Annotated in this window: 49 protein-coding genes (1 of these 49 running past the window's edge); 23 read left to right on the top strand and 26 right to left on the bottom strand. The window is 65.7% G+C overall.

Features of this window, described 5'->3' with window-relative positions:
* Window positions 1-262 precede the first annotated feature (262 nt).
* Window positions 263-1,747, top strand: coding sequence for a 4-hydroxy-3-polyprenylbenzoate decarboxylase (ubiD, locus tag RLO07_RS09675; protein ID WP_462291931.1), 1,485 nt, complete (start codon window positions 263-265; stop codon window positions 1,745-1,747).
* On the opposite strand, the gene RLO07_RS09680 is transcribed toward ubiD, so the two are convergent.
* The 6 genes from RLO07_RS09680 to RLO07_RS09705 are packed head-to-tail and all read right to left on the bottom strand — an operon-like array spanning window position 1,737 to window position 7,710.
* On the bottom strand, window positions 1,737-2,999 hold the full coding sequence (locus RLO07_RS09680) for a heme biosynthesis HemY N-terminal domain-containing protein (protein ID WP_462291932.1): 1,263 nt from the start codon (window positions 2,997-2,999) through the stop codon (window positions 1,737-1,739). The two genes, ubiD and RLO07_RS09680, sit on opposite strands and share 11 nt — an antisense overlap.
* Window positions 3,000-3,001: 2 nt before the next feature.
* The gene (locus RLO07_RS09685; RefSeq protein ID WP_462291933.1) at window positions 3,002-4,204 is read right to left on the bottom strand and encodes a uroporphyrinogen-III C-methyltransferase; all 1,203 of its coding nucleotides are present in this window, start codon (window positions 4,202-4,204) and stop codon (window positions 3,002-3,004) included.
* Entirely contained in the window at window positions 4,205-4,978 is a 774-nt protein-coding gene (locus RLO07_RS09690; protein WP_462291934.1) for a uroporphyrinogen-III synthase, read from the bottom strand. It lies immediately after the preceding gene.
* Entirely contained in the window at window positions 4,968-5,900 is a 933-nt protein-coding gene (gene hemC, locus RLO07_RS09695) for a hydroxymethylbilane synthase (protein WP_462291935.1), read from the bottom strand. Before hemC ends, RLO07_RS09690 begins: the two co-directional genes overlap by 11 nt.
* 29 nt (window positions 5,901-5,929) lie before the next feature.
* Window positions 5,930-6,652: a LytR/AlgR family response regulator transcription factor gene (locus RLO07_RS09700; RefSeq protein ID WP_462291936.1), complete on the bottom strand. Its 723-nt coding sequence runs from the start codon at window positions 6,650-6,652 to the stop codon at window positions 5,930-5,932.
* Window positions 6,649-7,710, bottom strand: coding sequence for a sensor histidine kinase (locus RLO07_RS09705; RefSeq protein WP_462291988.1), 1,062 nt, complete (start codon window positions 7,708-7,710; stop codon window positions 6,649-6,651). The genes RLO07_RS09700 and RLO07_RS09705 overlap by 4 nt, the downstream gene beginning before the upstream one ends.
* Before the next feature lie 116 nt (window positions 7,711-7,826).
* Between RLO07_RS09705 and argH the strand changes: the two genes are divergently transcribed.
* The gene (gene argH, locus RLO07_RS09710; RefSeq protein WP_462291937.1) at window positions 7,827-9,224 is read left to right on the top strand and encodes an argininosuccinate lyase; all 1,398 of its coding nucleotides are present in this window, start codon (window positions 7,827-7,829) and stop codon (window positions 9,222-9,224) included.
* Here the strand turns inward: argH and RLO07_RS09715 are convergent.
* Window positions 9,221-10,204 (bottom strand): DUF3187 family protein, encoded by a 984-nt coding sequence (locus RLO07_RS09715; protein WP_462291938.1) that lies wholly within the window; start codon window positions 10,202-10,204, stop codon window positions 9,221-9,223. The two genes, argH and RLO07_RS09715, sit on opposite strands and share 4 nt — an antisense overlap.
* A 109-nt stretch (window positions 10,205-10,313) precedes the next feature.
* On the opposite strand from RLO07_RS09715, the gene lptM reads away from it, so the two are divergent.
* The 7 genes from lptM to RLO07_RS09750 all read left to right on the top strand — a co-directional run bounded on the left by lptM (window position 10,314) and on the right by RLO07_RS09750 (window position 15,704).
* Window positions 10,314-10,499 (top strand): LPS translocon maturation chaperone LptM, encoded by a 186-nt coding sequence (gene lptM / locus RLO07_RS09720; protein WP_462291939.1) that lies wholly within the window; start codon window positions 10,314-10,316, stop codon window positions 10,497-10,499.
* Window positions 10,500-10,507: 8 nt separating this feature from the next.
* Window positions 10,508-11,758 (top strand): diaminopimelate decarboxylase, encoded by a 1,251-nt coding sequence (gene lysA, locus RLO07_RS09725; protein WP_462291940.1) that lies wholly within the window; start codon window positions 10,508-10,510, stop codon window positions 11,756-11,758.
* A 15-nt stretch (window positions 11,759-11,773) separates the two neighbouring features.
* Entirely contained in the window at window positions 11,774-12,604 is an 831-nt protein-coding gene (dapF, locus tag RLO07_RS09730) for a diaminopimelate epimerase (RefSeq protein WP_462291941.1), read from the top strand.
* A 40-nt stretch (window positions 12,605-12,644) separates the two neighbouring features.
* On the top strand, window positions 12,645-13,352 hold the full coding sequence (locus tag RLO07_RS09735) for a DUF484 family protein (RefSeq protein WP_462291942.1): 708 nt from the start codon (window positions 12,645-12,647) through the stop codon (window positions 13,350-13,352).
* A gap of 13 nt (window positions 13,353-13,365) precedes the next feature.
* A complete protein-coding gene (gene xerC / locus RLO07_RS09740; protein ID WP_462291943.1) occupies window positions 13,366-14,265 on the top strand; it encodes a tyrosine recombinase XerC in 900 nt (299 codons plus the stop codon).
* Between the two features lie 4 nt (window positions 14,266-14,269).
* On the top strand, window positions 14,270-14,992 hold the full coding sequence (locus RLO07_RS09745) for an HAD family hydrolase (RefSeq protein ID WP_462291944.1): 723 nt from the start codon (window positions 14,270-14,272) through the stop codon (window positions 14,990-14,992).
* Between the two features lie 397 nt (window positions 14,993-15,389).
* The gene (locus tag RLO07_RS09750; RefSeq protein ID WP_462291945.1) at window positions 15,390-15,704 is read left to right on the top strand and encodes a BON domain-containing protein; all 315 of its coding nucleotides are present in this window, start codon (window positions 15,390-15,392) and stop codon (window positions 15,702-15,704) included.
* A gap of 43 nt (window positions 15,705-15,747) precedes the next feature.
* Here RLO07_RS09750 and glnK (RLO07_RS09755) read toward each other — a convergent pair whose 3' ends face one another.
* The 4 genes from glnK (RLO07_RS09755) to RLO07_RS09770 all read right to left on the bottom strand — a co-directional run bounded on the left by glnK (RLO07_RS09755) (window position 15,748) and on the right by RLO07_RS09770 (window position 18,603).
* The gene (gene glnK / locus RLO07_RS09755) at window positions 15,748-16,086 is read right to left on the bottom strand and encodes a P-II family nitrogen regulator (RefSeq protein WP_462291946.1); all 339 of its coding nucleotides are present in this window, start codon (window positions 16,084-16,086) and stop codon (window positions 15,748-15,750) included.
* A gap of 133 nt (window positions 16,087-16,219) precedes the next feature.
* On the bottom strand, window positions 16,220-17,491 hold the full coding sequence (locus RLO07_RS09760; protein ID WP_462291947.1) for an ammonium transporter: 1,272 nt from the start codon (window positions 17,489-17,491) through the stop codon (window positions 16,220-16,222).
* Between the two features lie 33 nt (window positions 17,492-17,524).
* Window positions 17,525-17,863 carry a P-II family nitrogen regulator gene (glnK, locus tag RLO07_RS09765; protein WP_462291948.1) on the bottom strand — a complete coding sequence of 113 codons (339 nt, stop codon included), beginning with the start codon at window positions 17,861-17,863 and terminating at the stop codon, window positions 17,525-17,527.
* A gap of 62 nt (window positions 17,864-17,925) precedes the next feature.
* Window positions 17,926-18,603: a TorF family putative porin gene (locus RLO07_RS09770; protein ID WP_462291949.1), complete on the bottom strand. Its 678-nt coding sequence runs from the start codon at window positions 18,601-18,603 to the stop codon at window positions 17,926-17,928.
* A 306-nt stretch (window positions 18,604-18,909) separates the two neighbouring features.
* Here RLO07_RS09770 and RLO07_RS09775 point away from each other — a divergent pair, with 306 nt between their 5' ends.
* Both RLO07_RS09775 and RLO07_RS09780 read left to right on the top strand, forming a co-directional pair.
* Window positions 18,910-19,170: an accessory factor UbiK family protein gene (locus tag RLO07_RS09775; protein WP_462291950.1), complete on the top strand. Its 261-nt coding sequence runs from the start codon at window positions 18,910-18,912 to the stop codon at window positions 19,168-19,170.
* Between the two features lie 36 nt (window positions 19,171-19,206).
* Window positions 19,207-20,709 carry a YifB family Mg chelatase-like AAA ATPase gene (locus RLO07_RS09780; protein ID WP_462291951.1) on the top strand — a complete coding sequence of 501 codons (1,503 nt, stop codon included), beginning with the start codon at window positions 19,207-19,209 and terminating at the stop codon, window positions 20,707-20,709.
* Between the two features lie 10 nt (window positions 20,710-20,719).
* Here the strand turns inward: RLO07_RS09780 and paaN are convergent, their stop codons facing one another.
* From paaN to RLO07_RS09805, 5 genes are all read right to left on the bottom strand, one after another.
* Window positions 20,720-22,402, bottom strand: a complete 1,683-nt coding sequence (paaN, locus tag RLO07_RS09785) for a phenylacetic acid degradation protein PaaN (protein ID WP_462291952.1) — start codon at window positions 22,400-22,402, stop codon at window positions 20,720-20,722.
* Window positions 22,399-23,334: a winged helix-turn-helix transcriptional regulator gene (locus RLO07_RS09790; protein WP_462291953.1), complete on the bottom strand. Its 936-nt coding sequence runs from the start codon at window positions 23,332-23,334 to the stop codon at window positions 22,399-22,401. Before RLO07_RS09790 ends, paaN begins: the two co-directional genes overlap by 4 nt.
* A 45-nt stretch (window positions 23,335-23,379) precedes the next feature.
* Window positions 23,380-24,267, bottom strand: a complete 888-nt coding sequence (locus tag RLO07_RS09795; protein WP_462291954.1) for an adenylate/guanylate cyclase domain-containing protein — start codon at window positions 24,265-24,267, stop codon at window positions 23,380-23,382.
* Window positions 24,268-24,352: 85 nt separating this feature from the next.
* The gene (locus RLO07_RS09800) at window positions 24,353-26,674 is read right to left on the bottom strand and encodes a TonB-dependent receptor (RefSeq protein WP_462291955.1); all 2,322 of its coding nucleotides are present in this window, start codon (window positions 26,672-26,674) and stop codon (window positions 24,353-24,355) included.
* An 85-nt stretch (window positions 26,675-26,759) separates the two neighbouring features.
* Window positions 26,760-28,280 (bottom strand): carotenoid oxygenase family protein, encoded by a 1,521-nt coding sequence (locus RLO07_RS09805; RefSeq protein WP_462291956.1) that lies wholly within the window; start codon window positions 28,278-28,280, stop codon window positions 26,760-26,762.
* A 192-nt stretch (window positions 28,281-28,472) separates the two neighbouring features.
* Here RLO07_RS09805 and RLO07_RS09810 point away from each other — a divergent pair, with 192 nt between their 5' ends.
* From RLO07_RS09810 to RLO07_RS09835, 6 genes are all read left to right on the top strand, one after another.
* The gene (locus RLO07_RS09810) at window positions 28,473-29,378 is read left to right on the top strand and encodes an SDR family NAD(P)-dependent oxidoreductase (RefSeq protein WP_462291957.1); all 906 of its coding nucleotides are present in this window, start codon (window positions 28,473-28,475) and stop codon (window positions 29,376-29,378) included.
* The gene (locus RLO07_RS09815; protein WP_462291958.1) at window positions 29,375-30,166 is read left to right on the top strand and encodes a DUF1295 domain-containing protein; all 792 of its coding nucleotides are present in this window, start codon (window positions 29,375-29,377) and stop codon (window positions 30,164-30,166) included. The genes RLO07_RS09810 and RLO07_RS09815 overlap by 4 nt, the downstream gene beginning before the upstream one ends.
* Window positions 30,167-30,259: 93 nt before the next feature.
* Entirely contained in the window at window positions 30,260-31,174 is a 915-nt protein-coding gene (locus tag RLO07_RS09820) for an NAD(P)H-dependent flavin oxidoreductase (RefSeq protein WP_462291959.1), read from the top strand.
* A 3-nt stretch (window positions 31,175-31,177) separates the two neighbouring features.
* The gene (locus RLO07_RS09825; RefSeq protein ID WP_462291960.1) at window positions 31,178-32,857 is read left to right on the top strand and encodes a class I adenylate-forming enzyme family protein; all 1,680 of its coding nucleotides are present in this window, start codon (window positions 31,178-31,180) and stop codon (window positions 32,855-32,857) included.
* Complete coding sequence (locus RLO07_RS09830; protein WP_462291961.1) at window positions 32,854-34,086, top strand: acetyl-CoA acetyltransferase; 1,233 nt, start codon at window positions 32,854-32,856, stop codon at window positions 34,084-34,086. The genes RLO07_RS09825 and RLO07_RS09830 overlap by 4 nt, the downstream gene beginning before the upstream one ends.
* Window positions 34,083-35,285, top strand: a complete 1,203-nt coding sequence (locus tag RLO07_RS09835; protein ID WP_462291962.1) for an acetyl-CoA C-acyltransferase — start codon at window positions 34,083-34,085, stop codon at window positions 35,283-35,285. Before RLO07_RS09830 ends, RLO07_RS09835 begins: the two co-directional genes overlap by 4 nt.
* On the opposite strand, the gene RLO07_RS09840 is transcribed toward RLO07_RS09835, so the two are convergent.
* Both RLO07_RS09840 and RLO07_RS09845 read right to left on the bottom strand, forming a co-directional pair.
* Window positions 35,282-36,301 (bottom strand): diacylglycerol/lipid kinase family protein, encoded by a 1,020-nt coding sequence (locus RLO07_RS09840; protein ID WP_462291963.1) that lies wholly within the window; start codon window positions 36,299-36,301, stop codon window positions 35,282-35,284. The genes RLO07_RS09835 and RLO07_RS09840 overlap by 4 nt on opposite strands.
* Before the next feature lie 21 nt (window positions 36,302-36,322).
* Complete coding sequence (locus RLO07_RS09845; protein WP_462291964.1) at window positions 36,323-38,353, bottom strand: PhoX family protein; 2,031 nt, start codon at window positions 38,351-38,353, stop codon at window positions 36,323-36,325.
* Window positions 38,354-38,523: 170 nt separating this feature from the next.
* Here RLO07_RS09845 and RLO07_RS09850 point away from each other — a divergent pair, with 170 nt between their 5' ends.
* Genes RLO07_RS09850 through rep form a run of 4 tightly spaced genes read left to right on the top strand, consistent with a single transcriptional unit; the run spans window position 38,524 to window position 45,643 of the window.
* Window positions 38,524-39,141 (top strand): TetR/AcrR family transcriptional regulator, encoded by a 618-nt coding sequence (locus RLO07_RS09850; protein ID WP_462291965.1) that lies wholly within the window; start codon window positions 38,524-38,526, stop codon window positions 39,139-39,141.
* Complete coding sequence (locus RLO07_RS09855) at window positions 39,138-40,505, top strand: efflux RND transporter periplasmic adaptor subunit (RefSeq protein ID WP_462291966.1); 1,368 nt, start codon at window positions 39,138-39,140, stop codon at window positions 40,503-40,505. The genes RLO07_RS09850 and RLO07_RS09855 overlap by 4 nt, the downstream gene beginning before the upstream one ends.
* The gene (locus RLO07_RS09860) at window positions 40,502-43,594 is read left to right on the top strand and encodes an efflux RND transporter permease subunit (protein WP_462291967.1); all 3,093 of its coding nucleotides are present in this window, start codon (window positions 40,502-40,504) and stop codon (window positions 43,592-43,594) included. The genes RLO07_RS09855 and RLO07_RS09860 overlap by 4 nt, the downstream gene beginning before the upstream one ends.
* A gap of 51 nt (window positions 43,595-43,645) precedes the next feature.
* On the top strand, window positions 43,646-45,643 hold the full coding sequence (gene rep / locus RLO07_RS09865) for a DNA helicase Rep (protein WP_462291968.1): 1,998 nt from the start codon (window positions 43,646-43,648) through the stop codon (window positions 45,641-45,643).
* Window positions 45,644-45,751: 108 nt separating this feature from the next.
* On the opposite strand, the gene RLO07_RS09870 is transcribed toward rep, so the two are convergent.
* The 3 genes from RLO07_RS09870 to RLO07_RS09880 all read right to left on the bottom strand — a co-directional run bounded on the left by RLO07_RS09870 (window position 45,752) and on the right by RLO07_RS09880 (window position 50,555).
* On the bottom strand, window positions 45,752-48,880 hold the full coding sequence (locus tag RLO07_RS09870; protein ID WP_462291969.1) for an efflux RND transporter permease subunit: 3,129 nt from the start codon (window positions 48,878-48,880) through the stop codon (window positions 45,752-45,754).
* Window positions 48,881-48,884: 4 nt separating this feature from the next.
* Entirely contained in the window at window positions 48,885-50,036 is a 1,152-nt protein-coding gene (locus RLO07_RS09875) for an efflux RND transporter periplasmic adaptor subunit (RefSeq protein ID WP_462291970.1), read from the bottom strand.
* A gap of 90 nt (window positions 50,037-50,126) precedes the next feature.
* Window positions 50,127-50,555 carry a c-type cytochrome gene (locus tag RLO07_RS09880; RefSeq protein ID WP_462291971.1) on the bottom strand — a complete coding sequence of 143 codons (429 nt, stop codon included), beginning with the start codon at window positions 50,553-50,555 and terminating at the stop codon, window positions 50,127-50,129.
* 135 nt (window positions 50,556-50,690) lie between these two features.
* Here RLO07_RS09880 and RLO07_RS09885 point away from each other — a divergent pair, with 135 nt between their 5' ends.
* Window positions 50,691-51,317, top strand: coding sequence for a glutathione S-transferase family protein (locus RLO07_RS09885; RefSeq protein WP_462291972.1), 627 nt, complete (start codon window positions 50,691-50,693; stop codon window positions 51,315-51,317).
* On the opposite strand, the gene RLO07_RS09890 is transcribed toward RLO07_RS09885, so the two are convergent.
* From RLO07_RS09890 to RLO07_RS09910, 5 genes are read right to left on the bottom strand one after another with little or no spacing between them, the layout of a single operon-like run.
* Window positions 51,318-52,562 carry a hypothetical protein gene (locus tag RLO07_RS09890; protein WP_462291973.1) on the bottom strand — a complete coding sequence of 415 codons (1,245 nt, stop codon included), beginning with the start codon at window positions 52,560-52,562 and terminating at the stop codon, window positions 51,318-51,320.
* Between the two features lie 6 nt (window positions 52,563-52,568).
* On the bottom strand, window positions 52,569-53,288 hold the full coding sequence (locus RLO07_RS09895) for an ABC transporter ATP-binding protein (RefSeq protein ID WP_462291974.1): 720 nt from the start codon (window positions 53,286-53,288) through the stop codon (window positions 52,569-52,571).
* A gap of 25 nt (window positions 53,289-53,313) precedes the next feature.
* Window positions 53,314-54,546, bottom strand: a complete 1,233-nt coding sequence (locus RLO07_RS09900) for an ABC transporter permease (protein ID WP_462291975.1) — start codon at window positions 54,544-54,546, stop codon at window positions 53,314-53,316.
* Window positions 54,546-55,772: an ABC transporter permease gene (locus RLO07_RS09905; protein WP_462291976.1), complete on the bottom strand. Its 1,227-nt coding sequence runs from the start codon at window positions 55,770-55,772 to the stop codon at window positions 54,546-54,548. The genes RLO07_RS09900 and RLO07_RS09905 overlap by 1 nt, the downstream gene beginning before the upstream one ends.
* Window positions 55,769-56,539 (bottom strand): outer membrane lipoprotein-sorting protein, encoded by a 771-nt coding sequence (locus RLO07_RS09910; RefSeq protein ID WP_462291977.1) that lies wholly within the window; start codon window positions 56,537-56,539, stop codon window positions 55,769-55,771. The genes RLO07_RS09905 and RLO07_RS09910 overlap by 4 nt, the downstream gene beginning before the upstream one ends.
* A 114-nt stretch (window positions 56,540-56,653) precedes the next feature.
* Between RLO07_RS09910 and RLO07_RS09915 the strand changes: the two genes are divergently transcribed.
* Window positions 56,654-57,158, top strand: partial view of a DUF3080 family protein gene (locus RLO07_RS09915; protein WP_462291978.1) — the 5' portion only. It continues 539 nt past the right edge of the window; the window shows 505 of its 1,044 coding nt (coding positions 1-505); its start codon is at window positions 56,654-56,656; its stop codon lies beyond the right edge, outside the window.

A 57,158-nucleotide genomic window follows, 5' to 3' on the forward strand; every position in this document is an offset into this window, starting at 1 on the left:
CGCGCCTGTGCGGGTGCGTAACACGGCGGGGCTCGCGGGCTTGGGGGGCCCCCTTCCCACGCGGCACACCGCTGAGTCGCGCCGGCACCGGCGCTCCCGCAGGGCCGCCGCACAAGCGTTGTGGGCTGCGTTGCGCTCACTTGAATTGGCGACGGCCAATCCTGCGCTCGCGCGCCTTGCCCACAACGCTTGTGCGACGGCTGAATGTTACCGAATTAGCCGCGCAGCCCACTAGCCCCGCACCCGGAAGCAAGGACAGCCCGTGAACTACAAAGATCTCCGCGAATTCATTGCCGCCCTGGAACAGCGTGGCGAGCTGGTGCGTATCCGCCAGGAAATTGACCCCAATCTGGAAATGACCGAGATCGCCGACCGCACCCTGCGCGCCGGTGGCCCGGCCCTGCTGTTCGAGAATCCGAAAGGCAGCCGGATTCCGGTGCTGGCCAACCTGTTCGGCACCCAGACCCGGGTAGCGCTGGGCATGGGGGCGGAAAATGTCAGCGCGCTGCGCGAGATCGGGGAAGTACTGGCCTACCTGCGCCAGCCCGATCCACCCAAGGGCCTGCGCGACGCCTGGGACAAGGCGCCGCTGCTGAAACAGGTGATGAACATGGGGCCGAAGCTGGTGCGCAACGCGCCCTGCCAGTACCACGCCCACAGTGGTGACGAGGTCGATCTGTACCAGCTGCCGATCCAGACCTGCTGGCCCGGCGACGCCGGACCGCTGGTGACCTGGCCGCTGGTGATCACCCGCGGCCCCAACAAGAGCCGCCAGAACCTCGGCATTTACCGCATGCAATTGATCGGCCGCAACAAGCTGATCCTGCGCTGGCTGTCGCATCGAGGTGGCGCCCTGGACTACCGCGACTGGCAGCTGCAGAACCCGGGCCAGCGCTATCCGGTGGCCATCGCCCTGGGGGCAGATCCCGCCACCACCCTGGGCGCGGTCACCCCGGTGCCGGACAGCCTGTCGGAATACGCTTTCGCGGGCCTGCTGCGGGGCAGCAAGACCGAGCTGACCGAGTGCTATACCGAGGGTTGCCGCGAGCACGGCCTGCAGGTGCCGGCCACCGCCGAATTCATCCTCGAAGGCTATCTGGAGCCCGGGGAAATGGCGGACGAGGGGCCCTTCGGCGACCACACCGGCTACTACAACGAGGTCGAGCGCTTCCCGGTCTTCACGGTGGAAGCGATCACCCACCGGGAAGACCCGATCTACCACAGCACCTATACCGGTCGGCCGCCGGATGAGCCGGCCATTCTCGGGCTGGCCCTGAACGAGGTGTTCGTGCCCATCCTGCAGAAGCAGTTCCCGGAAATCGTCGACTTCTATCTGCCGCCGGAGGGCTGTTCCTATCGTCTCGCCATCGTCACCATGCGCAAGGAGTACCCGGGCCATGCCAAGCGCGTCATGCTCGGCGTCTGGTCCTTCCTGCGCCAGTTCATGTACACCAAGTTCGTGATTGTGACCGACGCCGACGTCAACGCCCGCGACTGGCAGGATGTGATCTGGGCCATGACCACCCGCATGGACCCGCAGCGGGACAGCGTGTTCATCGACAATACACCCATTGATTACCTGGACTTCGCCTCACCGGTGGCCGGGCTGGGGTCCAAGGTGGGCTTCGACGCCACCAACAAGTGGCCCGGGGAAACCAGCCGCGAGTGGGGCACGCCGATCGCCATGAGTGACAGCGTGAAAACACGGATCGACGCGCTGTGGGACGAGCTGGGAATTACTCTCTGAGCGACGCCTGGGCCTGCTGGACGGAGCGCTCGGGCAATGGCAGCTGCGGCAGGCTTTTTTCCCGCAGCAGCAGCCCCTCGCGAAAACGGGCGGCGCTGGCTTTCTCCTCACCCAGCGCGGCGAGCAGTCGACCCAGCTCGGCACACACCTCCGGGCTGCGGCGCTGCTTGTAGCTGGCCTCGAAAAAATCCCGGGCCTTGCCCCAGAGCTGATGCCGGCATGCCAGGCGACCGAGACACAGCAGCAGCTGCGGATCCCGCGGGTGCGCGGCCAGCCAGGACTCCGCCTGCGCCAGCTGGCGTCCCGGGTTGTCCAGTTCAACGTAGCCGTACAGCCGGGCCAGGTCACTGTCCCACTCCTGCTTGAGGGCACGCTGGATAGTCCTGTCGGCGCCGGCGTGATCGCCCTCACGAATCAACAGACCCACATATAGCCGCAGCAGGGCCTTGTCCTGGCGCAGGTTGTTGGGCATGGCCTGCCAGCGCTGGTGCAGGTGCGATGGCCCACCGCTGGCGGCGGCATCCACTGCCACGCTCGCCTGCAGCAGCTGGGTGTAGACCTGGCGCTCCAGTTGCAGCAGCTCATCCGCCGGCAACACAGTGTGCTTGCGCAGCTCTGGCAGCAGTTTCAGCAACGCCTCCCAATCCTCAAGACCAAGGTAGGCCGAGCTCAGCAGTTGCAATACATGCGGGTGCTTGCCGGCATTGCGCCGGGCGCGCTCCAGCGTGGCGACGGCCTGTTCATACTGCTTGCCGCGCAACTTGAGTTCCGCCTGGGTCAGTTCCACGGCGATTCCGGCCTCGGAATCCGACTGCTCAGCGGCACTGAGGTACTCCCGCATACGATCCTGCTCACCCAGCTGGAAACTGGCGCGGGCCGCAATCAGGTAATTCAGCAGCGGCACCTCACTGTGGTCCGCACCGCGCAGCAGCTGGCGCCGCGCCGGCTCCCAGTTGCCCTCGATAAAGCTGATCAGGCCGCGATGCGTGAGCCGCGCAGCCCGCTGCGTCTTGCGCTGCCCCAGCCAGCCGGCCAGGGATTTCTGGCTGCTGAACAATTTGCGCACCAGGGCCACGCTGAGGTACAGGACCAGCGTAAGCAGTACCAGCAGCACGATGCCAACCCAGAGACTGGTTTCTATCGTGTAGTGGCCGTAGGCGATCAGCACATAGCCCGGATGGTTCTCGATCAGGGCGACAATGCCCACGCCCAGCAGTAGCGCGAGCAGGGCCAGCAACAGAAGTTTGCGCATACCTACTCGCCCCCGCCCCGTTGCAGGCGCTGCTCCATCACCGCATCCAGCTGCAGCAGCGAGCGGGAAATATCCGGAAACTCCACTGCAATCGGCTGCGCCGCCAGCTCGTCCAGCTCCCGTACGGCTGCTGCCGTAGCTGCGTCATCGGCGAGATAGTACTCCGTGAGCCAGCGCCTGGCCCGCTGCAGACTTGCCTGGTACAGGGGCTGGTTGCCAGACAACAGGGCTACCTGGGCCTGCTGCAGCAACATCACCAGGTTCTGTCGCAACAGGGCCTCCCACTGGGGATCCACCAGCGCCTCGAAAGGCATTTCCCGACGCCGCACCGTGACATACCGGGACAAGGTCTGCAGGGCTTGCTCGTAGCCCTGCCGCAGACGCTGTTGCCAGTCGTCGGCCTCCCCGGCAGTGGGGGCAGCCTCCCGCTCGGGCAGCTCGAAAATCACCAGCCCGGCGACCTGATCCACCAGTGCCGACAGGCGCAGATAGAGCCCCTCGGTATCAGTCTCCGGCAGGGCGCGCAGGGCGGCAATATCCGCTGCCACGGCGCGCCGCACCGGGTGCAGGGCGACATCCTCCAGCTGGCGCAGGACAGTGTCTGCGCTCTGCAGCAGGCCACGCGCGGAAGCCGCGTCACCCGCCATCAACAGGCGCTGGTTGGCCAGGCGCAGCAGGTATTCGACCTCTGCCAGCAACCAGCCGTCCTGGTCACCACCGCTGAGATCCGCCAGCTCGCTGCGCTGCTCGCGCAACTGGGCCTCCAGGGTTTGCAGGCGCCCGACCTGCTCCTGCAGAGCTTCCCGCTGTTGCTGCACGGTTTGTCGCTGCTCCTGCAGCTGCGGCTGCAGAGCGCCAAACTGCCGCTCCAGCGCCTCCACCTCGGCTCGCACCCCACTGACCTCGGCACCGCTGGCCACGCCCGCTGGAGCAGGGGCCGACCGATCGTCCGCTTCCAGCGCCGCCAGCCGCTGCAACAGCTCCGCCTCGCGCTCCTGCGCCTGCCACAGCAACCAGCCGGCGCCACCACCCAGACCCAATACCAGGAGCAACGCCAGCCAGGCGACTACGGTACCGCCACCTGACCTGACGGAGGAAGCCGGTAGTTCCGCGTTCACGGTGGGCGCGTGTCTGCCATCGGGCGGATCCGCGGCCCCGGTTTCCTCCTGCTGTGCCGGCAACACCGGATCTTTATCTTCGCTCACTCACTTGTCTCCCGTGTCCGCGACCCATGCATCCAGGGCACGCAACATGGCCTTGTCAGACGCATTGCCCGCAACCAGGCAATGCCTGAAGCCCGCGGCCGCCGCGGCCGCTGCAACCCGCCCGGAGGGCAACAACAGGCATATATCCTGTAACTTAGAGCTTTCTTCCGGGCTAAGCAACGCCAACATGTTGGCCAGACCTTCGCCGCTGCTGATCATGACAAGCCCGATATCCCAACGCGCCACCGCGGCGGCAAATTCTCCGGGCGCCAGGGCAGGTGCCACACGCCGGTAGCAGGCCAGGGTATCAACCCGCGCACCGCGGTCCACCAGCGCACGCGCCAGTGCCTCGCGTCCGCCCTCACCCTTGACCAGCAACACCCGCTCGCCGCTGCAGCTCTGCAAGTCCGGCAGGGCCAGCAGACCTTCACTGGTCATGTCGGAGCCCGGGGTCTGCGCGGTCACGCCAAAGGCTGCCAGCGCCCGCGCCGTGCCGTCGCCGACGGCGTACCAGTTCAGCCCCAGCGGCAGTTGCGGCCAGTGATTCTCGATCACCTCCATGCCAAAGCGCACCGCGTTGGCGCTGATGAAGATGATGTGGTGGAATTCGTCCAGGGCCAGCACCCGGGTGCGCTCTGCGGCGGGCAACGCGGCGAGCGGCTCCAGTGCCAGCAGCGGTAGCTGGTGGGCGCACAGTCCACGCGCACTGATGCCCTCGCAGAGGGCGTCCCCCTGCCCTGCCGGGCGCGTAACGAGTACGCCGCTAGCGGCCATACACCTCCGCCAGAACGGCGCCGGCACCCTGGGCCAGCAGGTCTTCGGCGACCGCAACACCCAGTGTCTCGGCGTCCGCAACTGGCGCCCGGCCCTCGGCGCGCAGCAACAGGCTGCCATCGGGCTTGCCCACCAGACCGCGCAACCACAGCTCGCTGCCTTCCGCCTCCAGCTCGGCATAGCAGGCGATCGGAACCTCGCAGCCACCCTGCAAGCGCCGATTGAGGGCTCGTTCGGCAGTTACCCGCAGGGAGGTAGGTTCATGATGCAGCGCCTGCAGCAGATCCAGCAGCTCACTGTCGTCACTGCGCAGTTCAATGCCCACCGCACCCTGGCCTCCGGCCGGAAGGGACTCGGCAACGGCCATGCGCTGGCGGATGCGATCCTCCATTTCCAGGCGCAGCAAACCCGCGGTCGCTAGCACAATCGCATCGTACTCGCCGTTATCGAGCTTGCGTAGCCGGGTATTGACGTTGCCGCGGAGAAAACGGATTTCCAGGTCCGGGCGGGCCGCCCGCAGCTGACACTCGCGCCGCAGGCTGGAAGTGCCAACCACGCCGCCAACAGGCAGCGCAGCAACGCTGTCGAAATGGTTGCTGACAAAAGCATCCCGGGGATCCTCGCGCGCGCAGATCACCCCGAGGCAGAGCCCCCCGGGAAAGGTCATGGGCACATCCTTCATCGAGTGCACCGCGATATCCGCGCTGCCGTCCAGCAGGGCCGTTTCCAGCTCCTTGACGAACAGGCCCTTGCCGCCCACCTTCGACAGCGGCACATCCAGCAGCTGGTCGCCACGGGAGGTCATGCCCAGCAGCTCTACCTGCAGGCCGGGGTGCGCCCCCTGCAGGGCGTCGCGAACAAATTCCGCCTGCCACAGGGCAAGCGGGCTCTCTCGGGTAGCGATGGTAATGGTGCGCGGCATCGGCAGCGGTTCCTTGTGTCGAACCGGGATCATAACAGCCGCGACTTGACCTCCGCCAGATGACGGCGGCTGACCTGGGGCCGGGTGTCGACGCCGTCCAGCTCCACCCACCAGCTGCCATCGGCTTCCCGGCGCAGGCGCTGAACATGAGCGACCGCCACCAGGGCGTTGCGGTGGACCCGCATGAAATCCGCCGCCAGTTCCCGCTCCAGATCCTTGAGCGCATCCTGCAGCAACAGCTGGCGACCGGGGGCGATGGCGGTCACATATTTCTGTTCGGCGAGGAAGCAGCGCACCTCGGAGATGGCCAGGGTCTCCACACCACGGTGGCCGCGACTGCTGACCTGGCTGCGCCCCGGCGCATCGTCGCCCGCCAGGGCTGCCAACTGCACCCGGTTCACCCGCCCGGCGCTGGCCAGTGCGCGGGCCAGCTCCACCTCCCGCACCGGTTTCAACAAATAGGCGACGGCCTGGTGCTGCAGGGCTTCCAGGGCATACTCGTCATAAGCTGTGCAGAAAATCACCGCCGGTGGCTGTGGCAGCCGGTCCAGTTCTGCCGCAACCGCGATCCCGTCCATCCCCGGCATGCGGATGTCCAGTAGCAGCAACGAGGGTTCTTCCCGCGCCAGCACCGCCAGCGCCTCGTCGCCGGAGGCCGCCTCCAGCACCACTGCGTCCGGGCGCAGCTTGCCCAGCAACCGCCGCAGACGCTCCCGGGCCAGCACCTCGTCATCCACCAGCATGATCTTCATGCCGGCGGCTCCAGTGGATAGCGCAGCTCGACCCGAAAGCGGCCGCTGGCCGGCACCCGCTGCAGGCTGGCCCGATCCCCGTAGAGAACCTGCAGGCGCTGCTCGATATTGCTGAGCGCCATCTGTTCACCGCGGCTGACCCCCGGGTGCTCCGGCACGGGATTTTCCACTACCGCGAGCAGTTGCCGGCCCTGCCGCGCCAGACGCACGCTGACGGTACCACCCGCAGGCAACAGCGACACGCCGTGATAGACCGCATTCTCCACCAGCGGCTGCAGCATCAGGCCGGGCATCGGCAGCGCCGACAGGCCCTCTTCAATACACCACTCCAGCTGCAGGCGCTCCCCCAGGCGCAGCTGCTCGATGCCCAGATAGAGCTCGCACAAGCGCAACTCGGCGGCCACCGTGGCGCCCCGCCCGGACTGGCGCAGGCTGGCCCGAAACAGCTCGGCCAAATCCTCCACCGCTTCCTCGGCGCGCTCCGGATGGGAGGCAATAAGACTGGCAATGCTGTTCAGCGTGTTGAACAGGAAGTGCGGGCGAATACTTGCCTGCATGGCATCCAGCCGCGCCTGCAGCTCGGAACGCTCGCGCAGGGTCAGCTGCTGCTGCAGATAGAAATAGCGCAGGGCAATACCCGCCACCAGTGCCGCCACCAGCAGATTGCGCAGTAACCACCAGCCCTGCTCCACGGCCCCCAGCCACTGGGGGTAGAAGCTGACGACCAGCTGGCTGGACAGCGCCGTAACCAACAGCACCAGCACAATGCTGCCCGCGGCGGCGACGGCCAGGCTGCGGCGAGCGAACCAGGCGCGCAGGACGCACAGCAGCGCCGCGCTGGACAACACCAGCCACTGCACCAGCAGCGAGCCGGTGGCAAAGACCGTCCAATTGAAGACCGGCAACTGGCTGACCGCCAGGGTATGAATCAGCACCACCAGTTCCGACAGCAGTACCAGGAAGAGGACCGAGCGCGGGGCACAAAGATCGGGAATGAAAAACTCGCCAGAAGCTCGCGCACCCATGACCATTGCCTGCTGCTCCACCGCGTCCTGCATCTGCACGATCCCCCTGCTCCACCAGTGATATACTTGCACCCTTGCGCGGCGGGAACAAGCGCCGGCCAGACCGCAATCGCCCGCCTCCGGGCCCCTGGGACAACAGAAAGGACAGCATGAGCAAGCAAACGGATACCAGCAAACTGTGGGGCGGACGCTTCACCGAAGCCACTGACCAGTTCGTACAGCGTTTCACCGCCTCGGTCCAATTCGACCAGCGCATGGCGGACGAGGACATTCGCGGCTCCCTGGCGCACGCCGACATGCTCTGTGCCGTTGGCGTACTCAGCGAGGAGGAGCGACAGCAGATCCACCAGGGGCTGGGGCAGATTCGCGAGGAAATCGCAGGCGGCCAGTTCCAGTGGTCGGTGGAACTGGAAGATGTCCACATGAACATCGAGTCGCGGCTGACCCAGTTGATCGGCAACACCGGCAAGAAGCTGCACACTGGCCGCTCCCGCAACGACCAGTGCGCTACCGATATCCGCCTGCACCTGCGCAGCGCCATAGACCTGATTGCCGCCGAACTGACCCGCCTGCAGCGCGGCACCATTGCGCTCGCCGCCGACAACTGCGACACCATCATGCCCGGCTTCACCCATTTGCAGACCGCGCAGCCGGTGGTGTTCGGCCACCATCTGCTGGCCTGGAATGAAATGCTGGAGCGCGACCATGGCCGCCTGATGGACTGCCGGGCCCGGCTCAACCAGTCACCTCTGGGAGCCGCAGCGCTGGCCGGCACCACCTACCCCATTGATCGGGAGATGACCGCCAGGGCGTTGGAATTCGACCGCCCCACCGAAAACTCCCTGGATTCCGTGTCCGACCGTGACTTCGCCATTGAATTCTGCGCCTTTGCCGCGCTGCTGATGACCCACCTGTCGCGGATCTCGGAAGAGCTGGTGCTGTGGACGTCTTCCCAGTTCAACTTCATCGAACTGCCGGACCGCTTCTGCACCGGCTCGTCGATCATGCCGCAGAAAAAGAATCCCGACGTGCCGGAATTGGTGCGCGGCAAGGTGGGCCGGGTAAACGGCCACCTGGTGTCCCTGCTGACCCTGATGAAGAGCCAGCCGCTGGCCTACAACAAGGACAACCAGGAGGACAAGGAGCCCCTGTTCGATACCATAGACACCGTGCTCGGCAGCCTCCGGGCCTTTGCCGACATGGTGCCCGCCATCCGCCCGAAGGTGGAACCGATGCGGGAGGCGGCGCGGCGGGGCTTCTCCACCGCCACTGACCTGGCCGACTACCTGGTGCGCAGGGGCCTGCCCTTCCGCGACGCCCACGAGGTCGTCGGCAAGGCCGTGGCCCAGGGCGTTGCCACCGGCACCGACCTCGCCGACATGAGCCTGGACACCCTGCAGGCATTCAGCGCCGAGATTGGCGCCGATGTGTTCGAGGTACTGACACTGGAAGGTTCGGTGGCGGCCCGCAACCACCTGGGCGGCACCGCACCACGACAGGTGACGGCCGCGGCCGCGCGCGCGCTGGCCAGGCTGGATGCCCGCTAGCGCGGTCGATAGCGCAAGCTGGCCTGGAAGGTGACGTCCGGCGCGGTCTCCACCCGGATGTCTTCGGCGAGACCCAGGTCCAGGGTCCAATCGGCACTGAAGCGCCAGCGCGCGCCTGCGGTCAGCAGCAGGGCGCTGCCGCCCAGCGCGGTCAGGCTGCTGTCCAGCGGTGCACTGTGGCTGTCGACCTGTAACAGCAGGGACAGGGAGTCCAGCCAGGCCCAGTCCATCCCGACCCCGGCAAACCACAAATCGCGCTCCTGCGCGGGCCCCAGCAGGTCAGAGCGACCCGCGCGCAGGTAGCCCGCCTGCCCCTGCCAGCTGAAGCGGCTGCCGGGTGCGGCGCGGCCGGCGCGCAGCACCACGAAGGCGTCCTCCGCGCCACTGCCGAGGAAGTCCCGCTCCCTGCCGCTGGCAAACTTGTAGCCGGCACCGGCACTGAGCTGCCAGCTGTCGTCGCGGTACAGGGCGCGGTGCAGTGCCAGGGTGATATCGCCGACGCCGCCGGAGGAATCCCGCAGGTCAAAGCCGCCCGAGGTCGACACGTAGCGGTAATCCAGCCGATCCCGGGGTACGTCCTTGCGGCCGCCGTCCGGCATCCCCCAGAAGTCGTGCCAGCCGTCAATCAGGCTGTCCAGGGAGCCGCCATCGTGGCTCAGCACGGGCACTTCCAGTTGCAGTTCCCAGTGCTCGGCCAGTCCGTAGCGCAGGTCAAACGCCATCCGCCAGGTCTCGCCATCCAGGTTCACCGTCTCGCGGCGGTTGCTGTCCACCGCGAAATGGCTGGCAATGCCGGCGTGGGCGGCAAACTGCCAGCGGCCCGGCGCGGCGAGTTCCGCTGCTCGCGACGACGGCAACCCGAACAGGCCGGCAACCGGGCTCAGGTTTTTCGCATACAACGGCTCAGTGGCAGCGGCAGCCACTGGCAAGGCCAGCAGGCATCCCACTATCCCGACGACCGGGCCTCGGTACTGGTACATCCGTTCTCCCCCTCGACCGTTCAATGCCCGGATAGTACACCGTGCAGATGACAGATTCTGCCGGTGATTCAGGTATACTGCGCCCTTTTCCAGGCCGGATTCAGCTCCCATGCGCACCCTGTTGCCCACCACTGCTCTCACCCTGGCGTTGCTGGCCCTGGCGGGCTGTGGCCAGACCGGGCCCCTGCAGTTGCCGCCCCGGGAGGCGCCGGCACCAGCGGCCGAGCCGCAGCCGCAGCCGCAAGCAGACGACACAGAAGCCGAGCCCGCGGCGGCCCCGGCCAGCAACGGATAATCCCGACCATGAGCAGTTTCCACTACAGCGATGGCGTTCTCTACGCCGAGCAGGTCAGCGTCGACGATATCGCGGCGCAATTCGGCACCCCCTGCTATGTCTATTCCCGGGCCGCCCTGGAGGCGGCCTTTGGCGCCTACCGGGAGGCACTGGCGGACTGGCCCCACCTGATCTGCTATGCGGTCAAGGCCAACTCCAATATCGCGGTACTGGACGTGCTGGCGCGCCTCGGCGCCGGCTTCGACATCGTCTCCGCAGGTGAACTCGAGCGGGTCATCGCCGCGGGGGGTGACCCGGCCAGAACCGTCTTTTCCGGCGTCGCCAAGACCCCGGCGGAGATGGCGCGGGCGCTGGAGCTGGGCATCCACTGCTTCAACGTCGAGTCCGCGGCGGAACTGGATGTGCTCAACCGCGTCGCCGGCAGCATGGACCGGCTGGCCCCGGTATCCATCCGCGTGAATCCGGATGTCGATGCCCGTACCCACCCCTACATCTCCACCGGGCTGCGGGAAAACAAGTTCGGCCTGGGCGTGGCCGAGGCCCTGCCCCTGTATCGACGCGCCGCGGCCCTGCCCCACATTGACGTACAGGGACTCGACTGTCATATCGGTTCCCAGCTCACCGAACTGAGCCCGTTCATCGACGCCCTGCGACGCCTGCTGGTGCTGGTGGACGAGCTCGCCGCCGAGGGCATCGCGATACGCCACCTGGATCTCGGTGGCGGGCTGGGGGTGCGCTACCGGGACGAAGCGCCACCGGCAATCGGTGACTATATCGCCGCCATTCGCGCCGAGCTGGGCGCACGACAACTGCCGCTGGTATTTGAACCGGGGCGCTCCATCTGCGCCAATGCCGGCCTGCTGCTGACCCGGGTGGAATACCTGAAGCAGACCCCTGAGCACAACTTTGCGCTGGTGGATGCGGGCATGAACGACATGATCCGCCCCGCCCTGTACCAGGCCTGGCTGGACATCCAGCCCAGTCACCCGGCCACCGAGGGCATTGCCGCACAGTGGGACGTTGTCGGCCCGGTGTGCGAAACCGGCGACTTCCTGGGCAAGCAGCGGCAGCTGACCCTGCAGCAGGGTTCCCTGCTGGCAATGTTCGGTGCCGGCGCCTACGGTTTCAGCATGAGCTCGAATTACAACAGCCGGCCCCGCGCCGCCGAGGTCATGGTGGACGGCACTGCTGTACACGAGGTCAGGACACGGGAAACCGTGGCCGACCTGCTGCGGCTGGAAAGCCGTCTGCCGACCTGAACCGGTAGTGCCAGGATGCTGCTGAAGTTCACCAAGATGCACGGCGCGGGCAATGACTTTGTGGTCATAGACCTGATCAGCCAGCGCTACCGGCCGCGGGAACAGGACATGCGCCTGCTTGCAGACCGCCATTTCGGTGTCGGCTGTGACCAGATATTGCTGGTGGAAGCTCCGGACAGCCCGAATGTGGATTTCCGCTACCGCATTTTCAACGCCGACGGCAGCGAGGTGGAAAACTGCGGCAACGGCGCCCGCTGCTTTGCCCGCTTCGTGCGCGACAAGCAGCTCACGGGCAAGCGCGTCATCCGGGTACAGACAGCCGGTGGCGTGCTGGAATTGCGGGTGCGGGACAAGCACCGGGTAGAAGTGGACATGGGCATGCCGGTGTTCGCTCCCGCCGCAATCCCTTTCGCCGCTGCGGCGCAGGCGGACAACTACCCCCTTGAAGTCGACGGCCAGCAACTGGAGATAGGCGCCCTGTCCATGGGCAACCCCCATGCGTTGCTGCGCGTGGACGACATCGACACGGCGCCAGTCGCCACCCTGGGACCCATCATCGAGCGCCACCCCGATTTTCCGCAACGGGTCAACGTCGGTTTCATGCAGGTCGTCTCGGCTCGGGACGTTCGCCTGCGGGTGTATGAGCGCGGCGCCGGCGAGACGCTTGCCTGTGGCACCGGCGCCTGCGCCGCGGCCGTATACGGCATCTTGCGCGGCTGGCTGCAGGATACCGTGACAGTGCAGCTGCCTGGCGGTAAGCTTGAAATCGCCTGGGCCGGGATGGGTCATTCCGTCACCATGACCGGGCCCACAGCCGTGGTGTTTGAAGGCACTATAAGAATTTGATGCCGCTGTGCGGCTACTGGAACCGGAGAGAAGAGAGACCATGCCAGCCAGAAAGGAACCGGCAGTCACCGCGGCGAGCCCCGAGCTTGACGATGAAGCGGTGCGGGAGTACCTGAAGAGTCACAGCGATTTCCTCCAGCGCCATCCGGACATGCTCAGTTTCCTGCATGTGTCCCATGCGTCCGGCAGTGCGGTGTCGCTGGTCGAAAAACAGGTCAGCGTATTGCGGGAGCGCAATATCGAGATGCGCCAGCGACTCAATGCCCTCACTGCCAACGCCCGTCACAACGACAGGCTCTATGAGCAGACCCGGCGTCTGGTGCTGGGCCTGCTGGATGCACAGTCCCTGGCCGCCCTCTGTGCCGCATTCACCAGGGCCATGCACGACGACTTCGAAGTGGAGCACGCCAGCATCATCCTGTTCGGTGATCGGCACCAGGCGCCGGAGGGCGTCCGGGTCGAGAGCGCCGAGCGTGCACGGATCGAAATCGGTGCCCTGTTGCGCGGGCGCAAGGCACTCTGCGGGCCGCTGCGCAAGGAGGAACTGAATTACCTGTTCCCCGATGGCGGTGCAGTCGGCTCCGCAGCGGTCATGCCCCTGGTCAGCGGCGAGGAGCTCGGCGTGATTGCGGTGGGCAGCTCCGACGCCCATCGCTACAGCAGCAGCATGGGTACCCTGTTCCTGCAGCATATCGCCGAGGTACTGGTGCGCCTGCTGCCACGCTTCGACGTCGACCCGAGCGACTGACCCCGCAATGGCAATGCCACTGCCCGCAGCCAGTGCCGCCTTCATCAATTACCTGAGGGATGTGCGGCAACTGTCTCCACACACCATCAGCAACTACCAGCGTGACCTGCGCTCCCTGGTGGACTACTGCAGCGCGCGCCAACGCGAGGATGCCGGCGCCATCCATGAAGCCGATATCCGCGGCTGGGTGAGCCAGCTGCATCGCCACGGTCTCGCCGGCAGCAGCATCCAGCGGGCACTGTCGGCGGCGCGTTCCTTGTTCAACTATCTGGGTCGCGAGCAGGGCCACAGTCGCAACCCTGCTGCCGCTGTGCAGGCACCGCGGCAACCCCGGCGCCTGCCGAAGACCCTGGATGCGGACCAGGTCAACAAGTACCTGCAATTTGCTGCCGACGACCCCATGGCGCTGCGCGACAGTGCCATTGCCGAACTGTTTTACTCCTCCGGTCTGCGGCTGGCGGAACTGGTGGCGATCAACCTGGACGACATCGACCACCCGGCACAGCTGGTGACCGTGACCGGCAAGGGCCGCAAGACCCGCACCATACCGGTCGGTTCAGTGGCCCTGGCGGCAATCGGCCGCTGGCTGGCAGTGCGCCCCCCCAGCACCGACCCCGCCCTGTTTACCAGCAATCGCGGCCAGCGCATCAGCGTGCGCAATGTCCAGGCCAGGCTGAAGCTGCAGGGCCGCCGTGCGGGCATGTACCAGGACGTGCATCCACACATGCTGCGCCACTCTTTCGCCAGCCACATGCTGGAATCCAGTGGCGACCTGCGGGCCGTGCAGGAACTGCTGGGCCACGCCAATATCGCCACTACCCAGATCTACACCCATCTCGACTTCCAGCACCTCGCCAAGGTCTACGATGCCGCCCATCCCCGGGCCAGGCGCCGCAAGACCGGGCCTGACTGAAGCCGTGAAGATCGCCGTCATTACCTTTGATCTGGACAACACACTCTGGGATGTGGAACCCGCCCTGCTGCGCGCGGAGCAGGCCCAGCGCGACTGGCTGCTGCAGTATCGTCCCGGCAGTATCGAGCACCTGGATCACGACAGCCTGTGGGAATTCAAGAAGGCCGTATGGAAGCGGCATCCGGAGCTGGCCCACCACGTCAGCCAGATGCGTATCCGCATGCTTTGCGAATTGCAGCTGGCGGCGGGCTACAGCGAAGCAGACAGTGAGCGTGGCGCCCTGGACGCATTTGCTGCATTTCTGGAGGAGCGCCACAAAGTTGAGCTGTATGAGGAAGCGCTGGCGGTGCTGCGGCAACTGGCCGGCAGCTACCGGCTGGGAGCCCTCACCAACGGCAATGCCGACATCTACAAGACCGATGCTGCAGAGTACTTTGATTTCGCGTTTCTGGCTGAAGATATTGGAGCGAGCAAGCCGGCACCGAACATGTTTCGGGCAGCACTGGCAAGAACCGGGGTGGAGCCCGGGCAGATCGTGCACGTCGGCGACAACCCCGAGCACGACATACTCGGCGCCAGCCAGGTTGGCCTGCGCACCGTCTGGGTCAACCTGCAGGGCGCAGCCTGGAGCCGCACTGACATCCTGCCTGATGCGGAGGTTTTACAACTCGCCGAGTTGCCGGCAGTCATTCGCAACATGGATGACATCGAAGTAATGAACCGATAAAAAAACGGAAGCACCGCAGTGCCTCCGTAAGGGGGGACGGCCAAAGCTGTTGTCTAGTCGTGCGCGTACTCCAGCGGAGCCGCGAGCGCTGTTTCATTCATGGCGACCACTGCAGCCAGTGTCATGGAAGTCATTGTGTCCATGCGGTTCCTCCTCTTTCCAGCATGCAGGTCTGCACACCGGACAGACTTGACAGGGAAACGACCCTGAGCATCGAGAACCTAGCAGATATCCTGAACAATCCGCAGACGGAAGTCTGTGCGACAGCGTACCGACTGGCACCGGCAACACCCCCGATCATGGCTCCGCAACCGGGCAGGTAATCATTACTGCATACAGGGCCCGCAATGGTGCGCTGTCACCAATGCGGGCCAACAACCTACCAAGAGTATTGAACATGAGCATTTCAATTAGAAATTTTCCGACCTTCATTGTGGCCGCCATGTTGGCGCTGCTGGTTGGCTGCGCCTCCACCGAGGATCAGGCAGGCACCGGCGAATACATCGATGACACTGTTATCACCACCAAAGTTAAGGCAGCAATCTTCAACGATCCCGAGTTGAAGAGCATGGAAATCAACGTCGAGACCTTCAAGGGTGTGGTTCAGATGAGCGGCTTCGTCAACTCACAGGCTGACATCAACCAGGCCGTACGTCTTGCGCGCGAGGTGAAGGGTGTCAAGTCCGTGAAAAACGACATGAAACTCAAATAACCGCTATCCTCTGCCGCCCCATGGCGGCTTTATGGAGCGGGTTTCAGATAGCTTCTTCCCCGGTTTCACCGGTACGGATGCGGATCACCTGCTCCATCTCCGTGACGAAAATCTTGCCGTCACCAATCTTGCCGGTATTGGCAGCCTTGATAATGGCCTCAATGGTCGCGTCGAGCTGAGTCTCACTCACGGCAATTTCCAGTTTCAGCTTGGGCAGGAAGTCCACCACATACTCCGCGCCCCGATAGAGCTCGGTATGGCCGCGCTGACGTCCGAAGCCCTTGACCTCCGTCACAGTGATGCCCTGCACCCCGATATCCGACAGGGCGGCACGGACGTCGTCCATCTTGAAAGGCTTGATAATGGCAGTGACCAGCTTCATCGCGATGCTCCAACACGTTCAACAGGGGAGTCATTATGAAAGCCGGGCGCAGAATCGCAAGGGGCGAGCACAAAAAAGGGGGCCCGAAGGCCCCCAAAGCACGCATTGCATCAATGCGCCCGCAAGACTGAAACTACTTTTGAGAGACGAACTCGGGATACGCTTCCATGCCGCACTCGGACATGTCGACCCCTTCGTACTCCTCTTCTTCGCTGACCCGGATACCCATGACCGCCTTGAGGATGCCCCAGACGATCAGGCTGGCGCCGAATACCCAGACAAAGATCACCAGCAGACCAACCAGCTGACCCATGAAGGTGGCGTCGGGGTCTGACAGCAGCACCGCGAAGATGCCCCAGATGCCGACCACGCCGTGTACCGAGATGGCACCGACCGGATCATCGATCTTGATCTTGTCCATGGCCACGATGCTGCCCACCACGATCGCACCACCGATGGCACCAATGATCATTGCCAGCAGGGGCGAGGGATCGGCCGGTTCCGCGGTAATGGCCACCAGGCCGGCGAGAGCGCCGTTCAGGGCCATGGTCAGGTCCGCCTTGCCGAACACGAGGCGTGACAGCAGCAGGGCCGCGATCAGGCCACCGGCGGCGGCGGCGTTGGTGTTCAGGAACACGTTGGCCACTTCGTTGGCAACTCCGATACCGCCCAGCTTGAGGGTGGAGCCACCGTTGAAGCCGAACCAGCCCATCCACAGGATGAAGGTGCCGAGGGTCGCCAGCGGCATGTTGGCGCCGGGAATGGCACGGACAGAACCGTCGGCAGCGTACTTGCCCTTGCGAGCACCCAGCAGCAGCACACCCGCCAGGGCCGCGGCGGCGCCAGCCAGGTGCACGATACCGGAGCCGGCATAGTCGCTGTAGCTCAGCTCACCGATGAACGGTACTGCCTTGCCACCCCAGGTCCAGCCGCCCTGAATCGGGTAGATGAAACCGGTCATCACCACCGCAAAGGCCAGGAAAGCCCACAATTTCATGCGCTCGGCCACGGCACCGGAGACAATGGACATGGCGGTAGCAACAAACACCACCTGGAAGAAGAAGTCCGAGGCGCCAGAGTACACCGAGTCGCCATCGAAGCCGGCTGCAGCGGAATCCGCCAACACTGCGGCTACCGCCGCCTCATCCATCTGCGCCACCGTGGTCACGCCGGACAGCAGGAAGCCGCCGTCGTACATGAAGTGGTAGCCGCAGATCAGGTACATGGTGCAGGCCACTGCGTACAGGGCCACGTTCTTGGTCAGGATCTCGGTGGTGTTCTTGGCACGCACCAGCCCCGCCTCCAACATTGCGAAGCCGGCCGCCATCCACATCACCAGCGCGCCGCACACCAGGAAGTAAAAGGTGTCCATCGCATACTGTAATTCAAAAATCTGGTTTTCCATGGGAATCACTCTCGTCTGTTAGTCGCGTTGGTTTCAGATGGCTTCTTCGCCGGTCTCGCCGGTTCGAATCCGAATCACCTGCTCCAGTGTCGACACGAAAACCTTGCCGTCACCGATCTTGCCGGTGTTGGCCGCCTTGGTGATCGCTTCAATGGTTTTTTCGGCCATGGCCTCGGCGACGGCCACCTCGATCTTGACCTTGGGAAGGAAGTCGACGACGTACTCGGCACCCCGATACAACTCGGTGTGACCCTTCTGACGACCGAAGCCCTTGACCTCGGTGACGGTGATACCCTGCACACCGATTTCAGAAAGCGCTTCGCGTACATCGTCCAGTTTGAATGGCTTGACGATAGCCGTGATCAGTTTCATGCAAATCTCCTGGTTTCAACTGGGCGCCCCGAAGGGCGCCGATGGGGACAGTCCCGGCGCGCTCAGAAGCTCTTCGAGATGGAGAACACGACGCGGTCATCGGCGGCGTCGACATCGTCGAGGTCGGTGCCGATGAGGGCGAGGCCGAAGTCCAGATCGTAGGCGCTGTAGCCCAGGGTGACGCCGTAATCCATGTAGGTATCGGCACCGTCTTCCCAGAAATCGTCCTGATCGGTGTCGGTATAACCGATATTGAAGTCGACGCTGAACTCCTCGGTGAGGCTCATGGAGTAGCCGGCGGAGTAGTAGATATAGGTGGGGCCGTTATCGCCGAATTCATCGGAATAGTTCACGCCGGCGCTGAAATCCGCGTAGCTGAGGCCGAGAGCAAACTCGAGATAGTCGAATTCCGGCTCGTTCTCGTAATCGTAGTAGATGAACCCGATATCGTAGCCGAGGCCACCCGCGGTTTCTCCGGCAAAGCCACCGTAGTAATCCATCTCGGTGGAGGCGTCGCCGCCGAAGTTGATGTTCGAACCCCAGATGCCCGCATACAAACCGGTCTCACCGGACCAGTCGAAGCCACCCTGGATGGCCCCGCGCTCACCGGTCTGGGAGATACCGCGGAAAGTGTAATCCGTCGCCAGGGTGACGTTGGCGCTGATTTCTGCCTGGGCAGACGCAGCACCAATCAACAAGGCAGCGGCGATGGAAGCGGGAAGCAGTTTCTTGTGCAGCATGTTTCGTTCTCCTTGGGTTGGCGTCCGGAAGGCCCGGGTGGTGGCCTGGGGTTGCTTCCGGGACACATTTTTCGCATTCGCCCCTGACAATTAGCAGAGGCTGTGCCAAGAGAGCTAAAAACAATTAAATACAATACGTTAGGAGATTTTTCTGGCCCTGTTGAGCCCTTGCGCACCGCTATGGGCGCAGGTGCGGTGCACCGATTCGATGCGCCGCACAAAATTGGTGCACAGAGATGATCTGTGCCACCCCGGCCAATTGCACTACACTGCAGCCACTGTCACTGCCTTGAGGAAAAGCGCGCCATGGCCCTGAAACCCCCACCGCTGGGCGACATCCTGCAGCAGATGAACGCGCTGGTCGCTGGCTCCGGGCTCCGCGCCGACGTGGACAAGAGCGTCCGCGCCCTGACTCAATCGGCACTGGGCAAGCTGGAGGTGGTCAGCCGGGAAGAATTCGATGCCCAGGCGGCCATCCTTGCCCGAACCCGGGCGCGGGTCGCTGAACTGGAGGCGGACCTGGAAGCCTTGACCAGGGAGTTCGAGGCCCGCGCGGAAAACAACTAACGGTCAGCCCCGGAGGGGCGTGCTCAAGGATGAGCCATGGAATTGTCTGTTATCTACAGTCGCGCGGCGGCGGGCATTGCCGCACCCCTGGTGCAGGTGGAAACCCATCTCGGCAACGGCCTGCCCGCCTTCAACATCGTCGGACTGCCGGAAACCGCAGTGCGCGAGAGCCGTGACCGGGTCCGCTGCGCCCTGCAGAACTCGCATTTCGACTTTCCGGACCGGCGCATAACCGTGAACCTGGCGCCGGCGGACCTGCCCAAGGAGGGCGGCCGCTTCGATCTGCCTATCGCCCTCGGCATTCTCGCCGCCAGTGGCCAGCTCCCGACCGCAAGCATCCCGGGCCACGAATTTATCGGTGAGCTGGCGCTCGGCGGCACTATCCGTGCCATCCCCGGTATCATCCCTGCGGCCCAGGCCTGCTCCGTCGCGGACCGCACGCTGGTGACACCGGCAGCCAACGCCGCCCTGGCAGCCGTGGTGCCCGGCAGCAGGATCATCGGCGCCGGGGACCTGCTGACCCTGTGTGCGCACCTGAACGGCCGCCAGCCGCTGTCGCTGATGCCGCCCACGCTGGCGGGGGATTGCGCGGTACGCTACCCCGACCTGGCGGACGTCACCGGCCAGAGCCTGGCCCGGCGAGCACTGGAAATCGCCGCCAGCGGCGGCCACAACCTGTTGCTGTGCGGCCCGCCAGGGACCGGTAAAACCCTGCTCGCGAGCCGTCTGCCCGGCATCCTGCCAGCGCCGGACCCGGAGGAGGCACTGACCTGTGCCGCCCTCCACAGTTTCTATGACAGTACCAGCCTCGAGCACCTGTGGCGACGCCCCTTCCGCAGCCCGCACCACAGCGCCAGTGCCGCGGCGCTGGTCGGCGGCGGCGCGCGCCCACGGCCCGGTGAAGCCAGTCTCGCTCACGGCGGCGTCCTGTTCCTCGACGAGTTGCCCGAGTTCAGCCGCCAGGTACTGGAAATGCTGCGGGAACCCATGGAGGCCGCCGCCATTACCCTGTCGCGGGCCAATCACAAGTTCACCTATCCGGCCCGCTTCCAGCTCGTCGCCGCCATGAACCCCTGTCCCTGCGGATTCCACGGCGATGACCAGCAGCCCTGCCGCTGCACCCCGGACCAGATCCAGCGCTACCGCCAGCGCCTGTCGGGGCCGCTGCTGGACCGGATCGACCTGCACGCGCACATGCCGCGCCTGGACGCTGCGAGCCTGCTGCGGGAGCGCACAGGGGCGGAGAGTTCAGCATCGGTAAGGAAGCGGGTGATTGCGGCGCGAAGCTGCCAGCTGCAGCGACAGGGCTGCACCAATGCCGCGCTGCCAGACGAACAGTTCCGTGAGGTTTGCCAGCTGGGGCCGGCAGCGAGGCAGCAGCTGGAGCGGGCCGCCGACGCCATGCACCTCTCGGGCCGCGGCCTCCACCGCAGCCTGCGGGTAGCCCGCACGCTGGCGGACATGGCCGGCGCCGCCCGCATCGACAGCAGCCACATCGCCGAGGCCCTCGCCTTCCGGCAGCAGGGCACCTGGTCCTGAAGCGGGGTACTCAGGCCGCCGGCGCCACCCCCATGAACTTGCTCTGCACAATGCGGAAGCGGTTGCTGACAAAAGCGAGGTCGGCGAGGCAGGCATTGCCCGCCGGGCTCAAACCTGTGACGTGGTAGTCGGAATAGGCAGCGGCAAAGTTGATCGGCATGCCGGTCAGGTTGCAGGCCACCGAGGCGCCGGCGGCGTGATAGGCGTCCACCGCCCGGCCCAGGAAAGCCGGATCCGTGGAGTAGACGTGGGAGGTGATGGCGCCGCAGTCGCGGGCGTTGCCGGTGGCATCCTGCAGACAGGCTGCAGCATCCTCGTTGGCAATAATGAATGATACCGGGCCGAACACCTCCTGCCGGTACCAGTCGCGGTCAGCCGCGGTCGCCGCTATGACCAGCGGAGTGGCGGTGCGCGCGGCGGGAAAATCGGGGTTGTCGTAGGGGGCCGAGTCGCGCAGGAGCCGGTCACCCGCCAGCGCGCGATAGCGGTCCACGTTGGCCTGCACCGTCGGGTCGAACAGGGTTCCGCAGAGCGTGGCTGCGCCCCGCGCATCCGCCAGCCAGTGCTCCACTGCGGCGCAGATGGCCTGCGCCACCTCCGCGTGGCTGACCATCTCGCCGCGGACCGGGATGCCCGCCGCGGGAATATGGATGTTCTGCACGCTGGTGCACATCTGCGCTGACGCCTGGCACAGCGAGTGCGCGATGGCCCGGGCCGTGGCGGTGAGGTCGTCAGTAGACTCCAGCACCACCGAGTTGCAGCCCGCCGTCTCCGTGTACACCAGCTTGCCGGGGCAGTTCTGCTCCAGCCAACTGCCAAAGCGGGGGCTGCCGGTGAAGTCGATGATGGCGGTGTCCGGATGCTGGACCAGGGGCAGGGTCGCCGGCTCGGCACGGGTGTCCGCAGCCAGGGTCACCAGGTTCGGGTCAAAGCCCGCCTCCGCCAGCACCTCGCGGCAGACCCTCGCCACCATGGCCACCGGCAGGGTGGCCGCCGGGTGCGGCTTCAACACCACCGGGTTGCCGGTGGCCAGGGAAGCGCAGAGTGCCGGATAGGTATTCCACAGCGGAAAGGTCGCACAGCACACCACCACGCCAATGCCTCGCGGCACCAGCCGGTAGCGCTTGTCCAGGCTGGCCACCCCGTCGCGGCCGAACTGCCGCTCCCAGCGTGCGGTGGCGGGCACATCCTGCATGGCCTTGTGCGCGTAGGCCAGCGCCTCCAGGCCCCGATCCAGGGCATTGGCGCCGCTGCCGGCAAAGGCCATGACATAGGACTGGCCCGAGGTATGCATGGTGGCGTGGGCATTCTCGAACAGCTGCTCGCCGCAGCGCTGCAGAATCTCCAGGCACACACCCACCCGCGCTTCCGGACTGGCTGCCGCCCAGGCGGGGCGCGCGCTGTTGATGGCGGCGAACAGGCTTTCGGGGTTCACCCGCGGATAGCGCACAGCCAGCGGTTCGCCGGTGTAGGGCGACACTTCCTCCCCCACCCGGCCGATCTCGCCGGGCTGCTGCAGCGGGAAATCCCGGCCCAGCAGGCTCTCGAAGCGGGCCTTGCCCGCGGCCGGCTTTTCCTCGCCGTGAATTTTGCTGCTGGGATTTTCCGGCCAGCCGCTCCAGGCATAGCGGTGGGCGCAGGCGTCCAGGGCCTTGGCAAGCAGATCCTGGTGTTTCTCGAACAGGGCAGTCATGCGGGGTCTCCAATCGTGAAGTCGACGTGGTGGGCGCGAAGCTCTTCACCGCAGTGGTCACAGACCACTTCGCCGTGCAGATTCTCGCCACAGAGTGTATGGGTCAGGCACATGGGGCGGCCGGCGCCGCTGGGATCGCACCACTTGTCACCCCATTGCAGCAGGGTCAGGAAGTAGGGAAACAGGTCCCAGCCTTTCTCGGTCAGCTCATAGGCGTAGCGCACCGGGCGCTGCTGGTAGGGCTGGGTGGCAAATACCCCGTGGCGCACCAGGAACCGCATCCGGTCCGAGAGGATGTTGGTGGCGACCGGCAATTCCTTGTGAAACTCGTCAAAACGCTGCAGGCCGTGGAAGGCCAGGGCGATCACGTTCGCGGTCCAGCGGTCGCCGACCAGATTGATCAGGTTGCGGTAGACGCTGTGCTCGCCCGGCACCTCATTGGCTGACAAGGATGAACGCCGACGTACCTTCTTGTCGCGGACGTCCCGGGTCGCACCGGGGCCGGGGTGATAGCTGACATCCCGGCCATGCACGTCGCGACGACAGCTGCCGCAACGCAGGCGCGGCTGCAGCGGCCGACCACAGCTACGGTGAAACAAATGCACCTTGCCCTCTGGCGGCGGCGGGTGGTGCTTCTCTTCCCACACCACCGCCATCAGCGCATGCTGGTAGAGATCAATCGATTTGCGCGTCAGATGATAGACCGGATGCCGCGGATCCCCGTTCGCCGCTCGCTTGCGCAGGCAATCCACGGACTGCAGCCACTTGAGGCGGTTGGAGAGCACCCCCCGGGAGACGCCGGTCGCCTCCAGCATGCCGCTAAAGGTGTTGATGCCCCAGAACACCTCCTGAATGATCAAAATGCACCATTTGTCCCCTATCTGGTCCAGGGCCCGATTGATGGAACTGGCGCGGGTCCTTAACTGGTGCATGACGGCCCCTCCCGAGGGGAATTCAACGACTCTGGATACACGCTTTCAGGTGCAGTGGAAGTGGAGCACCAGAGAGATGTCCAGGTCGCGTGCCTGGCCCAGGCTGATACAGCCATGGCCGCGCAACAACAGCTCATCGCGATGTACGAAGACAGGATCATCAGCGGCCAGATAGACAAACGTGCCGTTGGTGGAAGCGTCCACCAGCACAAAGAAGCCGCGCCGGTACTCGAGCGTGGCATGGTGGCGGGACACCCACTCGGCATCCACCACCACGTCCGCCGCGGGATCGCGCCCCAGCACCAGTGGCTGGCTGAACTCGTCGACCATCACCGTCCGACTGCGATAATCAAGAGCCAGCCGGGTGTCGTGGTGAGTCCCGGCAAGCGAATCCAGCCCCTGAAAGCTGGTGACATTGGTGGTGTCGTCCTTCCAGACAATGTCCACGATATCAAGCAGCTGGCGCTTGCCGGGCATTCGCGCCTTGCCCAGGCTGCGAGTCCGGACAGAGCCGGCAGCCAGACCGCGCACGGACTCCGCCGTGGTGATGATTTGCTCGCGCTTGGCCAGGCTGGTCATGCGGGCGGCAGTATTGACCGCGGCGCCAAACACGTCATTCTCCTCTTGCAGTACATCACCGTGGTGCAGACCGATGCGCAGGGCCAGGCGCTCCCGGGTGCAGAGCTCTTCCCCGCTGACACGACGCTGCATGTCCATCGCTGCCGCCACACCGCGGTCTGCGCACGGAAAAGTCGCCATGATCTCGTCGCCAATGGTTTTCACTACCTCACCACCATGTACTGCCACCACTTCCGCACACACGTGCAGCAGCCCCTGGATGGTCTCCCGCGCCACTTCGTCACCACGCTGTTCGAACAGGCGCGTACTGCCGCTGATGTCAGCAAAGACAATGGTGAGAGGTTTGCGAGTCATGAACGCGGATGATAGGCGAAAGCAGGACTCACCTCCACTGCCGTGACGAGGAGGCAGCCCGGCACTCCAGGCTGCCTCACGTGCCTCAAAAACTCTTGGTTAGAGTGACACCGGCGGTGCGCGGCGGCATATAGTACTCCGACGTCACGCCAGTGGGGTCGACGATACGGTTGGTGATCTGCAGTTCGTCGTTGAGGTTCTTGCCCCAGACATCCACCGCCAGGGAACCATCGGCGCTGGTCCAGCTGACACTCGCATCAATCAGCTCAACGCTCTCCTGGAGCTCCACCGGCCGGTTCTGGGGGCCACTGTAGTACTCGTCCTTCCAGCTGTAGCTGAGGCCGAAGTCCAGGGCGCTGCCATTGCCGAGATTGACCCGGTAGTTGGCAGTGCTGGTAAGGGAACCGTCCGGCGCAAACGGCAGGCTGCGATCCGCCAGGTCAACGCCATTGGAGTTGATGAACTCCTTGAAGGTGGCGTCGCTGTAGTTGTAGCTCGCGCTCAGGGTGAAGTTCTCGAAGGGCACGACGTCGAAGGACGCCTCGAAGCCCTTTGATTCGGCCTGGGCGTTCAGCAGTACCAGCAGGAAGCGGCTGTTGAGCTCGAACACCTGCAGGTCGTCGTAGTCCATGTCGTAGTAGGACAGGTTTAACTGCAGGCGCTTGTCCCACCAGGAGGACTTCATGCCCACTTCGATGTTCTCGACGATTTCCGGATCCACCGGCTCGCCAGCCACGCTGGCCAGGTTGGTCTGGGACTGGAAGGCGCCGCTCTTGAAGCCCTCGGAGTAGGTGGCATAGAGCATCAGGTCATCCGTGGGTCGCCAGGCCAGGGACAGCTTGTGGGTCACCTCGGACCAGGAGTCCTCGGCAAACACCGGTGCTGCAAACGACGGCAGGATCAGGGGCACGCCGGAAGGCGTGGTATCCAGCAGGTCGATGGAGTTCTGGGTGATTTCCTTCTCGTCCTCGGCCCAGCGTATGCCGTAGGTCAGGGTCAGCTGCTCGGTGAGGTCATAGTCCGCCTGGCCGTAGACCGCGTAGCTGGTGGTGGTGTTGTCCTGGGTAAAGAGCACATCGCCGACGCCCGCCAGCCCCAGCCCCTGCAACGGAGTGCTGTACTGGGTATAGAACTCCTCGGCCCGCTCCACATCCTCCTCCATGAAGAAGGCGCCGGCCAGCCAGTTCAGCCGCTCGCTGTTGCCGGCGAGACGGAACTCCTGGGAAAACTGCGAGGCCTCTTCCTCGGCACCGTTGACGACGTTGCCCGGGGCAGTGAAAAAGCCCGGAGGCAGCGGTACGCCCGGGGGCGAAGGCGCGCTCAGGTTGTTGAGGGGGATGCCGGTAAGGTCGTCCACCCAGTTGTAGTCGCTGGAGCGCCAGGCAGTGATGGAGGTCAAGCTGGCCCAGTCCAAGTCGACTTCAAAGCGGGCCATCACCCCCTCGACCACGCGCTTCTGCGAGGTATCGAACTGGGAAGCACAGTTGCGATCATCTTCCATGTAGCGCTCGGACATGCCGATGCGCCAGAACGGCGCCAGCCCGGCGATGGCCGAATCCACGTTCTGGATATGGCGGCAGGGACCGTTGGTCTCATCGCGGGCGTAATCAGCCGTCAGCAGCAGGTCGACGCGCTCGCTGATGTCGAACATCAGCTGCGCCCGGGCGCTGACCGCGCGGGCGTCATCCATCTTTTCCCCGGCATTGCCGGCGCCGAAGCTCTCGCCAATGATCGGGCTGTTGGCGAAGTTGCCAGAGGTATTGATGTCGGCGGGAGTGATCACGTTGCGGCCATAGCCATCGCGGTCACGGAAGGAGTAGACCAGCTTGCCGGCGACCTTGTCGGTGAGCCCGCCGCTGGCCAGGCCCTGGAAATGGCGCAGCTCGTCACTGCCGGCCGAGACCCGCACCCGCAGCTCGGTTTCCTGGGAGGGGCGCGAGGTAACGATATTGATGGCGCCGCCGTTGGTGTTCTTGCCGTACAGGGTGCCCTGGGGCCCGCGCAGGATTTCCACCCGCTCCAGGTCAAACAGGTCGAAACCGACGCCGCCGGTGCGGCCGATATAGACTTCATCCAGGAACACGCCCACGGCCGGGTCGCTGCCCGCCGAATCCGAGCTGTTGCCGATACCGCGGATGTAGATGCGCGGCTCGCCAATGCTGAACTGGTTGTAGGTCAGGCCCGGGGTACGGAAGGCAATATCGTTGAGGCCGCTGATCTTGCCGACCTCGATATCATCACCGGCCAGCGCGGCGACAGAGAGGGGCACATCCTGAATACTCTGGGCGCGCCGTTCAGCGGTTACCACGACCTCTTCCAGCTGTTGCTGGGCCGAGGCAACCATGGGCAGAGCCAGGGGCAGCACGGCCAGGGCGTGGATGGCATTGCGGAGTGTATTGGTCTTCATAGAAGCCTCGTGCGGAAGTTATCGGTTATAGTGGCTTGCATTAATGAACCTAGTGTATCGCAAGATTGGTGAAAAACAAGACCGCTTACCTGCGGTAGAGGTCCTCTCCCCGCGCCCAGGTGGCGTGAAAACCGTAGGGCACGCGATGCGGCATCAGCACCCGCGCCACCGGCCCCTGCTCGATATCCGCGGCATCGAACACCAGGCAGTGTGACTGCCAGGTATTGCTGTCCGTCACCAGGGTGATGACATAGCCATCATCCTCGCCCGAAGCGGCGGTGGCGCCACGGCGCGGCGCGAACACCGCCTCGCTGCCGAACACGCCAGCGCCATAATCCCACTGCCAGCGCTGGCCGGTATCGTTGTCGTACTTCACCAGGCCGGTAAAACGCAGGGTGTAGCCGCCTTCGTGGTGCAGGGGGATGCGCTGGTGGTAGGCGTAGCGGCTCTTGCGCCCGTGGTAGAGCGGGTTGGTCTTGTTGAACTCGGTGTTGAGATCGTCGATCGGCCCTTCCCGCACTTCGCCGGTACGCAGGTTGAAGCGCCAGCGGTAATTGTTTGCCTCCAGCCGCATGTAGGCCAGCATGGAGGCCAGTTCGCCCTCGCCGGGCTGGGCGTCGGGCATCGGGTTGGTGGAGCGGCAGCCATCCATGATCACCCAGTCGCCCTCTTCCCAGCAGTTGCTGGTATGGAGGATGTAGCAGGGCTCGCACTCGAACCAGCGCACATCGCTGCCGGCACCGTGGCGCGGAATCAGGCCGAAGCGGGTGGGAATGTCGGTGTGAAACGTCAGCACCCGGTAGCCGTGCTGGCGCAGGACATTCATGTCGTGGAAGAACGGCAGGTCGTGCAGGATAGTGTAGTTGGGCGTGAAACCGATATCGTGCGGCAGACGCGGTCCCGGCAGGTCGATCGCCACCTCGTGCAACAGCTTGCCGGATGGGTCCGCAACACCATAGGTCATGTAGGGCGGTTCATCGCCGTAATCAAAGAACAGCAGCTCGCCCGTGGCCAGGTCGACCTTGGAGTGCGCCGACATGCGCCGCTGCTGGCGCCCCTGCAGGTCGTAGTAACCCTTGGTAGCAAGACTGTGTGCATTGAGCCGGTAGGGGTGGCCGGCGTTGTACCAGAGGCTCATCAGGTCGCCGTTGTAGATGAAGATATCGGTGTTGGAGGTGTCCTTGATGCCAAAGGGCGACAGGCTGTAATCAAATGGCCCCATGACCCCGGGTGAGATTGAGCGGCCGTCGGCCCGCTCCCCCTGCAGGGCTATCGTGTTGACGTAGCGGTTGCGGTAGGCGGCCTGGCCATCGCGGAAGTACACGCCGTGCACCATGCCGTCGCCGTCAAAGGGATGGTAGCGGTTCTTGGGCTTGAACACCGGGTTGGGGCCATTGCGGAAATAGGCGCCCTCAAGGTCCGCCGGCAGCTCGCCTTCCACCGTCAGGCCGGAGACATCCAGCTCGTCCGCGGTGGGGGCATAGACTCCGTGCAGGTAGGGATTGTCCAGGGTGTAGATCCACGGGTGAGTGTCGGAGAACTCGGTGACACCGCCGATACACTGGTCAACGGAGGGATATTCACTGACTTTGCTGAGGCTCTGCATGACGCGCTCCCTGGGCATCTGGCCCGCCGATTCAAGCACCTGCGGGCATGGGTTTTATCCGGATTATAGGCATCAGGTATTTTTATGCAAGTTAAAATGCGCCCTTCGCAGAAGGGCTCACAGTTCGAGCTTGCGAGACCTGCGCCGCTTGGCTAGACTCGCAGTCTCTTTATAAAAGTAACAGGTGACAGCGTGGCGAACAGGGCACAGACAGGGAAACAGGGCCCCGGCGACCTGGCGGGCAAGGTCGCCATTGTCACCGGTGCGGGCAAGGGACTGGGGCGGGCCTATGCCCATGAACTGGCCGCCCGCGGCGCCCGGGTAGTCGTCAACAACCGCGCCCACGCGGCCGACAGCGTGCGCAGCGCGGACGCGGTGGTCGGCGAGATCGCGGCGGCGGGAGGCGCGGCGGTCGCGGATTACAGCGACGCTGCGGACCCGGCCTGCGGCGAGCAGCTGCTCGCCGCAGCCCTGGAACATTTCGGTCGCCTCGATATCGTGATCGCCAACGCCGGGGTGTCGGAAGCCACTTCCTTCCACAAGCAGACGCTGCAGGAGTTCCGCCGCATCGTGGAAATCAACCTGATGGGAACAGCCCAGCTTCTACACCCCACTTTTGCCCACTTGTACCGCCAGCGCAGCGGCGCCATCGTGGTCAGCAGCTCCGCGGCAGGGCTGTATGGCGAACATGGCCTGCCGGCCTACTCCGCATCCAAGGCCGGTATCATCGGGCTCTGCCACGCCCTGGCCCTGGAGGGGGCACCCCACGACGTGCGGGTGAACACCATCGCGCCCTTTGCCAATACCGCGATGACCGAGGAAAGCCTGCCGCCCGCCCTGCGCGAGCGCTTGAGCGCGGAGGCTGTGGCGCCGGTGGTGGCCTGGCTGGTCGGTGACAGCTGCCCCCTGAATGGCGAAACCCTGGTGGCCGGCGGCGGCAATATTGCCCGGGCACGGTCGCTGTTGAGCGCCCCGGCTGCCACCGGCGGCACGCCCGCGGACATGACCGCGGTCTGGTCCGGCCTGAGGCCCCCGGACAGGGACTTCCCTTCCGCGGTCGCCATGTTTATGAGCTTTAGCGGGAGCCTGCCCTCATGATCGACCTTGCGCTGCTCCTCGCGATCAACCTTGGCGTGGCCCTCGCCGCGGCCATCACACTCTGGCTGGCGAGCATCCCGCTGAAGGATGTCAGCATCATCGACATGTTCTTCGCCCTGATCATCGTCGCCATCACCATTGCCAGCCTGCTGCTGGCGCCCACCACCGGTGCCCTGCAATGGCTGCTGCTGGCGCTGGTGCTGCTGTGGGCACTGCGGATTACCGCCTACCTGATGGCGCGCAACTGGGGCCACGGTGAAGACCCGCGCTACAGCAAACTGCGCGGCTGGGTGAACGACGAGCGCGCGTTTATCTGGCTCAGCCTGCGCAAGGTCTTCCTGCTGCAGGCGCTGGTACTGTGGCTGGCTTCACTGCCGGTGCAGGTGGGCATGCAACTGGGTACCGGTGCGCCCGGCTGGCTGGCCGTGGCCGGCACCGCCCTGTGGCTGCTGGGGTTGGTAACGGAGACTGTCGCCGACCGGCACTTGCAACAGTTCCGGGCCGATCCTGGCAACCAGGGCAAGGTGTTGTGCACGGGGCTGTGGCGCTATTCCCGCCACCCCAACTATTTCGGTGAACTGTGCGTCTGGTGGGGCATTTGGCTGGTCGCCTGCGAGGTACCGTTCGGCTTCCTGACCATCATCGGCCCTCTCGCCTACAGCTACCTGGTCATCAACGTCACTGGCCAGCGCACTCTGGACAAGAAACTGGCCCGCGAGAAACCGGGCTACGCGGAGTACATGGCCCGCACCAGCGGGTTGATCCCCATGCCCCCGCGGCGCCCCTGAGGCCCGTCGTGGCAAAACAGGTCGCGGCCTTGCCTGCAATCGGAAAGCGCTTTACCATGCTGGTCTTTTAATACAAGTGACTCTGGAGACCCCATGCCCCGCGACCTGTCCCAGCTCCGAATCCCCGTCTTCCAGGCACCCATGTTCCTGCAGTCAGGCCCCGCCATGGTTATCGCCAGCTGCAGGGCAGGCATTGTTGGCACCTTCCCCTCGGTGAACGCCCGCACCACTGCCGAGCTGGAGCAATGGCTGCAACAGATCACCGCCGCCGTCAGCGGGGAACAGAACGGCCCCTGGGCAGTCAACCTGATGATGCACCGCTCCAACAGCCGCCGTTTCGAGGACCTCGAGCTGGCGGTCAAGTACCAGGCACCGCTGGTGATCTCCGCCCTCGGCAGCCCCAGGGAGGCCATCGAGGCAGTGCACAGCTACGGCGGCAAGGTGTTTGCCGACGTCATCGATACGCGCTTCGCCGCCAAGGCGGTGGAGGCCGGCGTGGATGGCCTGGTACTGGTCGCCGCGGGCGCTGGCGGCCACACCGGGCAGCAGGCGGGCTTTGCCTTTGTCGAGGAAGTGCGCCAGTTCTGGGACGGGGATATCGTCCTGGGGGGCGGCATCTCCAGCGGCCGCGGCGTGCGCGCGGCGCAGGTACTGGGCGCCAACTACGCCTACATGGGCACCCGCTTTATCGCCACCGAGGAGAGCATGGCGGTACCGGAGTACAAGCAGATGGTGGTGGACGCCAGCGGTGCCGACATCATCTGCTCCGACGCCCTCACCGGGGTCAAGGCCAACTGGCTCCGGGCCAGCCTGGTTGCAGCGGGCTACGACCCCGCTAATATGCCGGAAGGCGCCACCATAGACATTGCGGCGTCCACCAGCGATGCCAAGCGCTGGCGGGACGTGTGGTCAGCGGGCCAGGGTGTGGGCGCCATCCACGACATCCTGCCGATTGCGACGCTGATCGACCGTCTGGAAGCGGAGTATCGAGCCGCCTGCGAGGGATAGACCATGCACACCAGCCCAACTGCCCGGATCCGGGCCCTGACCGAGGCCGGCTACTGGGGCCATGAAACCCTGCACGGCATCCTCGCCACGCGGGTGGAGGACAGCGCCGACAGCACTGCCCTGGTGGACCAGCCCAACAAGGCCGAGCTGGCCGGCATGCCCGTCCGGCGCTTGAGCTTCAGCGACCTGGACACCCTCAGCGACGGCCTGGCGGCACAGCTGCTCGGGCTGGGCCTGCAGCACGGTGACAGGCTGCTGGTGCAGCTGCCGAATATCAGCGAACTGGTAGTCTGCTACTACGCCGCCAGCAAGCTCGGCGTGGTGATCTCTCCCATCCCCATCCAGTATGGCGGCCACGAGATCGCCCGTTTCGCCGCGACCCTGCGCCCGGCGGCCATGCTGACCCTGGGCCGGTTCCGCGACACCGAACTCGCCGCCCAGGCTCGCCAGGCGCTGGCAACAGTGCCGGTGTGGACCCTGGGCACTGACCTGCAGTGCGAAGCGGTCACCGACCCGGCACTGCTGTCCGCCTATCAGGAACATCGCCTGCAGTATCCCGATGATGCCAACGCCATCCTCACCGTGGTCTGGACCTCCGGCACCACCGGCACCCCCAAGGGCGTGCCCCGCTCCCACAACATGTGGCGGGCGATGGCACGCAATACCATGGCCGCGGGGGACTACCAGCCCGGTGAAACCCTGCTGGTACCCTTCCCGCTGGTGAACATGGCCGCCCTCGGGGGCTTCCTGTTTCCCTCGGTGATCAACGGCTGCAAGCTGGTGCTGCACCAGCCCATGGACCCGCCAATGTTCCTGCGCCAGATCCAGGAAGAACAGGTGAATTTCACCATCGCGCCGCCGGCCCTGCTGAACCGGCTGGCGCAACAGCCCGCCCTGTGGGCACAATGCGATTTCAGCAGTATCCGTGCCTTTGGCTCCGGCTCCGTGCCCCTGTCGCCCGCCATGATCGCAGTAATCGAGGGCGAGTACGGCAAGCCCATCATCAATTTCTACGGCTCCAATGAGGGCATCAGCCTGTTCTCCACCCCGGACGTGGCACCGTCGCCTGAATACCGGGCACAGATGTTCCCGCGCTTCGGCGTGCCGGACATGCCCTGGCAGGGCCACTCCCACGAGTCCATCACCACCCGCGTCATCGACCCGGAAACCGGTGCCGAGATCACGGCAGCCGGCGTGCCGGGCGAACTGTGCATCGGCGGCCCGGCGGTGTTCGATGGCTACCTGGACCACGACGGCGAAGGCGTGTTCACCAGCGACGGCCTGTTCCGCACCGGTGACCTGGTGGAAATCTGTGGCGAGCCGCCCAACTACTACCGCATCGTCGGCCGCTGCAAGGACATCATCAACCGCGGCGGCATGAAGATCTCCCCGGCGGAGCTGGATATCCTGCTGGAGGGATTCCCCGGGCTGGCGGAGGCGGCGGTGTGTGCCTACCCGGACCCGGACCTGGAAGAGAAGATCTGCGCCTGCGTGGTGCCCGCAGAGGGCGAACCGGCACCACAACTCGACGCCCTGTGCCGCTGGCTGCAGGACAAGGGCATCGCCAAATTCAAACTGCCCGAGCGGCTGGAAGTGTTCGGCGCCCTGCCCCGCAACCCGGTGGGCAAGGTGGTGCGCGGCGAACTCCAGCAGCAGGTTGCACAACGAGGACAGACATCATGAGCCACGTCTATATATTGGGCGGCGCCCAGACCGACTTCAGCCGCAACTGGGCCCGGGAAGGCCTGGAAATCTACGATATGTTCACCGAGGTGCTGGCGGACGCCATCGCTGATGCCGACATAGAGCCCGGGCAGATCGAGGTGGGCCACGTCGGCAACTTCGTGGCAGAGCTGTTTACTGGCCAGGGGCTGATCAACGGCTTCTTTGGCCAGGCCTACCCGGAACTGGCCTCGATACCGACCTCGCGCCACGAGGCGGCCTGCGCCTCGGGCTCCATCGCCATGCTCAGCGCCATGCGCGACATCGAGGCCGGCCACTACGATGTCGCCTGCGTGCTGGGCCTGGAGTACATGCGCAACGTCAACGGCAAGACCGGCGCCGAGTATCTGGGAGCAGCCGCCTGGCAGGGTCACGAAGCTACCGACTGCGACTATCCCTGGCCGCACATGTTCGATCGCATCACCCGCGAGTACCAGCAGCGTCACGGCATCGACAGCGAACATCTCGCGCGCATCGCCGAAATCAACTTCGGCAACGCCAAGGCCAATCCCAATGCCCAGACCCGCGACTGGAAATTCCCGCCCGGCTGCTTCAGCCAGGATGATGAGCTGAACCCGGTGATCGAGGGCCGGGTACGGAAAATGGATTGCGGCCAGATCACCGACGGCGGCGCCTGCGTGATTCTCGCCAGCGAAAAGGCCGCGCGTGAACACGCCGCGAGGCAGGGCCTGCAGCTTGCCGACATCCCCCGAATCAAGGGCTGGGGCCACCGCTCCGCCCCCATCCTGCTGGAGCGCAAGCTGCAGCTGAGCGCGGGCCAGCCGCTGCTGTTCCCCCACGTCCAGGCCATGATGCAGGACGCGCTGCGCCGCGGCGGCTTCAGCCAGGTCACGGACCTGGACGGGCTGGAGACCCACGACTGTTTCTCGGTCACCGAGTACATGGCCATCGATCACAGCGGCCTGACCGCGCCGGGCGAGAGCTGGAAGGCGGTGGAGGAAGGCCGCATAACCCGGGACGGGGATTTCCCCATCAATCCCAGTGGCGGCCTGATCGGCCTCGGCCACCCGGTGGGCGCCACCGGCGTGCGCATGGCCCTGGACTGCGCCCGCCAGGTCAGCGGCCGCGCCGGCGACTACCAGCTGGGCCGGGCCGAGAACATGGCCACTTTCAACCTCGGTGGCAGCGCCACCACCTGTGTCAGCCTGATTGTCGGAGTCGGTGCATGAAATCTGCCTTTATCTACGATGCCCTGCGCAGCCCGCGCGGACGCGCAAAAGAAGGCGCCGCCCTCAATTCCCTGACCCCGCAGGCGCTGTTGCAGCAGCTTTACGCGGCGCTGGTAGAGCGCACCGGACTGACCCCGGCGGAGGTGGACGACGTTATCCTCGGCTGTGTCACCCAACAGGGCGAGCAGGCCGGCAACATCGCCAAGAGTTCGACCCTGTACGCGGGCTGGCCCGGCTCGGTGCCGGGCCTGACGGTCAATCGCTACTGCTCCTCCGGCATCGACGCCATGGCGCTGGCGGCGCTCAAGGTCGGCGCCGGCCAGGCCGGGGTGACGGTGGCCGGCGGGGTGGAAATGATGTCGCGGGTACCGATGCTGTCGGACCAGGCCCGGGTGTTCACCGACCCCCAGTTTGCCGCCCAGTGCCGGATGCTGATGATGGGCAACGGTGCCGACCTCATTGCCACTATCCACGGTATCAGCCGGGAGGAGGCCGACGCGGTCGCTGCGGCCAGCCAGCAGCGCGCGGCCCACGCCCGGGATCAGGGCTGGTTCAGCTCCATTGTGCCGATCACCCTGGAGGACGGCACCACGGTCAGCGCCGACGAATGCATTCGCGCCAATACCACCACCGCCCAACTGGCAGAGATGCCCGCCGTGTTTGCCAAGGCCGGCGCCGCCGGCATCGATGCCTTCCAGCTCGCGGGCTACCCGCAGTTGCAGCAGGTGGAGCATATCCACACCCCGGGCAACTCCCCCGCCATGGCGGACGGCGCCGCCCTGGTGCTGATTGCCGATGAGGTCTGGGGCGAGCACAGCGGGGTGCGCCCCCGCGCCCGCATCGTAGCCAGCGCCACGGTCAATGCCGACCCGCTGCAGGTACTGAGCGGCTGCGTTGAAGCCACCCGCAAACTCCTGGCCGACCAGAACCTGAGCGCCGCCGACATCGACCTGTTCGAGATCCACGAGGCCTTCGCCGCGGTCAGCGTGGTGGCGATGCGGGAACTGGACATCCCGGATGACAAGCTGAACGTGAATGGCGGCGTGATTGCCCTCGGTCACCCCATGGGCGCCACCGGCGCCATCATGGCGGGCACCCTGCTCGACGAGCTGGAGCGGCGCGACCTGCAGTGGGGCATCGTCTCCGCCGCGGGTGCGGCGGGTACCGGCAGTGCGCTGTTGCTGGAGCGCCTGCGCTAGCCGGTGCTGGTGCCGCCGCGCCGAACCTTGAGCCGCAGCGCCCGCGGGTACAGATTCCAGGTGGCCGGCAGGTAGCCAGGCTGCTCCCCATCCAGGTCCACGAGGCCCGGGGCCGCCGCGGTGAGACGCAGTGACACCTGACGGGCGCGATGGCGGGTTATCCGCGCATGGTGCAGATGGCTGCCGCGATAGATCCCTGGCAGCAGCCCCGGCAGCTGCCATCGGGGCAGATCACCCAGCACCAGCACCTCGAACTGGCCGTCGTCAAGACGGGCACCGGGCGCAATCCGCATGCCGCCACCGAAATACGCACCGTTGGCGACGACCAGCGCCAGCATGCGGCCGCGGATCTCAATGTCGTCGAGGCGCACCGCCGCCTCCGGGTTCTGCCAGGCAGCGAGTGCGCGCAGTGCAGCGAGAATAAAACTCAGCCGGCCGCCAGCGCCCTTCCAGCCGCGGTTGGCGAAGTGGACCACCCTGCCACTGAAGCCGGCGCTGGAGATATTGATGAAAAAGCGGGTGGCGAGCTCACCCCGTCGATCCAGGTAGCCAATCTGACCGAGATCGATGGCGCGGGTCTCGTGCCCGGCCAACAGCTCAATGTTCTCGCGCAAGCCACCGGAAAGTCCGATGCTGCGCCGGAAATCGCTGCCCGTACCCAGGGGCACGATACCCAGCACTGCCGTGGCACTCGTGGCTTGCGGAGCCGATGCCCGCCGCGTGATCCAGCCCTGCTCGTCAAGGGCGTAACAGCGGTGCGGATCGGGCTGATCGCAAAGGCCGTTGACCACCTCGTTCAGGGTGCCGTCGCCGCCGACGGCGACAACCATCTCCCAACCGGCGTGCAGGGCCTCGCGCGCCAGCTGGGTCCCGTGCCCAGGGCCTTCGGTAAACGCATATTCCAGCTGCGGTATTCTGGCGCGCAGCAAACGCTCGATCAGCGGCCATTGCCTGGCGACACTGCCAGCGCCCGCGGCCGGGTTGGCGACAACAAAGGTTCTGTAGTGTGCCGCCATCCCGGTATGCCATAGCGCTGGTCAGGCCCCTATCTTGCCACCATCATCCCGGGTAATCACCACCGTCGCCGAGCGCGGCACCGATTTCCCGCCGCCGGGCCAGTGGCTGTCCATCCTGCCCGCGGCGAAATCCTCCGCCGAGGTGCTGGCGCCCGGATGCTGCACGTTGATGAACAGGGTGGTCTGGTCCGGCGTGGTCACGCAGCCGGTGATCTCGGCACCTGCCGGGCCGGTGAAAAAGCGCCGCAGTTCACCCGTGTCCGGATCGGCGGCGAGCATGGCGTTGTTGCCCATGGGCCGGTAGCGCCCCTTGTTCAGGTCCAGGTCTGAAATATCGGTCTGTATCCACAGGCGGCGGTCGGCGTCGAACCAGAGTCCATCGGGATTGGCGAGCAGGTTGTCGGCGCCCAGGGGCCTGCCCTGGAGGTCGCGCCCGGAGTCAGGATCACCCGCCAGCAGAAACAGGTCCCAGGTGAAAGTCGACGCGGCGTGGTCATTGCCGGCCTCGCGCCAGCGCACGATCTGGCCCATGGCATTGTCCGCCCGGGGATTGGCCCCCCCCGCCTGCCCGGCGCTGCGCCGGGTATTCTTGGTCAGGGTAAAATACACCTGCCCGGTACCGGGATCGACGGCGCCCCATTCCGGTCGGTCCATGGGCGTGGCCCCGGCTGCATCGGCGGCACCGCGGGTATTCAACAGAATATCCGCCAGGGTGGCGAAACCGTTTTCAGGACCAAGGCCATTGACGCTGGGCGCCAGCGCCAGCCACTCGCCGCTGCCGTCACTGTCGAAACGCGCGGCATAGAGCGTACCTTCGTCCAGCAGCGCGCCGCTGGCGCTGGCCGCGTGCCAGGGCCTGGTGGAGACGAATTTGTAGATGTACTCAAACATCGAGTCATCACCGGAGTAGAGCACCACCGGCTCTCCCTCCCGCACCGGCGCGAAAACCACGCTTTCATGGGCAAAGCGGCCCAGATGGGTGCGCTTGACCGGGGTACTGGCCGGATCGAAGGGGTCGACTTCCACCACCCAGCCGAAGGCATGGGGTTCATTGCGGTAGTCCTGCTGCGGGCTGTCGGCGCGCGGCGTGGCGTCAAAGCGTGCGTACCGGTCCGCCGCCTCGCCCGCATTGGCTGCCGCCAGGTGCCAGCGCCAGGCATTCAACGGGCCAACCCCGTAGCGGGACAGCGTGGCGGGTATTGCACCCGGTTCACGCACGAAGTAATAGCGCCAGTTCTCCTCGCAGGTCAGGTAGGTGTTCCAGGGCGTGACCCCGTTGGCACAGTTGTTCAGCGTGCCGCGACCGCGCAGGCCGTCCGGGCTGTAGGCGGTCTGCAGGCGCGGGTCGCCGCGCAGGGGGCCACTGAACACCATCGGCGTCAGGGCGGTGATGCGGCGGTTCAGGGAGTCCCGCAGCGGCCGCCACTGGCCGTCGTCGTCGCGACGGATATGCACAATGCTGACCCCGTGGGCATGCATTTCCTTCAGCACCTGATCCGGGTCGCGGCTGCCATCCGTGCGCAGCGGCACGTCGAAGCTGACCAGCCCCAGTCCCGCGGCAGCACGGTGCATCAGGCGCGGCTCGGCGTACTCGTGGTTGACCACCAGCAGGCCCTCTCGGGAGCTGCCCGCGAGCGGGAAAAAGTGCATTCCGTCGTGGTGGGCGCCCATCTGCATGGCCTGTTCGGCAGCGGTATTGTCGGGCGAGAATGCCGGATAGGTGCCGGTAATCGGCTCACCCCAGGGCAACAGGACCTGTATCCGGTAGCCCGGCGGCACGACGGCGGTGTCCGCACGGCTGACGGGAACCGCCTCGAAGCCCAGCAATCCTGTGGCTCCACCCGAACCCTGCTGGCGCGCCCGCACAGGGCCCGGCAGACCACCAAACAGGCTCGCGATTGCCAGCCCGAGACCACCGCGGAGAACGGACCTGCGCGGATAGCGAGCGCTTGCAACCGCCTCAAAGTCGGGCTGTTTCACTGGCGTGCGGACCGGCTCTTCGTTGGCGACAAACGCCGCATCGGCGGGGCCGGGGATGGCGGTTCCTTTCATGCTCGCTCCTGCAATCTTGACTGTGCACCCTGGCAGACCCTAGCGCTTCATTATGACCACCGTGTGACTCCCTGCGCCACCGCCGCGGCCACAACCGGTGGCAGCCCTTGACAGCCTGGCTCCGGACGTCTAAAGATAGTAATCAATTACTTCTTTTCTTGAGAACAGCAATGCCAGCCAAGACTTATCTCTCCGCCGACGAGCGTCGTGCACGCACGGTTGCCGCAGTCGTCGATATCTGTGCCAGGGAAGACCCTGCCCGCATTACCACCGGTAATATCGCCGAGCATATGCACGTCACACAGGGCGCGCTATTCAAGCACTTCCCCAGCAAGGACGCGATCTGGGAAGCGGTTGCCAGCTGGGCGGCAGAGCAGGTGATGTCGCGCCTCGAAGCGGCCGCCGCCGGCGCCGGGGACCCCATCGCGGCACTGGAAGCGATGTTCCACGCCCATATCGATTTCATTGCCCAGCACCCCGGGGTGCCCCGGCTACTCGTGGGGCAACTGCAACATGATCGCCAGACACCGGCCAGGCGAGTAGTTCGCTCACTCCTGCTGCGCTACCGCGAGTGTGTCCGGGACAGATTGGCTGAGGCCAACCAGGGCGGCCTGTTGCGACCCGGGCTCGATATCGATGCTGCCGCCACCCAGTTCATTGGCACTGTCCAGGGCCTGGTCATGCAGGCTCTGATGCTGGGGGACATGGCGCGCATTGGCGGCATGGCCGCGGGGGTTTTTGCCATCTACCTGCACGGCATCCGCAAGGACCCGGGGAGCACGCGATGAAGCTTCCGCTCCCACACGCGTTACGTCGCTCCGGCATCCTGCCTGGCCTGGTGGCGGGGCTGGTCCTCCTGGTCCTCTTTGTCGCCCTGCGCCAGCCACCGGCGCGGGATGCAGCCGCCACTGCGGCAACCCCCGTCAACATCATTGTCGCAACCGCCCTGGAGTTCCAGCTCGAGGCGCGGGGCCACGGTATCGCGCGCCCCGCGGAGACCTGGCGGGCGACAGCCAACGTCGCCGGCCGGGTGGTCGAACGGCATCCCGATCTGGAAAACGGTGCCCTGCTCCCCGCGGGCACACTGCTGCTGGCACTGGACCCGAGCCGCTACCAGCTGGCGATCGCCGAAGCCCGGGGCCAACTGGGCAGTCTCGCCGCCGAATTCACGCAACTGGAGCGGGAGCACGACAACACCCTGCGCCTGCTGAACCTGGAGCAGGAACGCCTGGTGCTGTCCGAAGAAGAACTGGCCCGCATTGAGCGGCTCGCCGCCAGCGGTTCAGTTTCCAGCTCGCGGCGGGACGAGCAGCGCCGGAACACGCTGGCCCAGCGCCAGGCCGTCACCGTGCTCGAGAATACGCTGGCGCTGCTGCCGGCGCGGCGCGAGATACTGGAGGCGCAGCGGGACCGGAGCCAGACCCGGCTGGAGCAGGCCCGGCGCGACCTCGAAGACACCCGGTTCGTGGCCCCGTATGACCTGCGCCTGGGAGACATCCACGTTGAGCTGCACCAGCACGCGGCCCAGGGCCAGCAGCTGTTCCAGGCTGACAGCCTGCTGGCCGCGGAAGTCGAGGCGCGCATTCCCATGTCCTCGCTGCGGCGCCTGCTGGCCAGTGTCATCGTGCCGGACCCGCCCGACGATGCGCTGGATCTCGGCGAGCGCGTCGACCTGTCCGCCATCAGCGCGGAGCTGGCACTGGCCGGGGCACCGGAAGTGCGCTGGAGCGGGCGGGTGGTGCGCGTCGCCAGCGGCCTCGACCCCGCCACCCGCACGGTGCGGGTCGTGGTGCGGGTGGCCCATCCCTACCGGGACGCCATGCCACCCGACCGACCACCACTGCAGCGCGACATGTACACCCGGGTCAGGCTTGCCGCGCCGAGCCCACAACCGCGCCTGGTGGTGCCGGCGACGGCTGTGCACCAGGGCGAACTCTACCTGGTCGACAGCGACAACCGCCTGCGGCGCCGCACAGTCGATGTTGCCTTTGAACAGGGTGACCTGGCAGTGATCGGCAAGGGCCTGGGGCCGGGGGAGCGTATCGTGGTCGATGACCTGCCGCTGGCCATCGACGGCACACTGCTCGCGCCCCAGCGGGACGAGGCCCTGGAAACGCGTATCGCCGCCGCTGCCCGCGGGACGCAGTCGTGATCCGCTGGTTTGCCGGCCACCCGACGGCAGCCAATCTGCTGCTGGTACTGCTGCTCGCTGCCGGCCTGTTTGCCGCACCGCAACTCAAGCGCGAAACCTTCCCCGACTACCGCCCGACCGAAGTGTCCATTGAGGTGGTGTATCGCGGTGCCAGTGCCGCCGATGTCGAGGATGCCATCTGCCGGCGACTCCACGATGCGGTAAAGGGTGTCGACTTCCTCGAGGAGCTGCGCTGCGTTGCCCAGGACAATCTGGCCAGCGCCACCGCGACGATGATGGCAGGTGGCGAGGTCCTCCGCTTTCTCGATGAACTGCAGACCGAAGTGCGTGCGCTCGACACACTGCCAGACCGCGCGGAGGCGCCGGTGATACGCGAACTCCACCGCAGTGACATGGTCGTCGCGGTGGCCATCGCCGGGGACCTGCCGCGGCGACAGCTGGAAGACTATGCGCTGCAACTGGAAGAGCGGATCATGGCGCTACCGGGCGTGGCCAACGTGACCCTGCGCGGCCTCTCGCAACGCCAGTGGCAGGTGGAAATCCGCCGCGACGTACTGGGACAGTACGGGCTTTCCGCCCGCCAGCTGGCGGAGAGAGTCGCGCGCCAGAGTCTGGACCTGCCGCTGGGCACCCTGGAAACCGCCGACCGGGACATCCAGTTGCGCTTCACCGAACAACGCCGCTCACTGCGCGAGCTGGCGTCACTGGTAGTGATCTCCGAGCCCGAGGGTGGCGAACTGACACTGGGTGATATCGCCACCTTGCGGGAGGTCGGGGAGCGCCCCGAGGACAAGCTGCGCTTCAACGGCGAAACCGCGCTGGTTCTGGAAGTCAGCAAATCCCTGCGCGCCGATGCCCTGTCGGTGAAGGCCGGACTGGAAGCGCTGTTGGCAGAGGAGCACGCGCGTGTCGACGGCCTGCTGAGACTGACCCTGACCCAGGACATGACCGGCATCGTCCGCGACCGGCTGCAGATGCTGGTGGCCAACGGCATCATGGGGCTGGCGTTGGTCGTTCTGGTCATGAGCCTGTTCTTCCGGCCCCGGCTGGCGCTGTGGGCGGTGCTGGGGCTGCCCGCAGCCTTCATGGGTGCATTCCTGGCAATGGCGCTCACCGGTCTGACCCTCAACATGATCACCCTGGTGGCGCTGTTGATGGCCATCGGCATCGTCATGGATGACGCCATCGTCATTACCGACAATATCGCGACCCACGCCAGCGACCAGCGCTCGCCGCTGGATACCGTCGTCAGCGGGGCGCGGCAGGTGATCCCCGGCGTCCTGTCCTCGTTCCTGACCACCGTCGCCGTGTTCGCACCGCTGTCGTTCCTGGCCGGGGAGATGGGCGCAGTCCTGGAAGTCCTGCCGGTGGTATTGATAGCGGCCCTGGCCGCCAGCCTGATCGAGGCCTTCTGGATTCTGCCCCACCACCTCAAGGGCAGTATCGCAACTTTGCGCGAGCAACAGGCCTCCCGCTTTCGCACTGCCTTCGAAGTGCGTTTCGGGCAATTCCGGGAACGCGTGGGGCAGGCGGCCGACCGGGCGATACACTATCGCTATCCAGTGCTGGGGGGCGTACTCGCCATCCTGCTGGGTTCAGCGGGTTTTCTCGCGGGCGGCCATATCGGCAGCGAGGCCATGCCCGCCATCGATGGCGATGTCCTGGAAGCGCGCATCCTGATGCCCCAGGGCACCCCCCTGCAGCGCACCGAGGCAGTGGCTGCCCAGGTTGAAGCGGCCATGGCGCGACTCGACGCTCGCTATTCGCCCGGGCAACCGGGGGCAGCAGCGCTCGTCGAAGCCATGCAGGTGCGCTTCAACCACAACCCCAGCGCCCGCGAATCCGGTGCTCATGTGGCTACCGTGATGGTCGACCTGCTGACCGCAGAGCGACGCAATGTGACGCTGGATGAACTGACGGCGGCCTGGCAGGAAGAGATCGGCAGCATTGCCGGGCTCGAGCGGCTGATCATCCAGGAACCGGGCTTTGGCCCCGCCGGCATACCGATCGAGCTGCGCCTGCAGGGCGAGGACCTGGACAGCCTGAAGCAGGCTGCCAGGGAACTCGGCGCCCGCCTGGCCAGCTATGCCGCCGTCTACAATGTCATCGACGATCTGCGCCCGGGCAAACCCCAGCGCACCTTTGCCCTCGCGGAAGGCGCCTACGGCCTCGGCCTGACCGGGGAGGACGTTGCGGCGCAGCTGCGCGCGGCACTGCTGGGCGAAATCGCCGACACTCTGCGCATCGGCGAGCAGGACGTCGAAGTTCTGGTCAGGCAGGACCTCGCTGACCGTGACAGTCTCGGCGACCTGAGCGACCAGACCATCGTCCTGGCCAATGGCAGCCGAGTGCCGCTCGATGTGGTGACCCACATGACCGAGCGCAGGGACTGGGCCCGCATCACCCGCATTGATGGCCGGCGCACGGTGACCGTGGAAGCCAATGTCGATACTCGCCTTGCCACCGGACAGACCATTATCAGCGACCTGCGCAAGGCGTGGCTGGATGAGTTCCAGCAGCGCCACCCCGGCGTCACCGTGAGCATAGAGGGGCAGGTAGCCAACTCTGCCGAAACCGGTGGCTCCATCGGTCGCGGCCTGTTGATCGGTCTGGTGGGCATTTTTGTGGTCCTGTCCTTCCAGTTCCGCAGTTACGTCGAGCCGCTGATTGTCATGCTGTCAATTCCGCTGGCCTTCGTCGGTGCCATCTGGGGCCATGTATTGATGGGCTACTATCTGTCCATGCCCTCGCTGATTGGCGCTGCATCCCTGGCCGGTATCGTGGTCAACAATGCCATTCTGCTGATCCACTTCATCAAGAGCCACCGGGAGGCCGGGCTCGACAGCATCGCCGCCGCCGGCCAGGCCAGCCGCGACCGCCTGCGCGCCATCCTGATCTCCTCCACCACCACCATTGCCGGCCTGCTGCCACTGCTGGCCGAAACCAGCACCCAGGCAGATGCCATCAAACCGCTGGTCATTGCCGTGGTGTTCGGTTTGCTCAGCGCCACTGTGCTGGTACTGCTGGTACTCCCGGCGATGTATGTCATTCTCGATGATCTGGGTTGGGCCAGCCCGCCTGCAGGGTAAGGAATCCTGCTACACTGCCCACCCTGTTTGACGGCACCCGAACCCAGGCAAATGACTCAACTCAACCCCCGCCAGCGCGAGGCTGTGCGCTACATCGACGGCCCCCTGCTGGTGCTCGCGGGCGCCGGCAGCGGCAAGACCAGCGTCATCACCCGCAAGATTGCCTATCTGGTGGAGCAGTGCGGCATTCAGTCTCGCCATGTCGCCGCGGTCACCTTCACCAACAAGGCAGCGCGGGAAATGAAGGAGCGGGTTGGCTCGCTGCTGGGGTCGCAGGCCGCCGAGGGGCTGACCGTCAGCACTTTCCACCAGCTGGGCCTGAAGATCATCCGCGAGGAGCGCAAGGCGCTGGAGATGAAAGCGGGCTTTTCCATCTTCGATGGCGAGGACACGCGCAACCTTATCCGCGACCTGCTGATTCAGGAGCACGGCGCCGAAGGTGACCAGGCCCAGCTGATCCAGCAGCGCATTTCCAACTGGAAGAACGACCGGGTGCTGCCGGAGCAGGCACTGGCCCACGCCACAAGCCCCGCCGACATGCTCTTCGCCCAGGCCTACCAGCGCTATCGCAAGGCCCTGCGGGCCTACAATGCGCTGGATTTCGACGATCTCATCCTGCTGCCCACCATCCTCTTCGAGCACCAGCCCGCGGTCCTGAAGAAATGGCAGGAGCGCCTGCACTACCTGCTGGTGGACGAGTACCAGGACACCAACGCCAGCCAGTATCTGCTGGTACGCCAGCTGATCGGCCTCGGCGGCGGCCTCACGGTAGTGGGCGACGACGACCAGTCCATCTACGCCTGGCGCGGCGCGCGGCCGGAAAACCTGGCCCTGCTGCAGGAAGACTTCCCCGGCCTGAAGGTGGTCAAGCTGGAGCAGAACTACCGCTCCACCGCGCGCATCCTCAAGGCCGCCAATACCCTGATCGCCAATAATGCGCACGTGTTCGAGAAGCGGCTGTGGAGTGAACTGGGGGCCGGCGACCCGCTGCGGGTGCTGCGCTGCACCGACGAACAGCACGAGGTGGACCAGGTGGTGGCGGAGATCCTCGACCACAAGCTGCGCAAGCGCACCCGCTTTGGCGACTACGCCGTGTTATACCGCGGCAATCACCAGTCGCGGCTGCTGGAGCTGGCCCTGCAACAGCAGCAGGTACCCTACCACCTCAGTGGCGGCACCTCGTTCTTCGCCCGCAACGAGGTCAAGGACATCATGGCCTACCTGCGCCTGCTGGTGAACGAGAACGACGACAACGCCTTCCTGCGCATCGCCAACGTGCCGCGACGCAAGCTGGGGCCCTCCACCCTGGAAGCGCTGGGTGCCCATGCCACCAGTCGACACTGCAGCCTGAGCCAGGGGCTGCAGCATATCGATGCCGGCGCCCTGCCCGAGGCCGGCCTCAAACGCCTGCGGGAGTTCCACCACTGGCTGTCCGGCCTGCGCCGCCAGGCCGAGGGCGGCAACGGCATCGGCGCCATCCGCCAGCTGATCCGCGACATCGACTACGCCGACTGGCTGCTGCAGCTCAGCTCCAGCGAGGATGTGGCGGAGCGCCGCATGGGCAATGTCACCTTCCTGGTCGACAGCCTGGAGCGGGTGATGCGGGACGAGGAAATCGCCCTGGATGAAGCGGTGAGCCGGCTGCTGCTGCGCGACCTGCTGGAACAGCAGGAAGAGGAAAAGGCCGGCCCCGACAGTGTCCAGCTGATGACCCTGCACGCCTCCAAGGGCCTGGAGTTTCCGCACGTGTTCATCATCGGCATGGAAGAGCGACTGCTGCCGCACCGCGCCAGCATTGATGAGGACAACATCGCCGAGGAGCGGCGCCTGGCCTACGTCGGCATCACCCGCGCGCGGGAAACCCTGACCATGACCATGGCCCTGAAGCGGCGCCAGTACGGCGAGATCATCAGCTGCGAACCCAGCCGCTTCCTCGCCGAGCTGCCGCCGGACGACCTGCAGTGGCAGGGCGGCGATGCCGACACCGCCGAGGCCAACGAACAGCGCGCGACAGAGACCCTCAGCAGCCTGAAATCACTGTTTGCCTGAGGCCTCCACACTTGTAGGAGCCCGCTGGCCCAGGCCACATTCTCTGTCCGCTGCGCGGCCATTCACCTTGTCCGCGGGCGATGAATTGGTCGCCCGCGGAGCGGGCTCCTACGGGGTGATACCCAGGCGCCGCTTGATGCGCTCGCGCAGGGTCTGGATGATGGCGTAGAAGCCGGGGATGAAGAAGGTGCCCACCAGCAGCGCCGCCAGCATGCCACCGAAAACCGTGATACCCAGCGAGCGCTGGCCGAAAGCGCCGGCGCCGGAGGCAAATACCAGCGGCAGTATCCCGAGAATGAACGACACCGCGGTCATGCACACGGCGCGGAAACGCAGCCGGCCTGCATCCGCGGCCGACTCCAGGATGCCCTTGCCACCCTCCTCCCGCAACTGACGGGCAAACTCCACGATCAGGATGGCGTTCTTCGCCGCCATGGCGATCAGCAACACCAGGCCAATCTGGGCATAGAGATTGAGGGCCTGGCCGGTCAGCAGCAGCGCCAGGATGGCGCCGCCGATCGCCATTGGTACCACCAGGATGATCGCCACCGGAATCGACCAGCTCTCGTACTGCGCCACCAGGAACAGGTAGACGAACACGAGGGCCAGTGCGAAGCCCATGACAGCAGTATTGCCCGCCTGGCGCTCCTGGTAGGCGGCGCCGGTCCAGTCGATGCGGTAGCCCCCCGGCAGGCGTGTGGCTGCGGTCTCAAACGCCTGCATGGCATCGCCACTGCTGTAGCCCGGCGCGGGATTGCCGCGCACGGTCGCCGCGCGGTACAGGTTGTAGCGCTGCACCACGTCGGGACCCAGCATCAGGCGGCTGCTGACCAGGGTACTGAGCGGCACCATCTCGCCATTGCCGGTTTTCACGTAGAAGTGCTCCAGCCCCTCCAGATCGGCGCGGAATGGCGCCTCGGCCTGCATGGTGACCTGGTAGGTCTGGCCGAACTTGTTGAAGTCGTTGATGTACATCGAGCCCAGCTGGGCCTGCAGGGTCATGAAGATTTCGTTCAGGGGCACGCCGAGGTTCTTGGCCTTGACCCGGTCCACATCAATGAAGTACTGCGGCACATTGGCCCGGAAGCTGCTGAATACCCCGCTCAGGGCCGCCTGCTCGTTGCTGTCGACAATGAAGTTGTTGAGCACTGCGGCCAGCTCGGCCGGGCTCCGGGCCAGGGTGTCCTGGAGCATGAGCTCCAGCCCGCCCACAGCGCCCATGCCCGGCACCGCCGGCGGCGCGATCGCCACCACCTGGGCCTCGGGCACCTGCATAAAGGCCTGGGCATTGATGCGCCCGGCAATATTGAACACCAGCTGCTCTGCCTCCGTGCGCTCGTCCCAGTGTTTCAGCACCACGAACAGGGTGCCGGCATTGCTGCTCATGGCGCCGGTGAGGATGGAAAAGCCGCTGATCTCGGTGACGCTCTGCACCGACGGGTCGGCAAGAATGATATCCGCCACCTTGCGCACCGCATCGCGGGTCCGCAGCAACGAGGCGGCGTCAGGCAGCTGCACATTGACCAGCAGCGCGCCCTTGTCTTCATCGGGCACCAGCGCGGTCGGAATACTGAGCACACCTAGCGCGAGGGCACCCATCCACAGCAGGAAAATCAGCCCGACCACGACCAGCTTGCGCAACACCCAGGCCACACCGCGACTGTAGCCAGCAGTGACACGGGCAAAAAACGCGAGGAACACACGGTACCAGCCGGCGTCGCGTTGCCCCCCCTGGCGCAACAGCAGGGCGCACAGGGCCGGACTCAGGGTGAGTGCATTGAGAGAGGAGAACACCACCGCCACACAGATGGTGACCCCGAACTGGCGATACATCTCGCCGGTAATACCGGGCAACGCCGCGACCGGGACAAACACCGCCAGCAGTACCAGGGTCGTGGCGATGATGGCGCCGGCCACTTCCCGCATCGTGATCAATGCCGCATCCCGGGGCGCCAGCGTGGGGTCCTCGCGCAGGTGGCGGTCGCAGTTCTCGATCACCAGGATCGCATCATCCACCACAATGCCGATGGCCAGGATCAGCGCGAACAGGGTCATGGTGTTGATGGACATATCGAGCAGGAACAACACCGCCAGGGATGACACCAGCGATACCGGAATGGCCACCGCCGGCACCAGGGTCGCGCGCAGGCTGCCGAGGAACATGTAGGTAATCAGGATCACCAGTGCGACCGCCATTGCCAGCGACACCAGCACCTGGGACACGGCCGTGGACACGTAGCGGGTGGTGTCGTAGTTGATCTGGTAGGACATGCCCCCCGGGAAGCCCGCCGACACCTCTTCCAGCAGGGCATTCACCGCGGCACCCACCTGCAGCGCATTGGCATCCGAGGCCTGATACAGGGCCACGTTCACCGCCGGGCGGCCGTTGATTTCACCAAAGAACGCATAACCCGACTGGCCCAGTTCGATCCGCGCGACATCCCGCAGGTAGATCGCCGAGCCGTCGGGTCGCGCCCGCAGCACGATATTTTCGAACTCCTCGACTTCCTGCAGCCGGCCCTTCACCCGCAGGGTGAATTCCGTTTCCATGCGCCGGTCGAAGGGCGCACCGCCGATCTTGCCCGCCGCGACCTGGACATTCTGCTCGCGCAAGGCGGCGTGAATATCGGTCACCGACAGGCCGCGGTTGGCCATCTTGTCCGGATCCAGCCACAGGCGCATGGCGTAGTCCGCCTCGCCGATCACCGATGCGCCGGAAATTCCGGGCACCCGGCTCAGCGCCGCCAGCACGTTGATCTTGACGTAGTTGGAGAGAAACTTGTAATCCAGCGAGTCGTCCGGGGAGGTAAAGCTGACGATCTTCAGCATGTCCGGAGCACGCTCGACGATGGTCAGGCCGCGGGCGGTGACTTCCGCCGGCAGGGAGGGCTCCGCCAGCTTGACCCGGTTCTGCACCCGCACCAGCGCCATGTCCGCGTCGGTGCCGACTTCGAAGGTCACCGACAAGGAGTAGCTGCCATCATTGGCGCTCTTCGAGGACATGTAGATCATGCCCTCAACCCCGTTGACCGCATCTTCGATCGGCGTGCCGACTGCCGCTTCCACTACCTCCGCGGCCGCACCCGGGTAAAAGCCCGACACCACGATATTGGGTGGCGAGATCGGCGGGTATTCGTTCACCGGCAGCAAGGTGATGGCGAGTGAGCCCAGCAGGGTCAGGACAAGGGCAATGACCAGGGCAAACCTGGGGCGCGTGATGAAAAACGCACTGAACATCGCCCTATGCCCCGTTGCCGGCGGCGGTTACCGTCGCGGTCACCTCGACCGGCATGCCGGGCCGAACCTGTTGCAGGCCGCGCACGATGACCCGATCACCTTCCTCCGCCCCCTCCTTGACGATGACCAGATCATCAAATCGGTCGCCCAGCTCCACGTTGTGGCGGACAACGGTACTGGCAGCATCGACCACCAGCACGAAAGTGCCCTGCTGGTCTGCCTGTACCGCCGCCAGCGGCAGGAACAGCCCCTCCAGGAGCTGGGTATCCTGCAACGTCACCCGCACGTACTGGCCCGGCACCAGCAGGCCATAGGGATTGGGAATACGTGCGCGGGCTTCCATGGTGCCGGTGGTGGCGTCGATCCGATTGCCAAAGTAATCAATCCGTCCCACTTCCGGATAGACCACGCCGTTGGCCAACTCCAGCATGACCTCCACCCCCTTGAGGTCGGCGACGCTGGGGTTGGCGGTCACCCGCTGGGTGATCTGCGCGATATAGGTCGCCTCCGATACCTGGAACAGGGCCTCGATGGGGTCGACACTGACCAGGCTGGTGAGGTCGCCGCTATTGGGGCCAACCAGATCGCCGACACTGACCTGGCTGCGGCCGATGCGGCCGGAGATAGGGGCCTTGATGGTGGTGAACCCCATATTGACCTCGGCGCTGGTCACCTGGGCCCGGGCCGCCTCGATAAGGGCATCCGCATCCAGCTTCTGGGCGGTGAGGTTGTCCATCTCCACCTGCGAAATCGCGCCTTTGGGAGCCAATTCCAGGCCCCGCCTGTAGTTGCGCTCGGCGTTCGCCTGGTTGGCGGTCGCCGCCGCCAGCTCGGCCCTGGCCTTGGCCAGCGTCGCAGCGTACTCCGAGGGGTCGATACGATAGAGCACATCCCCCGCCGCGACCTGCTCTCCCTCGGTAAACTCGCGCGACAGCAGATAGCCACTGACCATGGCGCGGATAGTGACATCGTCCTTCGCCACCAGACGCCCGACATAAACGGACTTCGGCTGGTAGGGCTCCAGCCGCACGGTATCGACAACCACACCCACCACCGGCCGCGGCGCCGGCTCCTCTGAGCAGGCGAACAACAACAGCGCCGCCGCCAGTGCCGCCAGTGCCGCCAGTGCCGCCAGGCACAGTGTGATCGCTTTCATGTCTGACACCCCCTGTGTGTTGCCGCCATGATACGCATAAAAAAGGCCGCCGTGCTCAAGCAGGGCGGCCTTTATACCTGTTGCTGGTGCCTACTGGCTGTTTTCGACCATGTAGTCCACCGCGGCGATCACTTCTTCATCAGAACAGTTCATGCAGCCCCCCTTGGCGATCATACCGGTGCCGGGAACGCCCTTGACTCCGCTTTCATGGAGGACGTCCATGCCCTTGGCGATGCGCTCGGCCCAGGCCACCACGTCACCGACCACCGGTGCGCCACCGGCGCCGGTCATGTGACAGGCCATGCACGCTGCGTCGTAGACCGCTTTACCGGTCCGGGCCGCGACTTCAGCGCCCGGCGCCGCCGCGCCGCCACAGCTTGCGTCCCCGTGCAGGCAGACCTCGCCCACGGGCTTGATCCGCGCCTCGATGTCGGCTCGCTGGCTGTCGGTCAGGTCTATGGCGCCCGCCACCATGGCAACAAGCAGGGCCGCTACACTCAATACAGTTCGGCTGATCACAACACTATCCTCGATAATTTGGCCGCGCATTATAGCCAGTTATGGTCCGCGGGAAAACTCGCTGTTATCGGCGCTGGCAGCGGTCGTGGATTTGCCCTTACCATAGGGTCCACATCACCGCCACGGAGCACCGCCATGAAACTGTACACCTACGACCCGGCCCCCAATCCCCGCCGCCTACAGCTGTTTCTGGACTACAAGGGCATCGAGATCGAGACCGTACAGATCGACATGCTGAAACAGGAGCAGTTCGGCGAGACCTTCCGCAAGATCAATCCCCTGTGCACCGTGCCCGCCCTGGTACTGGACGACGGCACCGTGCTCACCGAGGTGATCGGCGCCTGTGTCTACCTTGAAGCGCTGCACCCGGAGAAGCCGCTGCTGGGGACCACGCCGCTGGAGAAGGCACAGGTCATCAGCTGGAATCATCGTCTGTTCAACAGCCTGTTCCACGCCATCGCCGAAGTGTTTCGGAATGGCAATCCGGCCTTTGCCGGCCGGGCACTGCCCGGCCCGCTGGAGGTAGAGCAGATACCGGCCCTGGTAGAGCGCGGGCGGCAGCGCATGGAGGCCGCCTGGCGCATGGTGGACCGGGCCCTGGCGAAAAGCTCCTTTATCGCTGGCGAGCATTTCTCCATGGCCGACATCGACCTGCTGGTCTGCGTCGACTTCGCCGGCTGGGTGAAGGCCGCGGTACCGGAGGAGTGCAGCCACATCCACGCCTGGCTGCCGCGGGCGCGGGCGACCCTGGCCGGCGAGTAATCAGAAGTACCAGGCGAGTTGGGCGAACAGGGCGGGGCCGGTAGCCAGGTCGACCCCTTCCCCCATGCGGACACCACCGTATTCGGTACCGGCGGGGCCCAGTGGCAGGTTCAGTGCCCCCAGCACCTGCCAGTCCTGATGCACGTCCCAGCGCAGGGACAGCTGGGCCAGGGCCGAGCCGTCTCCCAAATTGGCGAACAGGCTGGGGGTGAGTTGCAGCAGCGGTGTCATTTCCACCAGCAGGGAAGCGGCCAGGTAATGGCGGCCGAGGGTGAACAGCTCGCCCCGCTGCAAGCGCGCTTGCAGCGCATCCTCTCGCGCAAGGGTAGCCACCCTGTAGTCCCCCTCGCGCAGGCCGTGGCCATTGAAGAAGTACTCCAGCACCCCGCTCACGTTGCGGCCCCCCCAGGTCCAGGACCAGGCGGCGTTCACCACTGCGCTGCCGGTCCAGCCGTCTGCGGTATCCGCGAACAGCATATCCCCGCGCAGCACCGCCTCGCCCAGGTTGCTGCTGGCACCAAAGCCGAGCAGCACTTCGTCGAAATGCCGGGCCAGCATCAGGTCGTATTCGCGCTCGGCGGCAAAGCCGTGGAATTTGAGTGCGGTTGAACTCACCGCACTGCTCACATGCCCGCCTGCGTCCCGGCGCTGCACCTGCACCAGCTGCCAGTCGCTGCCCGAGGGCAGCAGGTACTGGGCATAGAGCATGTCGTCGCCGGTCTTGTACTCGGTGTCGATGGCAGTGGGATCAAAGGGATTGAACAGATCGACCGGGTTGAACAGCAGGCCGTTGCCCCAGCTCACCGCCTGCCGCCCCAGCCGCAGTACCACGCGCTCACTGCTATAGCCTGCATACAGTCGATCCAGGCGCTGCAGGGTGAGCGAGTCTTCACTACGGTCGATTTCGTGACTGAGATCCCACCAGCGACGGTCATCGTCAGGCAGTACCGGCTGGCCCGCGCCAGGCGCCAGCGACAGCGCCGGCAACTCCCGCTGGCGGGTCAGCAGCTGGTAGTCCGCGCCCGCTTCCCAGCCCCCGGCACGCTGCTGCCAGCGCAGGCGCAGTTCGGCTCCGCGATCGAGGTCACTGCCACCCAGGGCCTCTCGCCACAGGCTGCCCTCCGGATAGAGCGTGTGGGTCGCCTGCAGCTTGGCATGGCCACCGGCGAAGCCCGGGATCTCGGCCCGGGCGCACAGTGCCGGCAGCAGGACGGCCAGCCACAGGCAGCGCGCCAGCGAGCGCATGCCGGCTCAGCCCGCGCCGCCCGCGGACGGCCGCCCCGCAGGCTGCTGCGCGACATCCTCGATAATGCGGCCGTCTTCCATCCGGATCAGGCGCCGGGCATAGGCCATCACCCGGGGATCGTGCGTCGCGAGCACAAAGGTGACGCCGCGATCGCGGTTCAGGGCCTGGAACAGGTCCATCAGCCGGGTGGCGCTATGCGTGTCGAGATTGGCGGTGGGTTCGTCCGCCAGCACCAGCCGCGGTTCGCTGGCGATGGCCCGCGCCACCGCCACCCGCTGCTGCTGGCCACCGGACATCTCCCCCGGGCGCCGGTCTTCCAGGCCGGTCAGGCCCACTTCCGCCAGCACCGCCGCCGCTCGCTCCCCCCGGGCTGCCGCGGCCACGCCCTGCACCTGCATCACGAACTCCACGTTCTCCCGCGCCGACAATACCGGAATCAGGTTGTAGGCCTGGAACACGAAGCCGATTTCGCGCAGGCGCAGGTCCGCCAGGGCACCCCGGGAGAGCTGGTCGATGCGGCGCCCGGCCAGGCTGATACTGCCGCTGTCCGGGGTGTCGAGCCCGCCGAGGGCGTTGAGCAGGGTGGTCTTGCCGGAGCCGGAGGGGCCCGAGAGGCACAGCAGCTCGCCGGCTTCAATGCTGAGCGACACCCGGTCGAGACCGGTAATGCGCTCCTCGCCCTGCTGGAAAGTCTTGCACAGGTCCCGACAGACAATTGAACTCACGCTCGGCTCTCTCCTCTTCGCAACATCAATGCCTCGCCAGGGCCCGGACCGGATCCAGCCGCGAGGCGCGCCAGGCCGGCAGCAGGCTCGCCAGCAGGCCCAGGATCAACACCACCGCCGTCGACATCAGCATGTCATCCACGGCCAGCAGCGGGTACAGGGTGGCACCCATCTCCATTATTTCCATGCCTTCCGCCACCGCCGAGATGTCGACACCATCGCGCAGTGGCAGCAGGGTCGCCAGGGCCAGGCCGTTGCCCAGCAGCAGGCCCAGCGCCAGCAACAACAGGCTCTCCAGCAGCACCTGTGACAGGATCAGGGCCGGGCGCATGCCCAGGGCCTGCATCAGGCCCAGTTCCCGGGTGCGCTCGAACACCGCCATCACCAGGGTATTGATCAGGCCGAAGGACAGCACCAGAAACACCACCACCATGAACACCAGCACAAAGCCCTCCTGCACCGCCAGCATGGTGCCGAGGAAGGTGTGCAGCTCGGTCCAGCCCAGCACCTCCAGCTCCGGGCCGGCACTGGCCTGCAGCGCCGGCAACCAGGCGCCCACCGCAGCATAGTCGGAGCCGGTGACCGCCACTTCCGTGACGGCCTGATCCAGTCCCAGCAGTTCCTGCAGGGCCCCGCGGCCAACCCAGGCAAAGCGTTCCTCGTCGCCCTGCAGGCGCGCCCGGTAGATGCCGACCACCCGCACGCCACGATCGGCGACGTCGTTCTCCGTATCCTGGGTCATCAGCACGATACGCTTGCCGAGGCTGGTTTCCAGCCGCGCAGCGAGGCTCGCCCCCAGCAGGATGCCACGGTCATCCGGGCCCTCCAGCATGCGCCCCTCCAGCAGGGTATCCGGCAGGCTGCCCAGGGCCGCCTCCTGGGCCGGGTCCACCCCCAGCAGGGTCACGCCGCGGCTGGCGTATTCACTGGCCAGCACCCCCGGCACCCGCAGGCGCGCGGCCCAGGCTGTAATCGGGGCTTGCTCGAGCTGTTGCAGCAGGCTGCCCGCCGGCATCGGCATGTGGTTGACCACACTGGGGTCGCGCAGGAAGTCCGGGTGGTGGATCTGGGCCTCGCCGGGCAGGGTCGCCAGGCCATTGCGCACCATCTGGTCGGTCATGCCGCGCATCAGCGCGCTCATCACGATCATCGCCCACACGCCCAGGGCAATTGCCAGCAACATGATCAGGGTGCGGCGGTAATTGCGCCACAGATTGCGCCAGGCCAGCGTCAGCAGTGAGTTCAGGGGCCAGTGCATCAGCTGGCCCTCATCGCGGCAACCGGCCGCAGGCCGAACAGGCGCAGAGCCGGGTACAGCGCCGCCAGCAGGGCACCCAGGAATACGGTCAGCGGGCCCCACAGCAGCGAGGGCAAGGTGACCGGCGGATACATCCGCTCGGGCAGGTTGAAGCGGGCACTCATCTCCGCCATGCCCGGGAACGTGAAGCCGACCTGTTGCAGGTACAGCGCCAGCAGCCCCCCGGCCACCACTCCCAACCCCAGACCCATTGCGGCCAGCAGGGCGGTCTCCAGGCCCACCAGCCGCGCCAGCCGGCCCGGGCTGACGCCCAGCGCCAGCATGACCCCGAACTCGCGGGTGCGCTCCAGCACCGACATCAACTGAGTGTTGAGCACGCTGAAAGCCACCAGCAGGATCAGCACCGCATACATCACCCAGGCACTGACCATGTCCGAGCGGATCGCCTGGCGCAGGCCGGGCTGCAGTTGATCCCAGTCCAGCACCACCAGCTCCGGGTGCTCGGCCCGCAGTCCCTGCAGGGTCGTCACCGCCAGCGGCACCTGCTCCAGGTGGGGCAGCCGCACCACCACGCTGTGGCCGTGGTCGCCCATGCTGAAGACCGCCTGGAACCAGGACAGCGACACCTGGGCCAGGGCCCGGTCCAGCTCCGGAATACCCGAATCGACAATGCCCACCACGGTAGCGATGGCGGCGGCGAAAGAGCCGTCGCGGCCGCTGCCCAGGATCGTGATCTCGTCCCCGGGCGCCACCCGCAGGTTGCGCGCCAGCAGGGCGCCGACCACGATCTCGGCGTCGGCACCGGACAGGTAGCGGCCCTCCCGCAGCAGGCCCGGCAGGGTCGACACCCGCGGTTCGCGTTGCGGCTGCACCCCGGTAATCTGGATGCCGAAGGAACGTTCCTCGCTGGAGGCCAGGGCATAGGCAATACCGCGGGCAGCGACGGCCTCTTCGCCGAGCAGGTCCTGTACCTGCCGCGCGCGCTCCGCGACCGCGGGCACGCTCTGGCGGATACGCTGGTCCTCGTCGAAGCCCTCATGCTGCAGCTGCAGATGGCCGGAGAAGGCCCCCAGGCTGTTGTCGATCATCATCTGGTAGGAACCCAGCTGCACCGAGATCAGGAAGATCAGCAGCACATTGCAGAACACCATGGCCCCCACCGTCAGCCAGGTGCGCCGCCGGTGCCGCCACAGGTTGCGCCAGGCCAGGCGCCAGGTGATATTCACCGGCGCGGATTGCGCAGGCTGGACAGGGTGAACAGGCTGTCCGCCAGCTCAAGGTCGAACTCCACCGCGTGGGTGCGCAGCTCGGTGTATTCCTCCGGCGCCGCAGTTTTCGCCATCCGCATCACCGTGGCCACCGGCCGCCCGGCCATTTCCTCGATCGCCAGCGCCTCAAGGGTTTTCACCAGCTCGCCGTCCTGGCTCCAGAACTGCTGTTCCAGCAATACCCAGTCATCGCGGATGCGCAGCACTTCCCTGCCCCAGACCACCGCCGCCTCTTCATGCGGCACCGACTGCACCACCCAGACCTGATGCCCCTCGTGCTCCTCCCTCGCCAGCAGAGTGTGGTCGTACTGGCTGACAATGTCCGCACTCTTGCTCACATCCTTGTTGGAGAAGTCGCTGCCCATCCAGTTCTGCCCCATCATCGAGGACGGGACCTTGATCACGCGGTTGATGCTGGGGCTGAAGGTCCACATGTTGCCGTCGACGGAGAGGGTGGCGTTGCCCGCATCCTTGCGCGGCTCGATGACCCGCACCAGGGTCTTCTCGTCACCCGCGGTCCAGGCCTGCATGCGCATGCTGCGCTCCCAGTCCGGCCGGTGGATGATCATGGTCATGTCGGCGCGGGAACTCTGGCCCCGGTAGTGGTCCATGGCCTGGCGCACAATGGTGTCGGCATCCAGCGCGGAGGCCGCCACGGCGACGGCCGCCGCGGCAACAGCCAGCAGGCAAAACACTGTGGCGAGCAAAGGGCAAGTGCGGGGCATGGGATCCTCCTGCGCCGGACGGGTAACCATCATAGCGCCTGTCGCAGTTCCGGTCATACGGTGGCCGCATTGGATCGCGGCGACGGAGCGGATTTTGGGTTATAACATGCCCTCATGAACACCCCCACCCTACCCGGCCCGCGGCCCCTGCGGACCCTCATCCTCGGCCTCTGCCTGTTGCTGGCAGGCTGCGGTGGCCAGCGGCCAGAGGCGGCGCTGGAGCGTTACCTGGAGCGACTGCAGCGCACCCTGGACCAGCCCGCCCCGACCGTGGAGCTGCCGGCCCTGCCGCGTTTGCCACCCCGCGGCGAGCTGCAACTGGATCTTGCGGCCAGCAAACTCGGCACCCTGGACTTTCTCGCCCTCAGCGGTTGTGAAGTGCAAATCACCATCGGCAAGCGCAACTCCAGCCTGGGCCTGATGGCCAGCCCCTCCCAGCGCCTGCTGCTGGAGCTGGAGTTCCTGCGCCTGGCCCCGGACTGCATCGACCACCTGCAGTCAACCGAGCGCACCGATCTCGCGGCGCTGCTGCAGGAAGCCCACCGCCTCAAACAGCAGCAGCTCCCGGCCCTGATCTTCAACGCCACCCTGGGCGGGCCGGAATACCGCCAGCTGTGGC

Source organism: Haliea sp. (assembly GCF_040221975.1).
Lineage (GTDB): Bacteria > Pseudomonadota > Gammaproteobacteria > Pseudomonadales > Halieaceae > Haliea.

What these genes read in the sequence shown, in the direction of transcription:
- RLO07_RS09680 (WP_462291932.1), bottom strand. Translation starts at nt 2,999, where the DNA reads ATGCGCAAACTTCTGTTGCTGGCCCTGCTCGCGCTACTGCTGGGCGTG.
- RLO07_RS09690 (WP_462291934.1), bottom strand. Translation starts at nt 4,978, where the DNA reads ATGGCCGCTAGCGGCGTACTCGTTACGCGCCCGGCAGGGCAGGGGGAC.
- hemC (WP_462291935.1), bottom strand. Translation starts at nt 5,900, where the DNA reads ATGCCGCGCACCATTACCATCGCTACCCGAGAGAGCCCGCTTGCCCTG.
- RLO07_RS09700 (WP_462291936.1), bottom strand. Translation starts at nt 6,652, where the DNA reads ATGAAGATCATGCTGGTGGATGACGAGGTGCTGGCCCGGGAGCGTCTG.
- RLO07_RS09705 (WP_462291988.1), bottom strand. Translation starts at nt 7,710, where the DNA reads ATGCAGGACGCGGTGGAGCAGCAGGCAATGGTCATGGGTGCGCGAGCT.
- argH (WP_462291937.1), top strand. Translation starts at nt 7,827, where the DNA reads ATGAGCAAGCAAACGGATACCAGCAAACTGTGGGGCGGACGCTTCACC.
- RLO07_RS09715 (WP_462291938.1), bottom strand. Translation starts at nt 10,204, where the DNA reads ATGTACCAGTACCGAGGCCCGGTCGTCGGGATAGTGGGATGCCTGCTG.
- lptM (WP_462291939.1), top strand. Translation starts at nt 10,314, where the DNA reads ATGCGCACCCTGTTGCCCACCACTGCTCTCACCCTGGCGTTGCTGGCC.
- lysA (WP_462291940.1), top strand. Translation starts at nt 10,508, where the DNA reads ATGAGCAGTTTCCACTACAGCGATGGCGTTCTCTACGCCGAGCAGGTC.
- dapF (WP_462291941.1), top strand. Translation starts at nt 11,774, where the DNA reads ATGCTGCTGAAGTTCACCAAGATGCACGGCGCGGGCAATGACTTTGTG.
- RLO07_RS09735 (WP_462291942.1), top strand. Translation starts at nt 12,645, where the DNA reads ATGCCAGCCAGAAAGGAACCGGCAGTCACCGCGGCGAGCCCCGAGCTT.
- xerC (WP_462291943.1), top strand. Translation starts at nt 13,366, where the DNA reads ATGCCACTGCCCGCAGCCAGTGCCGCCTTCATCAATTACCTGAGGGAT.
- RLO07_RS09750 (WP_462291945.1), top strand. Translation starts at nt 15,390, where the DNA reads ATGAGCATTTCAATTAGAAATTTTCCGACCTTCATTGTGGCCGCCATG.
- glnK (WP_462291946.1), bottom strand. Translation starts at nt 16,086, where the DNA reads ATGAAGCTGGTCACTGCCATTATCAAGCCTTTCAAGATGGACGACGTC.
- RLO07_RS09760 (WP_462291947.1), bottom strand. Translation starts at nt 17,491, where the DNA reads ATGGAAAACCAGATTTTTGAATTACAGTATGCGATGGACACCTTTTAC.
- glnK (WP_462291948.1), bottom strand. Translation starts at nt 17,863, where the DNA reads ATGAAACTGATCACGGCTATCGTCAAGCCATTCAAACTGGACGATGTA.
- RLO07_RS09770 (WP_462291949.1), bottom strand. Translation starts at nt 18,603, where the DNA reads ATGCTGCACAAGAAACTGCTTCCCGCTTCCATCGCCGCTGCCTTGTTG.
- RLO07_RS09775 (WP_462291950.1), top strand. Translation starts at nt 18,910, where the DNA reads ATGGCCCTGAAACCCCCACCGCTGGGCGACATCCTGCAGCAGATGAAC.
- RLO07_RS09780 (WP_462291951.1), top strand. Translation starts at nt 19,207, where the DNA reads ATGGAATTGTCTGTTATCTACAGTCGCGCGGCGGCGGGCATTGCCGCA.
- paaN (WP_462291952.1), bottom strand. Translation starts at nt 22,402, where the DNA reads ATGACTGCCCTGTTCGAGAAACACCAGGATCTGCTTGCCAAGGCCCTG.
- RLO07_RS09790 (WP_462291953.1), bottom strand. Translation starts at nt 23,334, where the DNA reads ATGCACCAGTTAAGGACCCGCGCCAGTTCCATCAATCGGGCCCTGGAC.
- RLO07_RS09795 (WP_462291954.1), bottom strand. Translation starts at nt 24,267, where the DNA reads ATGACTCGCAAACCTCTCACCATTGTCTTTGCTGACATCAGCGGCAGT.
- RLO07_RS09800 (WP_462291955.1), bottom strand. Translation starts at nt 26,674, where the DNA reads ATGAAGACCAATACACTCCGCAATGCCATCCACGCCCTGGCCGTGCTG.
- RLO07_RS09805 (WP_462291956.1), bottom strand. Translation starts at nt 28,280, where the DNA reads ATGCAGAGCCTCAGCAAAGTCAGTGAATATCCCTCCGTTGACCAGTGT.
- RLO07_RS09815 (WP_462291958.1), top strand. Translation starts at nt 29,375, where the DNA reads ATGATCGACCTTGCGCTGCTCCTCGCGATCAACCTTGGCGTGGCCCTC.
- RLO07_RS09820 (WP_462291959.1), top strand. Translation starts at nt 30,260, where the DNA reads ATGCCCCGCGACCTGTCCCAGCTCCGAATCCCCGTCTTCCAGGCACCC.
- RLO07_RS09825 (WP_462291960.1), top strand. Translation starts at nt 31,178, where the DNA reads ATGCACACCAGCCCAACTGCCCGGATCCGGGCCCTGACCGAGGCCGGC.
- RLO07_RS09830 (WP_462291961.1), top strand. Translation starts at nt 32,854, where the DNA reads ATGAGCCACGTCTATATATTGGGCGGCGCCCAGACCGACTTCAGCCGC.
- RLO07_RS09835 (WP_462291962.1), top strand. Translation starts at nt 34,083, where the DNA reads ATGAAATCTGCCTTTATCTACGATGCCCTGCGCAGCCCGCGCGGACGC.
- RLO07_RS09840 (WP_462291963.1), bottom strand. Translation starts at nt 36,301, where the DNA reads ATGGCGGCACACTACAGAACCTTTGTTGTCGCCAACCCGGCCGCGGGC.
- RLO07_RS09845 (WP_462291964.1), bottom strand. Translation starts at nt 38,353, where the DNA reads ATGAAAGGAACCGCCATCCCCGGCCCCGCCGATGCGGCGTTTGTCGCC.
- RLO07_RS09850 (WP_462291965.1), top strand. Translation starts at nt 38,524, where the DNA reads ATGCCAGCCAAGACTTATCTCTCCGCCGACGAGCGTCGTGCACGCACG.
- RLO07_RS09855 (WP_462291966.1), top strand. Translation starts at nt 39,138, where the DNA reads ATGAAGCTTCCGCTCCCACACGCGTTACGTCGCTCCGGCATCCTGCCT.
- rep (WP_462291968.1), top strand. Translation starts at nt 43,646, where the DNA reads ATGACTCAACTCAACCCCCGCCAGCGCGAGGCTGTGCGCTACATCGAC.
- RLO07_RS09870 (WP_462291969.1), bottom strand. Translation starts at nt 48,880, where the DNA reads ATGTTCAGTGCGTTTTTCATCACGCGCCCCAGGTTTGCCCTGGTCATT.
- RLO07_RS09875 (WP_462291970.1), bottom strand. Translation starts at nt 50,036, where the DNA reads ATGAAAGCGATCACACTGTGCCTGGCGGCACTGGCGGCACTGGCGGCA.
- RLO07_RS09885 (WP_462291972.1), top strand. Translation starts at nt 50,691, where the DNA reads ATGAAACTGTACACCTACGACCCGGCCCCCAATCCCCGCCGCCTACAG.
- RLO07_RS09890 (WP_462291973.1), bottom strand. Translation starts at nt 52,562, where the DNA reads ATGCGCTCGCTGGCGCGCTGCCTGTGGCTGGCCGTCCTGCTGCCGGCA.
- RLO07_RS09900 (WP_462291975.1), bottom strand. Translation starts at nt 54,546, where the DNA reads ATGCACTGGCCCCTGAACTCACTGCTGACGCTGGCCTGGCGCAATCTG.
- RLO07_RS09910 (WP_462291977.1), bottom strand. Translation starts at nt 56,539, where the DNA reads ATGCCCCGCACTTGCCCTTTGCTCGCCACAGTGTTTTGCCTGCTGGCT.